The organism is Paenibacillus tundrae (genome assembly GCF_036884255.1).
GTDB lineage: Bacteria > Bacillota > Bacilli > Paenibacillales > Paenibacillaceae > Paenibacillus.
On the sequence record NZ_CP145605.1, the window covers coordinates 944,387 to 1,002,057 of the forward strand.

The window sequence follows — 57,671 nt, forward strand, 5'->3', positions numbered from 1 at the left end:
GTGCCAATGTCGAGTAAGAGGTCAGAGGGACGGATATGGTGTATAACTTCAGTATACAGATCCCATAGGACGCCTTCGGATACAACCTGCATTGAACTGAAATCCCAACCGTTGATTGCCCCGATCTGTTCATAAAAAGCTTCATATTGTATAGTTTGTTTCATTCGTTATTCCTCCAAATTTGTGTAGTTACAATGAGTGTTGTTATTCAAGTTCGATACAGTAATCTCTACCGAGTTAGGTCAAGAAGACAGACGTATCCCTGCATAGCTGGTACGCGTTTTGACCCAGCCCGACCTCTAATTACTTCGAACAAATTGGAATAACATCCTTGTCACCTCACCATTTGGAATATAACTAGTATAATTCATTTGACAGCCTATATGCGACATGTTATTTTGGGTTGGGAATCTAATCCAATAGATCGAGGTGATCGATGGTGGCTGTAAGTGCTAAGCAGATTTTTGTTAACCTACCCGTCAAAGATTTGAATAAATCGGTGGAGTTTTTCACCAAGATTGGGTTTGAGTTTAATGCTAATTTTACGGATGAGTCAGCTACCTGTATGATCATTGGGGATAACATTTATGCTATGCTGCTGGTGGAAGAGCGTTTCCTATCGTTCATTCCTAAGAAAATCTCTAATGCTGCCGAGACGGCCGAAGTCATCGTTGCGCTATCCGTAGATAGCCGTGAACAGGTCGACCAGATTGTACAAGCTGCTCTGGATGCAGGCGGCAAGCACTACAATGATCCGCAGGATCATGGATTTATGTATGGCTGGAGCTTTCAAGATCTGGACGATCACCTATGGGAAGTATCTTATATGGATCTGAGTGCATTCCCGACAGAGGAATAATTGGAAATTAAGCAAGTTAACATTCAATTGTATGTATGAAAGTGAGATAGCCTTGTATGCCAATGAACTCGGGAATATTCGGGTACGTGCAGGACAACAATAAATGGTATGAAGTAAGTAAATAAAAGTAGCTAAGAAGGTGCCAGCTGGCACCTTCTTTGTTGTACATCACACGGTCGTTAGTGCTGGAAAAGAAGGAAGGATTGCGAAGAGGCGAACTTGGTATGTAATTTTTGTCATGAAAACAATCTGGCTAGATATTGCTTAATCAACATTCATCCGTTAAAATATAGAACGAATGTTCAGTATGCAAGTAGTAGGTAAGAAATGGAGTGAAGGAATGAACAAAAAGCAACTTCAAACAGAGCAGACGAAGAAGAAACTAGCGGATGCCTCTAGAGCTCTTTTTGTACAAAAAGGCTATAAGGCAACATCCATTGAAGATATCGTGGCGGCAACAGGAAGCAGCAAAGGCAATATTTATTACCATTTCAAAAGTAAAGAGGGTCTCTTTCTATACTTGATTGATGAATGGGATCGGGAATGGGAAGAGAATTGGACAGCCAAAGAACATCTCTATCGCACCTCTACCGAGAAAATTTACGGTTTGGCCGAACAGCTTGTCCTGGATGAGATGAATCACCCATTGACCAAGGCAGCCGATGAATTCTTCACAGGAGAGAAGAAAGAGAACGATATCGAAGAACGCATCACGGTGATGTTTGAGCGGCATATTCAATTTAACAGACAGTTGGTACAAGAGGGGATCGAAAGCGGAGAGTTCAAGGCTGACAACGTAGATAACCTCGCGCTTATATTAGAAAGTACCATTATCGGACTGAGTCACATGTCGCGCAGCATGGAGCCAGAACAGGCTCTTGCCTTATACCGTCATGCTGCAAGTGTATTCTTGCACGGCATTGCAAAAGATAAGGATTGAACATAGGTTGCCACTTGAGCGGAGTATATGAAAAGGCAACATTTTGACAACTACGGAGGATGCAATCATGGCTTTACTAACGCGCAATAGGGGCGCATTACTATTATTAATGGTTAATATTTTTCTCGTCTTTACAGGTATAGGTCTTGTTGTGCCCATTATGCCTGCGTACATGGAGCTACTGCACATTACCGGATTCACGGTGGGGCTGCTGGTAGCGGCATTTTCCTTCACACAGTTTCTATTCTCCCCGGTTGCGGGTCGTTGGTCCGATGCTTTGGGGCGTAAAAGGATTATCGTCGTCGGTATGTTAATTTTTGCTGTATCCGAATTTATGTTTGGTGCGGTTAATGCACCTGTGCTGCTCTTCGCTGCACGTATGCTTGGCGGAATTGGCGCAGCGTTGATCTTTCCAGCAGTTATGGCCTATACCGCAGATATTACGACAGAGGAAGAACGCGGCCGAGGCATGGGATTAATCAATGCAGCGATCTCCACCGGGTTCATCATTGGACCTGGTATCGGTGGTTATCTGGCTGAGTTCGGTATTCGGATTCCGTTCTATGCTGCAGGTGTTGCCGGTTTGTTAGCTGCAATCATCACACTGGCCATTTTGCCAGAGTCGACACGTAGTCCGGCAACAAGTAAACCTGATATGGGAGCAGCCCAAGCGAAGGTTAAAACGCAGAGTTTGGCATCCCAATTGCTACGATCGTATCAAGCGCCTTACTTTTTCAGTTTGATTATCGTATTCGTGATGGCATTTGGACTTGCAAACTATGAGACGGTATTTTCGCTGTTTGTATATCAAAAATTCGGGTTTACAACACAAGATATTGCGTTCATCATTACATTTGGCTCCATTGCAGGGGCTGTAGTGCAGGTTGCTCTCATCGGCTGGTTACTGAACCGGTTTGGGGAGAAGAAGGTCATTTCGGTATGTCTGTTTTTTGTAGCGTTGTTTGTCATGCTGACCTTATTCGTGCATACGTACTGGCTGATTCTGGTCGTTACCTTTATTGTGTTCCTCGGAATGGATATCTTACGCCCGGCAATCAGTACACAAATGTCGAAATTAGCAGAGGAGCAGCAGGGCTTTGTAGCGGGATTGAATTCAGCGTACACAAGTCTAGGCAATATTGCAGGGCCGATTGTTGCTGGGGCATTATTTGATGTGAATATTAACTATCCGTACGTTTCTGCTTCAATTGTACTGGGGATTTGCTTCCTATTATCGATGTGGGTGCTTCGAGGAGGCAAACAGGCTGGACAATTGAAAGCCGAAATGTAACGATTAACGATATTTAAAGTGATATTTTGTTATAATAATAGATGCTGGAAGTGAATAATTGGGCTGGGTCACGATGAACGTTATCTAGGATGGTCATTTTTAAGCATATACAGGATTATTGGAGTGATTCGATGAGTAAATCTAAAGGTGGCGGAACAGGCCGCGGTACGGGCAAAAAAGGCTGGAATCGCTGGCAAGCGAGTGCCAATCGTGCCAAAAGTGCACCGAAGCCCTATAAGAGCAAGGGTACGAAGAAAAAGGATGATATCGAAACCTCAAATGACAAGTCCCAGTGAGTGGGGACTGGCAAAGCGTGAGGTGTTCATGATGAAGAGATCTGACCTAAAGACAAGGGCAGGTCTCTTTTTTATGTTGATCCCCCTTTATTATTACATCCAAATCGCCGATATAAATGGTAAAATTCACCTCTATATTCTAGGGTGATTCTCAATATTTTATCAAAGGAGTCTTTACCATTGAAGCATGTTGCTAAAGTTATTGTACGTACCGCTATACTGAGCTTGTCCGCGATGGCTACCCTTACTGGATGCAGTACACCTTCTACACCCTCCGATGTATCTGAGCTCACCATCAACTCGGAGTCCATCGGTTCCTCAAAAGATGCTGTGGAAAAGCTCGTAACGTTCTATCCTCAGCAGAAAGAACTATCAGTCAGCCTCCCCTCCGAATGGGAAGTTGTCACGGAGGAAATCAGCCCGTCCCTTTTAAAATTAGCTACAAAGGATCAAACGAAATCACTTCGAATTGACCGAGTGAACCGTGAAGACTATATTCCAGACATGTCATTGACGGATTATATGGTTCGGCATCAGGAAAACATAAATGCAGCACAAGAGTCGGTAGATACAAGTTATGAGGTCATTAGAACAAGTCAGTTGATAATTGACCAGCAAGAAGCTTATGTAAAAGAAGGACGCACGAAATATGGCAAACATCAATACGGACACATTACCGCATTTCTAGAGACAGACCAGCATTTCTATATCATTACATACACGAAGATGTACCAATTTACGGCAGCAGATCAGGAGTTTTTTGAACAACAAGTGGCTAAGCATTTTAAAATTTTGAATGACCAGCCAACGGACTATAGCACATCTTCGGCAGAATTGGTTGCCCATCAAGGAAAATACGCACAGTTCCAGATTAGCACACCTTCCAACTGGCAGGTTCATGCATTTGATCTGTCGGAATCAGCGCTGGATGTATCTTTGTCTGAGAATAATGAGCAGTTGTCGGTTTACCTTGCATCCAAGGATGAGTTCGATTCAGACCTAACATTGGAGGAATACGGACGATACGTCGCCGAAGTCTACGCGGATGGTAAGGATACTCCCATACCTGAGATGATACCTGTTGAGATTAACGGTCTAAAAGGCATACAGCTGGAAGCACATTACGTGGATAATAAACGCCAAATCGTTGAGCTATGCACTATTCTGGAGTCCCGGGATCACTTTGTGGAAATCGTGTTCTACACCACAGAGAGCCGCTTTGACCGGGTGAAGAACGATTATCAAATCTATACGCGTACATATGTAGAGCCTGCAAGATGATATAATTTCTCCGAATGGGGCAACCGCTTGTATCGCTGCTGTAATCATCGTACTTGATAAATCCTGATATAAAACAAAATAACCTTCTTACAGAGCCGGAAGTCAGGTCATCAGCAAGAAGGTTATTTTAAGGTTCGTGTATGAAACTGATAAACGCTACACAAGTTGTAGAGGAAGCACTTCACTTTGATTTTAAAGCAAATATGCAAGTGAAGCTTCACTGTTTAAGACTTGCTCTATTTACTGTTCCTCGTGGTAGCTCTCCGTCGATTCCAGGTATGTTTGCTTCATTTGGTCATATCGATCGCTCGTAGCAGCGAAACTAATGACCGCAAAGTGATCTGGATATTCAAGAATCGTAAATAAGTAGCCGAGCTTTGCCTTGTCCACAGTAGCATGAAGTTCAAGCTGTATACCTGGTCTGCCATCAATCTCTATAGCCAACCGATCTGACTCCGTGACATCACTCAGAAATTCCATCTCGTATTCCATATAAGCATCAAAATACTCATCCAGTGTTGTTCCAGGGTCGAACTCAGACTTCAGATGTTTCAAATGCATCATAAAATCACCGTTTAGAGAAGTGGCATCTAGATCGTTATCAACCTCCCTTTTCATTTCACTAAACCAATCTGAAGGGATACGCATTGAGGTCTTCCCATCCTCTGATTTAATAACTTTGGTAGAACCAGAAGTCGGTTCGGTTTCAACAACAGCAGGCTGATCGTTCAGAATTCGCATAGATTGGGCAATCTGGGTGAAGATTTTCCGATCGTTATCGTTCAATTCACGTTGGCGGATGAAATAAAGATGGTAGTAGTGATTTTCCTTCTCAAGTGAAGCACTGAGGAAGTTCCCTGTCATTGCAGGCAATGCCATTGTTCCTTCGGTAAGGTAGGCTTCTGCGGAATCAATGTTCATACTTCCTGTTCGTTTCGATTCGTATGTACCACCATCAGCGGAGGAGAACTCATCATCCCAGTTTTCCACAATTTCCTCAAGAGATGATTCTGTTCGATCTTCTCGGTTATCTCGTTGAATCATAAGGATGCCCTCGCCGTTTTTCTCCATGGCAGACAATAAAATAGGTGATCCTGGTTGTGGGAAAGTATTCCAATCAAGTGGGACGGTGATTTCAACTTCATTCTGTGCTGAAGATAGAACATGATTCTGTTCTTCGGTCTGTGTTTCTGTTTCCGTAGCTACAGGTGCTGGGCTGGAGGTACTAGCTTGGGTAGCACACCCGGTCAGCGTAAGAGTGAGTGCAGTGGCGATCGTTATTGTTCGTGGAAGTGAACGCGTTGTTTTCATGAATTGGTGAATCATGTTCAGCAATCTAATCTCTCCTTAGAGCATGATGATATGTAGTAATATACAGGCTCGGTAGTCTTGTATGTGGATTAAAATATAATAATAATAGTAAGAGGGTTATTTTACCATTTATTAAATCGTTTGAATATATAACTTTAGACTTATAGTTCCAAAAGTGGATACAAGGGTCTTTCATCCGATGAATGTTTAGCTCTGTTACGTGAATACGCATAATATTCATCTTTACATAAAATACTGGCCTTCGACGCTACGAAGCTGTGATACAATAGGTGAGGTCTATAGAGAAACGGAAACACGCATAAGCACGAGGAGGAACAGGAACACGATGAAATCAGCCCCATTTATTGCTGTGGAGGGTCCAATTGGTGCTGGGAAAACAACACTTGCAACAATGCTTTCTCAGGAGTTGAATCTTCCACTAGTGAAAGAAATCGTAGAAGAGAATCCATTTCTGGCTTCCTTTTATCAGGATATAGATGAGTGGAGTTTCCAGCTTGAGATGTTTTTCCTATGTAATCGGTTTAAGCAATTGGAAGACACCGGCGCTCACTACGTACAGCAACATACACCCGTCATTTCGGATTATCATATCTACAAAAATATGATTTTTGCCGAACGCACTTTGAAAGGTACGAAGCGGGACAAGTACCGTCAAATCTATCATCTGTTAACCGATGACCTGCCAAAACCTAACGTGGTGCTATATATCGAGGCAGAACTCGCTACATTGATGTATCGGATCAACAAGCGAGGCAGATCCTTCGAGCAGGACATGGATCCTGGTTATATGGAACAGCTTATTGCTGATTACAAAACAGGCATGGCCTATTTAGCAGACAGCCCTAATCCTCCGATTATTATTAAAGTGGATGCAGAAGCACTCGATTTTGTAGAGCATCCAGAACATTTCAAGCAGATTGTTAATCAGGTAAAGGAGTATATCACATGAACAACTATGGCATTCCGACAAATGCATTAATTACCGTCGCAGGTACGGTTGGTGTGGGTAAATCCACACTGACAGCAGCGCTTGCGGAGCGTTTGAATTTCAAAACCTCTCTGGAACAGGTAGATCATAATCCGTATCTAGAGAAGTTTTATCATGATTTTGAACGGTGGAGCTTCCATCTGCAGATCTACTTCTTGGCAGAACGTTTTAAGGAGCAAAAGAAGATTTTTGAAATGGGTGGAGGATTCGTACAGGATCGTTCGATCTATGAAGATACGGGGATCTTTGCACAGATGCACGCGGATCAAGGTACAATGTCTGCAACGGATTTTGAAACCTACAGCAGCTTGTTCGAGGCTATGGTTATGACGCCATATTTCCCGCATCCGGATGTACTGATCTACCTGGAAGGCAGCTTGCCATCCATTCTGAACCGGATTACCGAGCGTGGACGTGAGATGGAGATTCAGACAGACCGCTCGTATTGGGAGCATATGCATGAGCGTTACTCCGTATGGATTGATCAATTCACAGCTTGTCCGGTACTGCGCTTGAACATTGATGAATATGATGTGCATGATTCGGCATCGGTTGATGCGATTCTGGTACAGATTGCGGCTGTGATTACACCAGCGAAGGAAGCACAGCGTTAAGCATATCAGCTTGCTGAAGCTCTAAGGCTTAATTAGAAGAAAAGCATGTTTAAATAGAATGGAATGGACTCTCCCTATGTCATGTTGAATAGTGGGGAGTTTTTTTATGTTTTTTTGTGTTTGTGTGGCTGAGGTTTGACGATGTCCCCCCGGGGAATTGCACGATTTTAGCGGGTCATGAAATGCACGCCATTGAGCTAGCGTGGGTATCGCTTACAACTTCATCATCATAGAAAATGGTTGAATTAACGAATAAAATGTGGTTTTATTAGTTAGGTGAATTTTGGAAAATAAGCCTAAGCATGACTCAGGAGGGAAAGACATCGTGGAAGAAAAGCAAGGAATCAAGATTGGGATGCCGATTATCGGCGGGTTAATTGCAGCAATTGTGGGTGGTGCCGTATGGGCTGCAGTGGCAGCAATGACTGAGTATGAGGTAGGTTTAATTGCAATTCTCATTGGGGCACTAACAGGTTATGCTGTCGTGTTGTTGTCCAACAAACGGATTGCAACAGTACATAAAGTGATTGCGGTCATTTTTGCGCTTGTCGGCATTGTATTAGGGAAATACATGACGGTGGTTTATTTTGCATCCGAGATGTTTGATGAAAGTTTTATGCAATTGGTATTTGACGGCGAGATCGTCAATGCGTTTATCGAAACGTTCTCGGACTATTTCGGTGAACCGATGGATCTGTTGTTTATTGGTCTTGCAATCGTATCCGCATGGCAGATTCCTGGCCGAATGGCGAAAACCAGTATGGCAACCGAAGCCTCATCCACAGACCACGCTCCACGAGCATAATCAGTTGAGGTAGGGAGCAATGGGGTAGAGATGGACAAGATCGGGCAAAGTTGTATGAAGTAGGAGAGCAGGAGAGCATGCTTCCACTGGGGTCAATCGAACGAATCGATAGCATGTGTCAATAATAAAAGCATGGCTAGTAAATCCAGTAATTCTGCATAGTCCTATATTCTTCATTCCAAAAAATCTCAGAGTGAATGTGCCGAGAGGCTCCTTCACATTGCGGCTGAGACACAAGCAAGAAGGGACGTAACGCCAGAAGGCGTGCGTCCCTTTTTTGGTGATGATATTTTACCTTGTGAATAGGTGAGAATATAGGCGTGTGTGAATCTGGCCTGTGTGAATCTAGAGAGAACCTCACTAGGGCGTGTCTGCGTCTAGAGTTAACCTGAGTCCAAGGTGTGTCTGAAAATGCTGTGAAAACACGCTGGAGGAAGTCGTATTTGAAATTTTTGTTCCAAGCAAGGATGTTATCCGCAGACAAGCCTAGACAGCTTAGGCAGCTTAGGCAGGACAAGAGAAAGTGGCACAACAGGGCGAGAAAATGGTGGACGATGCCCTTAAATATGACACAGTGGGGCGAAGAGATGGTGGAGATGCCTGTAAGTGAAAGTGAGATTTAAATTGACGACGTTCGGATGAAGCACCATCTCTAACGAACTCAGACAGCCTTATTGGCGGGAAAATGGCATTCAGGAAATTCTAACGAATCGTTGACACGTTAATACGTCGTTGGGACGCGAGAATTAGACCTTTTGCATGGTATTTCGGAATATAACGTTGCTCAGATTCGTTACTATTTCTATTCATCGCGATACAGCCAAATAAGGTGTCTCAGATTCGTTGTTTTTAGATCACGCGACATGATTTATTCGTTTTCAGACATGCCCTAATTCATATGCTCTTCCTTAAGTTTAACGGGCTGGGTTGTACTTAGTCTGTTTGCTGCTGATCTGCAAAGATCGCCATGGCTTCTTTCATAAACGCAGCTAATCCTTCGCCAAATTGGTCAATGTTACGAGTGAAGCGTTCATCATCCACATACATCTGACCTAATCCTCGAAAAGCCTCAGGTGAATAATGTCCCATCTGATTCAGATAGCTGTACCACTCCGAAATGACCGCTTGGGATTCAGCCGATGCGGGTGAACTGTCACGAAGCGTTGCCAAATGAGTAAAAATGCTATTCATCTGATCTGACATTGCCTTTTGTTCGTTGGGTGATGAGCGTTGTAACTTTTCATTCGCCTGGTCTACGGCTTTATTTCCCCAGCGCTGACGCGCTTCCTGTTCATATGGGTTCTCCTTGAAGTTAAAACCTTCAAATTGTTCCTTCGTTGTCATATCGATGTCTCCTCTCATATGCAGAACACTTTTATCAATGGTGGCAATCATACGGTCTAATCGTTCTCTTTTCTCCATAAGGATCTGGCGGTGCATCTGAAGTGCTTCCTCCCGGTTGAAGGAAGGGCTATTTATGATGTCTTTGATATCTTTCAGTGAGAAGTCGAGTTCTTTGAAAAATAATATCTGCTGCAGCATGTCTATATTGGCATCTGAATAGAGTCGATACCCTGCTGTAGTGACTTCATCCGGTGTTAACAAACCAATCTCATCATAGTGATGCAGTGTGCGCACACTGATCGAGGCGAGCTCGGCGACTTCTTTTACCTTCATGGCCATGGTTCCAACCTCCTTACATCACCGATTGTACAGTGTCACGTTACGTGAGAGTCAACCCTGTCAACTTTGAATGTAGCACCTAAACTAACTTTTAATGAGAAGCACAGTAGGATGGAGAAACTGAAGTGAATGATAGGAAGCCGAGAGGAAGCAAACAGGAAGAAAACAAGAAGAAAACAAGAAGCATACAGGATCACAATCCGACCGTTGTATCATATTTTATATGTAGGGGTGTGAATCGTTACGCCATACTAATCAATGATCGTGAACTGTTACCGAAAGTAATATTCGTAGACAAATATTCACAGACGGTTTGTGAACATAAATGAGGTGGCTTCAACATTATAGGTATAGACAATCTTGCTAATATTGATGCAAATGAAGTCTTTGAATTCAAGCGTAAATTCAATGCGGAGTTTTCTGGGGTATATCTAACTGTGTCGGAGGTTAAGGTGTGTAAAAGTTACATAGTTCATAATGCGTAATGCTTAATCCATGATTCATAATGCAATAAAGCTAAAGGATGTACATGCGACGGACAGGCTCAGCATATAAACCCTGCGCCCCGGCGGGGTTGCCGCGGTGCAGGGGTGCATGGCTACGCCAGCATCCCACGCACCGCCGCAGCGAACTGCGCAGCCGCTGCGCGCACGTCGGCCGCGCCCGCAATGGCGGAGATGACGGCTACGCCGTCGGCTCCAGCCGCCATCACGGCGGCCGTGGTATCGGGCGTAATGCCGCCGATACCCACCACCGGAACTGCGATGCCTGCGGCGCGCAGTTCCGCAACCCCTGCGGGGCCCAGCACAGCATGGGCATCCGCTTTGGAGCGCGTCGGGTACATTGGCCCGACGCCAAGATAGTCGGCGCCCGCCTGCACCGCACGGCGGGCTTCCTTCACGGAGTGGGCGGATACGCCAAGCATCCGCCCAGCTCCCATGCGGGCGCGTACAAGCGCCGCGTCCGCATCGTCTTGGCCGACATGTACACCGTCGGCCTCCACAGCTACAGCCAGCTCCACATCATCGTTCACGATGAACGGTATTCCGTGCTGGCTGCACACCTCGCGAAGCCGCCATGCTAGAGCTAGGCGGGCTTCGCCAACCAGGGCACCAGTTCCTTTTTCCCGGAACTGGAACAGCGTAATGCCGCCAGCAATCGCCTGGCGCAGCACCTCCACAGGGTCTTGCGTGGTATTCACGCTACCCATCACCAAATACACTTGCATTGCGCGTCGCACCGCGTCTGCATTCAGCTCATGCATCACTGCCCACCTCGCTGCCTGCGCTGATACGCAAAATGATTCGTCGGCCCATGCCCAGCGCCAATGCCTAGCTCATCTTCAATGGCTGCCTGAATGAATGCTCGCGCAGTCGTGACGGCAGCCAGAACGGACGAACCTTTCGCCAGTTCAGCCGTAATGGCGGCAGAATACGTACAGCCTGTTCCGTGAGTATGAGGGGTCACAATTCGAATATTCTCCAGATAGTGAAAGGACTGCCCATCATAGAGTACATCGACAATCATGCCGCCCGTATCATGGCCGCCTTTGATCAAGGCATACGCAGAGCCCATCTGCACAAGGCGTCGGGCTGCCTCTTCCCGTTCACTTAAATTTCGAATGGACATGTCTGTCAGCAGTTCAGCTTCAGGAATATTTGGCGTGGTGATCTGTGCATGCGGGATCAGCTCCGTAATCAGTGTCTGAATAGCCTGCTGCTGAAGCAGCGGTGCGCCGCCCTTGGCTACCATAACGGGATCAATGACCAGATTAGACCATTCATAATGGCGCCATTTCTCGGCAACCAATTGAATAGTTTCCGTACTGTAGAGCATACCTGTTTTCACCGCATTAGGCTTGAAGTCGTCTCCGGTCGAATCGAGCTGTTGGGCTATCCCTTCATACGAAATCGGAAATACACCCTGAACTCCTGTTGTATTCTGCGCTGCAATGGCAGTAATGACGGTCATACCATATACACCAAGTTCTTGAAAGGTTTTGAGATCGGCTTGAATTCCAGCACCGCCGCCATTGTCCGATCCAGCGATTGTTAGAGCCTGAGCTATACGCATGGTGTATCTTCACCTCCATGGATGTGGCGAATAAGAGCACGTTGCTGTAGTACAGATGGGGATACATGGCCCAGTTGGTTCAATAGCTCGATCTGGAAACTGCCAGGGCCCTGGCTTTCCGTACGATCTGCAGCCATCTCAGCAGCAACACCGTAGAAGGCGAGAGCTTCTACCACACTATCCAGACGCTCCTTGTCGTCAGTCGCCACAGCTGCAAATGCGCCAATTACAGCACTGAGCAGACATCCCGCACCGGTAACTTGAGTTAAGAGGACGTGACCGTTGCTCACGAGATAGGTCAGATGTCCATTCGTAATGACATCTTCGCGACCCGTGATCACAACGATACAGTTTAACTTTTGAGCTGCACGCTCAGCTATTCCGATTCGATCTCCTTCACCTTGTCCAGCATCTACACCTTTGCTATTCCAGTGCTCACCAATAACATTGGCGACTTCTGCCACATTGCCACGCAAGATCGTGAGACGTAGCTCACGAACGAGCATCTGAACCTGCTCAGAGCGATAAGATGTGGCACCAGCGCCAACAGGATCAAGCACGACAGGGACTTGATGGGCGTTGGCAGATATACCAGCGAGCATGATGGACTGCACAACATCTGTATTAAGTGTGCCAATGTTGAGGACAACCGCGCCGGACATTTTCGCAACATCGGCAACCTCCTCGTGTGCATAAGCCATAAAAGGTGATGCTCCAAGTGCAAGCAAGCCATTGGCTACAAAGGGAGCTACCACAATGTTGGTGATATTGTGCACTAACGGATTTTGAGTGCGTATACGTTCCAAGTAAGACATCTGTTTTCCTCCATAAATTCATTTTCATAACTCACTGGCATTTTCCCAGAATTACATGTAGGCAAGCGGCTGAGAAATGCTATATTCTGATCTGCGATGACTCATTTTTTATCCTGAAAAATGCAAAAAGCCCCGCCCATTTCCGGAGAAATGAGTGGGGCTGAAGATTCAATTCGCAATTGGTTTTCATCATCCATATTCTGTATGATGAAACGCATGATGTTTATTGAAAGGCCGCTCCACTTCCCTCCGCTGGTATGATCCAGATCAGGTTCAAAGGGTCCGAAAGTTCATTCGTCTCAGCCGTCAGGCTCCCCCAGTGCATTGCTATATTCAGTTTTAGTACTTTTTGAACAGGTATTTATAGCTCCAGCATATATCACATGCAAGTCAGATGTAAAGAAGGGATGTGCCAGATTTCTGCTTCCGCTGAGCAGCAGGAATCTGATCTGAAACGTTGTTGTTCCCTACTTCCTAACCCGATATAATAGAGGTTGTTCCAAAAGAACACTTTAATCACGAACTAGTGAAAGTGTTATCGTTATATCACCAAATGAAGGTGGGACGCTTTCCCTCCGGAGAAGAATGGGGATCCGAGTTGAAAACATTCAAGAAAGTCTACATCGAAATTACAAGCATCTGTAACTTGGCGTGCAGCTTCTGTCCGCAGACCAAGCGTGCCAAAAATTTCATTGACCCTGACGTCTTTAATAATATACTGGATCAGATTAAGCCTCATACCAAACACATATATCTTCACGTCAAAGGTGAGCCGTTACTGCATCCCAAAATCGATCTGCTGCTGGATTCTGCACACGAGAAGGGGTTCAAGGTTAATATCACGACCAATGGTACGTTGCTGCCCAAGACACAGCATAAGCTGCTAGGTAAGCCAGCGTTACGTCAGATGAACTTTTCCTTGCACAGCTTCGACGGACATGAAGGCTCGACAGACCGCGAAGGCTATTTGAATAATGTGTTGACCTTTGTTCGTGAAGCGGTGAAACATAATGTTATCATTTCATTCCGACTATGGAACCTGACACAGGATAACTTTACGAATGCTCAGATGAACCGAAACCGGGAAACGCTTGAGGTGTTGGAGCGGGAGTTCGACTTGGATTTTCGGATCGAAGAAAAGGTCGTACCAGGTAGCGGTGTCAAAATCGCTCCGAATGTATACCTCAATCAAGATCATGAATTCCAGTGGCCAAGCTTGGATGCACCAGAGGATGATGGCAAAGGCTTCTGTCACGCACTTCGTAGTCAAGCAGCCGTTTTGGTGGATGGCACGGTTGTACCGTGTTGCCTGGATGGCGAAGGTGTAATTAACTTAGGCAACGTACATGAGAAGTCATTCTCGGAGATCGTTGATGGGGAACGAGCCAATAACTTATTTTATGGATTCTCGAAGAGGCAGGCCGTTGAAGAATTGTGCCGCAAGTGTGGGTACCGCCAGCGGTTTGGCGCATAGTTAGCATCGTTAGACATAACAAATAGTCCAATTGAGATCACGTTATCTGGTTACAGATGGCGTGATTTTTTGCTGTTTTTGCACAATGTTCATTTGTTCATCTGCCCTAAATAGAGCATATTCGAAGTTCAGAATAGCATACTGCCTGGGTATTCCAGTGTACGAAATGTGCTGATAAGGAAGGCTCCAAGGCGAATACCAAGACATATCACCTAATGATTATTCTCGTTACATTCCTTATTTGGTAGGATCAAGATACGTTCCAAGCAGAGGTGCACATCTGGGGAACTGTGAGGACAAGCTTAGGCTTATGCGCCACCAATCCATATGAATAGAGGAGGACATGTTCGATGAAAAAATTGTTAACGGTGTTATTGTCGTTTGGTCTGGTCGCTTCCGTATTTGGGGCAATTCCTGCGTCTGCTGCTCCCGAGATTGTGAAGACAACCATCATTGTAGAGAAGGGCAAGACGTATGATGGAAAAGGAAAAAGCGTCGCTGCCGATCCGAATACACTTGGTGATGGTAGTCAAAAGGAAAATCAAAAGCCTATCTTTCGCCTTGAGGCAGGCGCTACATTGAAGAACGTAGTCATTGAAGCACCAGCAGCTGATGGCGTGCACTGTTATGGTAGTTGTAACATTGAGAATGTCACCTGGAAGGATGTTGGAGAGGATGCATTGACTTTGAAATCATCAGGAACGGTGAACATTACGGGTGGAGCAGCTTACAAAGCATATGACAAAGTATTTCAGATGAATGCATCCGGAACGATTAACATCAAAAATTTCAGAGCAGATGATATTGGCAAGCTCGTTCGTCAAAATGGAGGCACATCCTATGCCGTGACCATGAATGTGGATAATTCGAACATTTCCAATGTGAAGGATTCCATTTTGCGAACAGACAGCGGCAGTACGAAGGGGAAAATTACGAACACCAGATATTCGAAGGTGCCTACGTTATTCAAAGGATTCTCGTCAGGCAATACAAGTCAATCAGGGAATACGCAGTATTAATGCAGCGAACAGATAAAAGGCATCCCGCGGGATGCCTTTTCCTATAGTTTCAGCTAGATGAGGTAGCATGCATGTCCATAAGGCTCCTACTTCTACTTTTCATCCGGCACGTTAACAAAGATACTTCCTTTGGATGGTACAGCGGCCCCTTCAGCTACCGATCCGGCTTTGTTGGTGACCGTATAAGAGGTTTCCTCGGCCATGAGTGAGTACTGGAATGACACGATCGTTTTACCAGCTAATGAAGGGCGTGTTCCAGCTTCGGCATATGGCTTCGTTTTGACGAAGAACAGATCACCAAGAGTCCCGGAACCGTTACCTATGTTTGCTTGCCATTTCAGGAAGGCCTGACCGTTTTTGACCTCATAATAACTGATTAGATCGTTGTTTTCGTTAATGAAGAATCGATCTTTTTTGCCTTGCTCAAATATATAGGCTGTGGTGGAGTCCACATCACCACGCTCTTCACGTAGCTCCAGACGAGGTTGTCCCAACTTCGAGAAACGTGGTAGATGAATTGCAGCCTCGCGCGCAGCCACGAGATCATTGCCGTTATATGCTTTAACGAGGGCAGTATCCGTTTGATAGATGTAAGCTTCCTTCGAGGCCTGATTCCAACTAACCTGGGCGCCAAAGGCATCGCCAATGGCTCGGAGTGGAAGCATAGCTTTGCCATTGACCAGAATAGGAGCTGCTGCAAGTGTCGCTGTTTGACCATTTTTCGTTATCGTTTTGGTGTTAGGCGCAAGAATGTATTTGTCGCGATCGGTCTGGATACTAATTTCTTTAGTTTTGTTGTTATAGCCGAATGTATAGTTGCCCAAGAATTGAAGTTCGGTCAGTGCTACATAGGTGACACCTTGCCGAATGACGACGTCATAGGAAGCTGGGATGTTATTAATATACGCTGTGGGTTTGTGGTTGGTAGCTGCTTCTACGACGATGGGTGACAGCAGTGCGGGTGCCGTACCTGCGGTGAGAATCGAAGCGGCAAGAATCATCTTCCATTTTTTTTGCTGCCAAACCGAGTGGATATTTTTCATCATAATCAATCTCCCTTCTAAGTGTACAGACGGAATATTTATCCCAAAAGTTTCATATAGTTGTAAATCACATCCTGTCATTAACCTAACGTATCTATAGCGAAACAATGCTCGCAGGTGGATTCAGACACTAGATTAGTAAGCGTACCAAGGTAGTTTTAGTGAACATAGCATTGCTACAATTACCCATATAGTGTACATTAAAGGCAATGAAATAAGTGAACCGGGTGCTCAATGAAGTTGGGCTGAGAGGGCGGCCTTATGCTGCTGACCGTAATATCTGATCTGGGTAATGCCAGCGTAGAGAACATAGAATCACAGTGAACAAGACGTTGAAAATAGCGTAATGAGTATCATTTCGAAGCCTAGTTATTTTGCAATCATCTATGGATGTACAATTTTGATCCTGTTTAAGAGGGTCACGGTAAACTTATGCAAAATATAATGACGGAATGTGAGTCCGATCATGAATGAAATGCGCTTATTATATTTTTTGGTACATTGTCTACTGCTGATCACCATGACGATACGTAGGTCTGCCTGGAAACCGGGGAGGCTTTTTTTGTGTTCTACCAATCTAGGACGTGGAGTTTTCGGACACACCCTAAACAAGACAAAGGAAGGAAGTTGTTCACATGGGAAATGCAGTGCGCAGTAATAAGTTGAGGTTGACGGATATTTTGGTAACGATTGTGATTGCGGTTGTGTTTGGCGTGATCTACAAAATATGGGGGCCTACTTATGATCTAATGAAGCCTTTCGGAATACATGCCGAGCAGATGATTTATGGCATGTGGTTTATGGCGGGAACCTTTGCATTTATTGTGATTCGCAAACCCGGCGTAGCGATCTTAGCCGAGGTTGCCGCAGCAACGGTAAGTGCTTTTCTGGGAAGTGAATGGGGCATGTCTACACTAGTCTATGGATTACTGCAGGGATTAGGTGCCGAGGTCTTCTTTGCAGTGTTTCGCTATCGCGTTGCAAACCTGATGGTAACTTGTTTAGCAGCAGTTGGTGCAGCGGCGGCTTCGCTTATACTGGATTACCAATATGGATACATCGATTCATTGTCGGCATGGAATTACACCTTGTTTATCGGTTTCCGCTTCCTTGGAAGTATTATCATTGCAGGAGTGTTTGCTTATTATCTGGCCAAAGCGCTAGAGCTTACAGGGGTAACACGTTCACTTCGGCCTGTATCGAAACAGGATTACGAGGCATTGGACTAAATGCATGAAGAAGAGCGTTCACAGGTTGTAGGGGTAACCAATCTAAGATGTAAGTTCCCTGGAGAGCAGGCCGTGTTATTTCAAGGCTTGTCTCTCTCTATACGCCAGGGAGAAAAGGTACTGTTGCTTGGGCCGAGTGGCTCTGGCAAGTCAACATTATTGCAAATATTGAGTGGCATCATCCCGAATTCAGTAGAGATTCCGATGAAATGTGATGATATCCAGGTGCCGAAGCAAGCCGGGTTTGTTTTTCAGGATCCGGACACCCAGTTTTGCATGTCCTATACAGATGAAGAAATTGCCTTTGTGCTGGAGAACCGGAATATACCACGAGAACATATGCCTGAGCTGATTAGCCAATACCTGAACCAAGTGGGATTAAAGTTCGAACGGAATCGCCAATTGATCCACTCGATGTCCCAGGGCATGAAGCAACGTCTAGCTATGGCCTCCATGCTGGCGATGCAACCTGATGTGCTGTTTCTAGATGAACCGACAGCATTGCTTGATGACGAGGGAACTACGCAAGTGTGGGATACGGTGAAGCAGATCATGCAGAACAAAACACTGATTATTGTGGAACACAAAATTAATGAGATTGTGGAATTAGTTGATCGAATCATCGTGCTTTCACCAGACGGAAAGATTGTTGCGGACGACCGTGCAGAGCAGATCTTTGCGAATTATCGTGAAATGCTGCGAGACTATGGGATTTGGTACCCAGGGGTATGGGATGAACAGGAACAAGAACATGGGCAAAATCAGAAACAAGAGCAAGGGTTGCATCGATCAAGTAATAGATTCGCATCAGAGGATCACCGAGTGATGACCGATACGGAAACCTGCAAGACAGGCTCCCTAACTGATCCAGTGAAGGTGAGTACACCGGAAGCAGAGCCTGCACTTGAGTTACAGCATTTCACCGGATGGCGAGGGAAAACGCCGTTTATTGAGATTGAACAGGCACAGGTGTGGCATGGGGATTGGATCGCGGTCGTTGGAGCCAACGGTGCTGGCAAAAGCTCTTTGTTATTAGCTCTCATGAATATATTGAAAACAACAGGTTATTATCGCGTAGAAGGGCAATTACCTGGTAAAACAGAGAAATTGGCTGATCATATTGCATTTGTATTCCAGAATCCAGAATTTCAATTTGTTGCTCATTCCGTTAAGGATGAAGTGGAATTTTCACTTCTGTCTGGAACGCTCTCTGCGGAAGAGCGGCATCAGCAGACGTATGCCATGCTGGAACAATTTAACCTGCAGGATTTAACGGATCGACATCCGTATCAATTATCCATGGGACAGAAACGGCGGTTAAGTGTTGCTTCTGCTCTGGTACGTGAGCAACGTATTCTGTTGCTGGATGAACCGACATTTGGTCAGGATGCCCGTAATACGTTTGCGATGTTATCACAACTGGAGCGACTACGTCGCCAAGGAACAGCAATCATTATGGTCACACATGATCGAGAAATTGTGAAGAGGTATTGCACACATGTCTGGACGATTGATAAGGGGAGGTTGACCGATGCAGATCTCGTTTCCACACCGTGAAACCTGGCTCCATGCGGTCAACCCGGGTCTCAAGCTCGTTATTCTGACACTGATGTTTATTATGGTCATTCTCATACACAATCTGAATGTTATGGCTAATGTAGCGATTGTCATGCTGCTATTACTATGCTGGTCAGGTCACCCGTGGTATAGGCTGCTTTTGTACGCCTCGCCCTTCATCCTGGTGTTCATTTCTACTTCAACCGGGATGATGATGTTTGGTACGGGGCAAACCACTTGGTTCCGCTCGGGACTTATTCATATTACAGAAGAAAGCTTCTATCGTGGGATGCATCTGGGGTTCCGTTCTTTAAGCATGGCAGCAGCCGGTTTGTTATTTGGACTTACGACCAAACCTGTTCGTTTATTCTATTCATTAATGCAGCAATGGCGTTTACCAGCCAAGTATGCGTATAGCTTTCTTGCGGCGATGCGTATGATCCCGATTCTATTGGATGAGTTTCAGACGTTACGCTATGCCATTCGTATTCGAGGTACGAAGCAGCGTGGTTCTCGTTGGAACCTATATGGCACGTTGAAACGGTACGCCATTCCTCTACTCGCTCAGAGCATCCGTCGCGCGCAACGAATGGCGATTGCGATGGAGGCAAAAGGGTTCGCAGAAGGACAGCATCGTACCTATTACGTGCAGGTTGGTTACTCACGTGCGGATCTATGGTTCACATTGTATTATGTCATCATGTTATCCATCGCCTTTGCTTTGGGAATCCTGTACCCTTACCATCCTAATCTGGTGGACGTCAGATAGTACGAGAACAAGAGAATGCAAGTGAGCAGCGAAATTAATTTTGATTCAATGGGTAACTTTTCTTTGTTCAAAACGTCTTTAATGGAAATAACTTCTATTTGAGTGGAGTGAACATCGTGAAGATTGGGCCAAACGGAGTAAATGCAAGGTATCCATGGGTTACAGTAATGGGGGTATCCCTCATGCTCGTTACAGGCTGTGGGTTACTGGATAATCGCACGGATGTTGGAGGAGAACCAAGCTCAATTACAGTAACGCAAGCTAAGCCTACCCAAGTTAATTATAAACAGGGAGAAGCCGTGACGGTTGTGCCCAATACACCTTTGTTCATCCAGAGAGTAGAACGCCGTGAAGATCTGGACAGCGTGAAGCTGCAATCGTACACGACCCACATGGAGAAATGGAAGGTACGGTCTACAGAAGGGGAATGGATTCGGGTTCAGGATGAGAATCGGGGAACGGTGTGGTTCCCAGCATGGTATGCATCGAAAGAGAGTCGCAGTGTTGAAGCGGTCAATCCACAGACTTTTAAACTGCATCCAGGCCGTAAATTATATTTATCTCCAGGGAGCAAAACAAGCTGGCCAATCGGTGCTGAAGAAGCATTTCTAATAAAAAAATGGAATGGATGGTATGGTGTCTCAATAACGCCGCGCAACTGGACGAAGAATAGTTTGGATTACCTTCCGCCACTGCTCTGGGTTAAGGCAGAGGATATTGACCAGCATGAAAATATAAAGGATGGTTGGCTTCAGCAGAATTCGGCGTTGACTACTACAGCGATCAGACATCTAACCTTTCTAAAGTTCAATAAGTCAGTAACTTCGAAGCAGGTGAAGCAATGGCTTGGTGAACCGGATTGGAAAGAACATTCGACCAATCTCTCCGATACAGGCCAGAAGATGAGTATTGGCGAGACTTGGCGGTATGAGCGAAAGGATGGTCAGTTTCTTGTAACCTTTAGCCAGGCCGGCAAGATCGCTCGAACAGAGTGGCGTATTTTACAGAATGGACAGACGTACAGTTGGGATAAGTATTATTTTAATACCGGTGAAGAGTATGAATACACGAACAAGACAGACGCCAAAGTGCTGCCAGCTACACTGCCTTGGAAGCCGATCTGGACGAATCAGGGCGGAATTAATTATACCTTCTTACAGGCAGCGAATGAGGATGTGCTTTTAATGGAAGGTGACGATGGTGGATTAAGTGGTAACCATTACGAAAGTTCAATGTATGCTCTGGATCGACATTCTGGAGAGAAGCTGTGGGAGGTCAATGCCGGTTATGGTATACAGCAAGCTCAGATGGATATTGAACGTGAGCATGTTACCATATTTACAGATTATGATTCGGATAAGAAAAGCTACAATGATCGTGTCCGTCATCTCCGACTGAATGATGGTCAGGTGATGTGGGGATTCAATCCTAAGCAGGGATATGAAGTGAACTATATAACGGCAGCTAAGCATGTGGTTGTTGTAGATCGTCGTCTGAGCGAAAATTCAAATGGTGGGCATCTATCCGTACTGAATAGTAAGAATGGTAAAGTATTATGGACACGCAAGCTTAACAAAGGTTACCAGTTGTTGAACCAGCGTGCAGAAGATCCATATGTGCTGTATTGGGATAAAGGAAAACTCACGGCGGCTGATCCGTTAACAGGACGTGTCGTTTGGAATATCGTAGCTAAGAAGTCTACAGTAGATCACCCAGAGAACAATCCATACTTTGATGGGATATATCGTATAGACCCTTTTCAGAGCCCAAGACCTGAACGTTGGATGCTGCTCGCTGATCAGTGGACGCTGGTGGATTTGAATACAGGCAAAAAGCGGGAACATTTCCCTGCTAAACACGAACAGCAGATCGAGGTATTAAACGATGGTATGGTACTGATTCGTGAAAATAAACACGGGCATCAATACGGTGAATACGAAGATTTCACAACAACACTCTATGATCCACAGCGTGGCCAGAAACGTTGGAGTGTGAACGCTAAGATTGAACGTGGTCTGATAGATGGGGATCACGTATACGTGATCCGGAATGGCTCTCCTGCTGCACTGGATTATAAGACGGGAAAATTGCGCTGGAGTGTTAAAGAGACGTTAGGAACGGTGCGGCACCCTATCAATCAGGGGAGTTACACGCTCATTAATGATCAGTTACTGCTGCCTATGGGGGCAGATCTGCTCGTCTTCAACGCGCAAAACGGGGAACTGATAGGCAGGGTGAATGATATTGTTACAGGCCAGCCAGAGCATAGAGATCGACAGGCCAAGAACGGAGCGATAAACCGCATTGGAGATGAAGTCTATATCGGCTCATCCAATGGGCGATTCAGTTTATATAAATCACAAGACTTATTAACAGAGATGGTTCAATAATGATCCCTTTTGAACGCTCATTAATAGAGGTTGCGCCTTAAGGGTTGTCTCATAGTGCATGTTGATTTATTATAAATAAACAGGATTGCTCGCGCTCCGGTTATCGGCTGTGCGGGCTTTCTTCATGTGTTCGCGAAGAACCATGCACGATTAATCGCGGGAGGAATCTCCATGATTTCATTACACGGAGTAAGCAAACGTTATTACGAGCGGGGCGAACGTGCAGATCAGGGGTTCGAGGCGCTAAGCTCTGTCTCGCTTGAGATAGGACAAGGGAAGATCCATGGCATTATCGGTGCCAGTGGTGCCGGCAAATCCACGCTGTTACGACTGCTTAATGGGCTGGAGAAACCGGATGAAGGCGACGTGTTTGTCAATGGACAGAATCTCACGGGGATGAGTGAACAACATCTTCGTAAGGCTCGTCAATCCATCGGTATGATCTTCCAGCATTTTAATCTGGTCAGCAATCGTACTGTAATCGGTAATGTCTGTATGCCTTTGGAGCTGGCAGGTGGGTCATCCCGTGCTGAGCGGGCTGCCCGAGGCATGGAAGTCTTGAGATTTGTCGGTCTTGAGGATAAAGCGAAGCAGTATCCTGCACAGTTAAGTGGCGGGCAGAAGCAACGTGTGGCGATTGCCAGAGCGCTTGCGAGCCGTCCCAGTGTTCTCCTCTGCGATGAGCCTACATCGTCACTCGACCCACAGACGACGAGTGGAATTCTGGATGTACTTCGTCATGTTAACCAGACGCTAGGTGTGACGATTGTTGTGGTTACTCATCAGATGGAGGTTGCACGTCGGCTCTGCCATCAAATATCGGTGATGAGAGAAGGGCGTATCATCAGAACCTTATCTGAAGCAGAGGTCAGCAGCATTCCAGAACCTCAGCCCGACATGCTGACATCATTATTGTTGTATGATGAGGCGGAGAGTAAGCCAGAGTGGACTGGCCCAGTCTCAGGTCACACGGAACAAGGGGGACGTAAGAATGATACCTGAATCCGTGATCAAATATCAGGATGAGATATGGCAAGCGATCGGAGATACCTTTGTCATGGTCGGCATCTCCATTGCGGCAGCAATTCTGATCGGGTTGCCTCTGGGAACGCTGCTATATTTGTTCAGAAGGGGTCAGCGATACGAAAACAAACCGTTGTTTACGATTCTCGGAAGCCTGGTTAATATTATTCGTTCGTTTCCTTTCCTGCTGCTAGTTGTATTCATGATTCCGTTCACTCGGATTGTGGTGGGCACGTCCATCGGTACACTTGCGGCATCTGTTCCACTATCAGTGATTGCTATTGCTTTGTACGCTAGACTCGTTGAACAGGCCTTGCTCGATGTGCCCAAAGGCGTGGTTGAAGCGGCTACATCGATGGGAGCATCAACCTTACAGCTTGTTGTGAAATTTCTATATGTAGAGGCTCGATCAAGCCTTATATTGGGTCTTACGACGGCGACCATCAGTTTTATCTCCTACTCCACAGTGATGGGGATTGTTGGTGGAGGCGGTGTTGGTGATTTTGCGATTCGGTATGGTTACCAGCGGTACGAAACGGATATTATGTTATTTACGATTATCATTATGATTATCTTGGTACAGACGATTCAATATGCAGGTAGCAGATTATCACGCTGGCTTGATCGTCGATCTTGAGCGTATAATGAGGTCGAAATGAACATGTCACACACAGACTACATAATGAAGGGGTTAAAGATGAAATGAAAGCGAAATTAATGCTTACACTGCTTGCAGTGATGCTTGTAGTAGCCGGTTGCGGTCAGAAGGAAGCCGCACCTGCGGCGGAAGGAACGAACACAGACAACGAAGCAACACAGGAAGTTACATTGAAAGTGGCTACACTGATTCCACCAATGACGGATGTGTTGGACATTGTTAAACCATTGTTGAAAGAAGATGGCGTGAATCTGGAAGTTGTGGTTTTATCCGATAATGTGCAGCCGAATACAGCGCTAGCGAACAAAGAGGTGGATGCTAACTTCTTCCAGCATTTGCCTTATATGACTCAATATAATGAAGCACATAACTCCAATCTGGTCGGCGTTCAACCCATCTACAATGCGATCTACGGCGCATATTCCAAAACATACAAGTCAATGGATGAACTGCCGGATGGCGCAACGGTTGCAATTGCCAACGATGCTTCGAACACAGGACGTTCATTAGTCATGATGGAGCAGAATGGTTTGATTAAGTTGAAAGAGGGCGTAGGATTCGATGCTACACTATCGGATGTTATTGAGAATCCTAAGAACTTCCAGTTTAAAGAAGTGGACCTGCTGATGCTGGCTCGTATGTTGGATGATGCAGATCTGGTTGCGATGACACCTGCTTATGCAAGCCCACTGGGTCTTACGCCGAAGAAGGATGCACTCTTCACGGAGAAGGATGATTCTCATTTTGCCATCACATTGGTTGCTCGTGAAGATAATAAGGACTCCGAAGCCATTCAGAAATTGGCGAAACGTATGGCTGGTCCTGAGGTAAAAGCATTCTTCGAAGAAAACTATGCAGATATCGCAATTCCGGCATTTGAATAAGGTGTGAATCTGAACACGTCAATTGAATAAAATTAACTAGAAGATCTGAGCGCTAATGCTCAGGTCTTTTTTTGATGGCTGTTGAGTAATAGACAGTTTTCTTAATATGTGTTTAAAAAGTTAACATTTTAGTCATATCGCTAGATTACTTTATTTAATAACTTTTTCTTATAATTAGCTTGAAAAATAGTTCTTTAGCATTAGGAAAAGTGGAAATCAAGAGATTTTTTGATGAGAAAGGTGTCGCTTTTCAGTTGTTAGACCTATTTATGGGGGTTGGAAGAAGTGCGTCTAGCAGACCGAGCATTGTCATGTGTTAGAAGAAAGGAGTAGAACGGAAATCTAAAGGAAAGAAATATTTTAAACTAAATATATGTCGGAAGAGGTAGAGAAACTTGGTGAGAAAAAAGAGGAAGTTGGTTTCATTAACCAAAATTCATAAAAACTTTAAGGCTAAACTAGCGTTGTCATTAATCGCTTTTTTGGTCATACCTTCGTTCTTGGTTGGAATATTAGCATATAACAATGCGAGAGGCGAAATAGAAAAACAAATTTTACATAGTGCGATAGAGAATGTTAACCTGGCTAATTCAACCATTGATATTGTGATAAATGCTAAGCGTAGCCACATCGAATTCTATGCAGATAAGCTCACAGGAGTAATGGGTCAAGAAGATGCGGAGACATCGATTGTGGATGAATTGAAGGACTATGCTGGGCAAAATCCAGATATTATAACCATCGGCTTGGGGACGGAGGAAGGCGTGTATCTCATGTCGTCTGACGGCGATATGCCGGATGGCTATGATCCAAGAACAAGACCATGGTATATCGAAGCGATGGGAAGCCCGGATGAAGTTATTGTAAGTGATCCGTATACTTCTGTTGAGACGAACGATGTTACCATCACCATTGCGAAGGCGCTTCGTGACAGATCTGGTGTGGTAGAGCTGGATCTGGATTTGACCGACATTAGTGGTTTGGTTAGCGGAATTAAGGTAGGGGAAGAAGGATATATGATTTTGCTGGATAGCAGTAAAAAGTATATTTATCACCCAACTCAGCCTGCTGGAACAGACGCGACAGAGGATCTGTGGACACAGGTGTACGAGAATCCTTCAGGGCAATTCAACTATACACTGGGACAAGACGAGAAAATTATGTATTTCGATACTAACGCATCGACAGAGTGGAAAGTGGCTGGAACGATGTATTCCTCTGAAATTGACACTGCGGCTGCACCTATTTTGCATCGGATGATTATTATCATTTCAGCTTGTCTTATTGTAGGATGCGTCATTATTTTGCTGGTCATGCGTTCTATTGTTCGACCGATTCGCCGTCTGAAAGACCAAGCGATCCAAGTGAGCGAGGGGGATCTTACCCAGACGATTGTTAGTACAAGTCATGATGAGATCGGTGAGCTAAGTGATGCGTTTGGGAAAATGCAGGACAATCTGCGATTGTTGATTCAAAATGTCGAGAAAAGCGCAAGTGAAGTTGTTGCTTCCTCAGAGGAAATGACACAGAGTGCAGAATCCACCAGTGCCGCTAGTGAGCAGGTTGCACGGGCTATCCAGGAAATTGCGAGCGGTGCAGAAAGACAGACGAATGGCATCGAACATAATCATGGAGCGATGAGTGAAATGACCGTAGGCATTACTCGCATTTCCGAAAGCTCTATGCGTGTCGCCGACTTAGCGAAGCATACTACCGTTCAGGCGGAAGAGGGTGGGGAAGCGGTTAAACAGACCGTCAGCCAGATGCATTCCATCCAGAATACCGTAGAAGAGACCAATCAACTGATTCAGGCGTTATATGAACGCTCTAACCAGATTTCTGCGATTACAGAACTGATCGGTAACATAGCCAAGAAGACGAATTTGCTTGCCCTGAATGCCTCGATTGAAGCTGCTCGTGCAGGTGAACACGGTAATGGTTTTGCCGTCGTAGCGGGTGAAGTGCGCGTATTGGCGGAACAATCCCAACAATCCGTGAGCGAAATTACGGCTCTCACTAATGCTGTTCAAGAGGATATGGCTGCCTCGGTTCGTATGATGGCAAAGGTAACCACAGAGGTTGGTGATGGTATGACCATCTCAACAGAAGCGATTCAGAAGTTTGAATACATTTTGAATAGCATGAGAGATACAACACCACAGATTGAAGAGATTGCAGCGACGTCACAGCAGATTACAGCAGGTGTGCAGGAAGTAGCAGCGATCTCTAAAGAGTTGGCAGGTATTGCTGGGGCTAATGCGGCAACGTCCGAAGAAGTTGCGGCCTCGTCAGAGGAGCAACTAGCAGCGATGGAGGAGATTTCATCTTCAGCACGAAGCTTAACGTCCATGGCGGAGCATCTACAAGGAATGATTCAGAAATTCAAATATTAAACCCGTATTAGGATATAGGAGTGTTCTCCGAAGGGATAAGTTAGCTTACATCATGTTACATCAAGGGGAGGTAGTTGCGATGCAACTAGAACTTAAAACTTTTTTATTGTTAGAGGATGCGGTCATGATTACTGATGAACATGGTGTAATTCTGGAGGTGAACTCGATCTATGAGGCCAAAACAGGTTGTGTTAGGGAGCATATGATCGGTCAGCCTGCTCGCCTAGAGATTGATACACATTGGAGAGGGAATCAGACTTGGTCTGGCGTTGCCCATATTGCAAGAGCTAACCAAGAAGTTTGGGAAGCTGAAGTGACGATCACCTCTGTTTATCTGGACGACTCTCTCTTTTATATTAGTATCTTCAATGATTTGTGTGAGTAAGGCGTGGTTCGGGTAAGATTAAAAATAGTTTAATTGATTAAGAGAGATTGGCATAATATGATTTGTTTAACTTGGAAGCTGCAAACGTGAATCCAGCCAAATTCATGAATGCACATACCAGAATCCGCGATTTGGACGGTGACCTATTGCTGCGCGATCTTGTACTGAATATTACGTTGATTCTGATCTTCGTTTTTCTCACACATTATTATCTAAACCAGACGAGTACGAAACGTGTTTCTTTCATTGTTAATCGAATGGTTGTTGGTGTTCTTTATAGCATTCTTGGCACGGCTTTATATTATTTTAGTATCCAAATTAACGATGGCTCGTTATTAAATTTTAGGGCCATTGTCTATTTTTTAGCTACTTATTTTGGTGGAGGTCTTTCCGCGCTTGTCACCTTTGCTTTAATGTTAAGCCTTAGATTGATTATAGGCATTACCCCTCAATTCGGTAATTTAGAATATTTAATTGTTGAGATTATGTTTGTTATCGTCATATATCTGGTCTTTAAGTATGTTAGGCATTTTGTGCTGAAATGGATATGTGGAGCAGTGCTGTTGAACTCGGTGTATGTCTTCACTGTGGGTGAAATACAGTCACTGTCTCTGCCCATTTTAGGCATTCATTTGTCATTTCAGAATGCATGTATCTTATTAGTTTCATTATTTTTGCATTACCTCAATCAAAATCATAATTATCGACTACTCGTTATTCAGAAAGATCGGGAAATGCTAGAGATGCTGCGTATGCAGACTGGCTTTGCCTTTAAAATACAGAAGCGAAACGCTAATTTTGAGTATGTTGTATTAGAAGGAGAAATGCTCTCCCGCATGGGCTTGGACATGAAAAGCGTAATGGAAAATAACAAACGTGGAGGAACAAGCCTTCTACCTAAAGAAAAAATGGATTTTCTAAAGGAGCAATATGAGCGGGCTTGGCAAGGAGAGTCCTTATTTTATGAGTTTGAATATAGGGGTCATTATGCAATTGTGAAGATACAGCCTCTACTGGAAGACGGCGAAGTGAAGTATATCATTGGTCATGGGCTTGATATTACGGAACATCATGCCGTGAAGCGAAGAGTTCAAGAGAGTGAAGAGCGGTATCGAACGTTGGAGCGTGTCTCTCAGGATTGGTTTGTCGGATTTGATGCCAATAAACGCATTGTGTCGGTGAATCAGAGGTTTCTCGATGCGCTTCAGACAAGCAAGGAGCAGGTCTTCGCACAGCAGCTTGAGCACTTGATCACGATCGAGGAGTTGGAGAACTGGTCATTACTATTGCAACAATCCTTGTATAATCAGTCTTCTCAAGAGATGGAGCTTAGCCTGAGGCTCGGAGATGGACAGTTACAACACTATCGGGTGCACTTACATCCCGTTCAGCTGGCGAACTCTACAGAACGTATCAAGGGTGTATTTCATGATATTACGGATCAGGTTCAACGCTTGAAGGCTGATGAGGCTAGTCAGGCAAAAAGTAATTTTCTCGCATGGATGAGTCACGAGATTCGTACCCCGCTAAACGGCATTATCAGTTTTACATTATTGCTTCAACGTACAGGTCTGAACACCATGCAAATGGAGTATTTGAATAAAATAAATACGTCATCTCAATCCTTGCTTACCTTAGTGAATGATATTCTCGATTTTTCCAAAATTGAAGCAGGCAAGCTTACCATAGAGAGAGTACCCTTTTCTCTAGAAGATTTCTTCAAGGGCATTGCTGATCAAGCGGGCGCGGCAGTGGGTTACAAAAATATTGATGTTATCTTCAATACAGATCCAGATCTGCCTTTGCGAGTATATGGTGATCCGGTGAGACTTGAACAGATTCTGCTGAATTTACTCAGCAATGCAATCAAATTCACAGAGCAAGGTCATGTTCTTGTTCACGCTGAGCTCATATCGCTGGATACTGAGCAGGCCGTTGTTCGGTTTGTTGTAGAAGATACGGGCATCGGTATAGCACCAGAACATATGGAGCGGTTATTTGTACCCTTCACACAGGGAGATCCATCAACGTATCGTAAATATGGAGGTTCCGGTTTGGGTTTAACCATCTGTTATCATCTGGTGAGCTCATTAGGAGGAATCCTGCAAGTGGATAGTGTACAGGGAGCATATAGTCGTTTTTCCTTTGAGTTGGTACTGGATTTGGCGGATACGGAAGAGGACTTCTTCCTTCGCATGTATCCTCAACTGCAGCCTCTGATGGGTGCGGCGATCATTGAAGACAATCAACGGCTGGGTGAAAGCTTGATTCAGATGATGCATTCCTTTGGTATCCATGCAGTGTTATATCCTGAACTAGTTGAGCTAGCAGCAAGTCGTGAATTTACTTCCGATCATGATCGCACATACACGGTATTTATGATTGATATGGACATCATAGAGACGGGGAACGGAACGGATTGGAACCGCTTTATCAATAGTCTCGATCGGTCAAAGATTAAGGTGCTCGGATATACCCATCCGTTCAGCGATCATGATATCTGGGAAGAGGGAAATTTAAGCCGTCCTGATCTCATGCTGTTCAAACCGATTACTCGTCTAGGCTTGTTCGAAGCGTTGCTTACCCTTCAGGGAAATGCGCCAATAGAGCAACAAAGGGTCAACTATGATTTAGATGATTCCCAGATCCATCATAAGGGACATATTCTTGTGGCAGAAGATCATGAAATTAATCAACTTGCCATACGTGCAACACTTGAACATATGGGGTTTGAGGTCACATTGGCGGCTAATGGGCAAGAGGTCGTGAAGAAGCTGGATGAACAGAGATGGAAACTCATTATGTTGGATCTATATATGCCTGAAATGAATGGGTTGGATACAGCACGTCATATCCGTCAGATTAGGCAGTATGATCATACGCCGATCCTTGCTCTAACGGCAAATGGGTTACAAAGTGATTATGAGAAATGCCTTGAAATGGGTATGAATAGCATCTTGTTTAAACCCATCAATGAGCAACAAATAGCAGAGAAATTAACACTATGGATCAACCTGAGAGGAATGAAAGAGATCAGGGGTATGCATGTGGAGAAGGCCATCAATCAGATGGGCGATAAGCCGCATATCTTACAATATGCGCTTACGAAGTTTAAGGCGGAGTACAGTTTGTTTCAAAAAAAGATAGAGTTGCAGCTTCAATATCATCGGCTGGATGATGCCATTCGCAATGTTCATTCACTCAAAGGTGTTGCTGCAAACCTGCATGCCGCAAGGTTATTGGAGCTTGTTCTTGAACTAGAGACATGTTTAGTTAATCTATCACCTAGAGCCGATGTGGCTGCACAACTAGAGAAGGTGCAACAAGAAATAGATGTGATCACTACGTCTTTGCCATGGTGAAGCAGATATATAACTGATGGTTCACATTAAGGTGTGAACTTATATCCCACCCCCCAGATGGTATGAATGTATTGGGGGTTTTTTGGGTTGATTTCAATTTTTTTGCGTAATTTTGCAATGTGAACATCGATGGTACGATCATTAATATAGGCATCTAAACCCCGAATGGCTTCAATCAGGGCATAGCGACTGTATACCCGGCCTGGATTAAGTACAAATAATTTCATGATTTCAAATTCAGAAAATGTAGTTTCAATCTTCCGATGATTGAGCAGAATCGTTCTGCGTTCCAAATCCAGAGAGATTCCTGGCTGCTCTTTAGACATGATGGAGTTATGATGTATTGCCGTTCGGCGTAGCACAGCTTCTATGCGTGCTTTGAGCTCCTGCATGCTAAAGGGCTTACACACATAGTCATCGGCTCCATCCGATAAGGAACGAATTCGTTCAGAGATATCGGTTAACGATGAGATGACGATTATAGGTGTGGTTGTATGCTCTCGAATGAGCAGACAAGGGTTCTTACCTCCCAGGTCAGGGAGCATTAAATCAAGAAGAATGATATCAGGCAGCGCTTGAAGCTGTAGAAGACCATCTCTTGCGTTATCGACACGAATTACGTCATATCCTTCCCCTTGAAGATATAGGGATAATGTGTCACCTAACATATTGTCGTCTTCTATTATAAGCACTTTGGTCATGATGTTCCTTTCTAAAATCCACGATGTGGAAGTGGGCTAACTGTCCTAAATTCACCTTAATCTACCTGATAATCTATACTTACGAGGGGATGATGTCAAGGATAGGATGGACGCTTTCCGAAATGTAGTTTTCATCCTAGTTGATTTTGATATTGGCTAGAGCCACACTGGTGTAAATGTGGCATCCAATCAGGTTATACTGAGCCGCCGAGGTTCCTCGGATCACGTTCCATGAGATGCATAAGCTTCTGTTCAGTAGCTGTGTCCGCTGCCGGTGTATAGATGCTACAGCGCAGGTCAGAACTGCCATGAATCTGCAAGGATGTAAGGTCAAATAACATTTTGCCTGCCTTAGAGTGTCTAAACTCAATGAGAACGTCAGGGGCACTGCTGACACTACTCTGTTTCCACAGTGTGCGAAAGTCTGGATATTGATCCATCATCTCCTCCAAAAACAAATTATACCATTCATCCTCCACATACTGACCATAGTAAGCACGGAATATCGCCAGAAAGCCGCTAACAAAATGCTCCCAGTTCACCGCAAGTCTGCGGAACTCCTTACGTTCAAATAACAGACGAATCATATTACGTTGTTCAAGTGGAATGAGGTCAAAATCGATAAATACATGTCTGGCTGCATCGTTCCAGCCAACAATGTAGCATCGGCGATCAGAGATAATGCTCGGGCAATGCTCCAGATCGCGAAGAATCCGTTGTAGTGGTGGACTGATCTGCAACGGTTCTTCTTCCGCAATATGTGCTGCTGCCTGATGTTCCAATGCTAGCGAGAACAAGTATTTGCGTTCATCGGGCGTTAACTTGAGAGCCGTCGAGATATTATCCAACACGGAATGAGATACCTGGATATCCCGTCCCTGTTCCAGCCAGGTGTACCAGGTGGTACTTACCCCAGCTAGTTGAGCCACTTCTTCCCGTCGTAAACCAGGTGTTCTTCGCCGCGTGCCCGTAGGCAGACCGACGGATTCTGGCGATATTTTGGCACGCTGGTTTTTCATAAATGAGGATAGAGCTTGAAGCCTGGCGTCATGATTCACGAATTCACCCTCCATCTAATCCATTATCCTAGTGGTCATTATACTAGGATAAACAACAACTTGTAATAGGATAACACCCATGACAATATTAAATCGAACTTAATTTTGTATACATGCTGGAGGGAAAGAAGATGGAGCGTGTTGTAATTACAGGAATGGGAATTATCTCTCCTTTGGGAAATGATGTGGAAACATTCTGGAATAACCTTGTTCAGGGCAAAACAGGAATTTCAATGATTGATACGTATGATATGACACAATATAAATCTAAAATGGCTGGTGTGGTTCGAGATTTTGATGGGGAGCAGCAATTCGGACGTAAAGAGGCTCGCCGTATGGATCGCTTCACCCAATTTGCCGTTGCAGCAGCAGAACAGGCCTTAATGCAATCGGGTCTAGAACTGGAGAAGCTAGAGCGAGAGCGGGTGGGTGTGTATGTTGGTTCCGGCATTGGGGGAATTCAAACCTTGGTTGAACAGAGCAACCTGCTTACTGCGCGAGGTCCGGGAAGAGTCAGTCCTACCCTTGTGCCCATGATGATCTCGAACATGGCGGCATCGATGATTAGCATGAGGTTTGGTTGTTGGGGGCCAACGCTCTCGCCAGTGACCGCATGCTCTATCGGTAATACAGCGATTGGAGAGGCATTTCGGTTAATTCGACATGGCGGAGCTGATGTTATTTTTGCAGGAGGCACGGAGGCTGCCGTGACTGAGGTCGCTTTGGCGAGTTTTGCTAACGCAACGGCATTATCTACGCGTAATGAAGAGGTGAAGGCAGCGAGTCGTCCGTTTGATGCAGGGCGAGATGGCTTCGTTATGGCTGAGGGTGCAGGAATCGTCGTGGTGGAGTCGCTGTCTCATGCCCTTGCTAGAGGTGCTCATATTCTGGCTGAAGTTGTCGGATATGGCGCGAGTTCAGACGCATACCACATGGTTGCCACCCACCCGGAAGGAAGAGGTGCATTTTTGGCGATGAGGGCTGCATTGAAGGATGCTCATCTCGAACCTGAGCATGTGGATGTCATCAATGCACATGCAACAAGCACAGAAGCAGGTGATCTTTCCGAGACCCGGGCGATCAAGAAGCTATTTGGCGAAGCGGCTTACCGGATTCCTGTAACTGCGAATAAGTCGATGACTGGACATATGCTCGGTGCGGCTGGAGGTGCGGAAGCGATCTCTTTAATCCAGACGTTGAGACATGGGATTATTCCACCAACAATTAACCAGGAACAGTCAGATCCTGAATGTGACTTAGATTATGTCCCTAATGAAGCTAGAGAAGCCAACATGAGCATCGGGATGTCTAATTCGTTTGGTTTTGGTGGACATAACGCGGTATTAGTGTTTCAAAAGTTTGGGGCTTGAGTTGTTGAATTTCTTCAACCAAATGACGAATTAACTAAAACAACGAAAAAACGAAGACGAGTAACGAAGTAACTTTCAAGTAATTAGAAGTAACATTCAAGTAAACAAAGGAAAAAACAGCGTTGCCACACAAGGCAGTCGCTGTTTTTTTGTATGCAAAGTTTCCAACCCATGCCATACCGCAAACTATCTTCGGGTGCCATTAGGAGGACATGGAGGGAGCATCCGCTTGTTTCGTAACGGAGCCTTTCAACCAGTGAGCACGCCATTTGGATTGCATAACCAGCACTAACAACATGGATGCTGCAGCAATCAGACTAAGGATGACAAAGCCTGGCGTGTACGATTGATAAGAGCTATACAACTGGCCGAGAATGAGAGGCAGTGCATATCCACCAAGTCCACCGGCTGCACCAACGATTCCGGTCATGAGTCCAATTTCATTGCCAAACCGTTGTGGAACCAATTGGAACACGGAACCATTGCCGGCACCGAGACACATCATACCTAGGAATAACATAACGACAACTACAGGAAGTGGAGGGATGAAGGATACACCTACTAGCATGATACATGCTCCTGTATAGAGGAAGGTTAACATGCGTGTCCCACCGAGTTTATCTGCCAGATAGCCGCCAACAGGTCGGAAGAAGCTGCCTGCAATAACGCAAAAGGTAGTGATATCTGCTGCACGAACAGGTGATAGTCCGTATTGAGTATTGAAAAAGATGGTCAGATAGTTACATAATCCAACGAAACCGCCAAACGTTACACAGTAGAACGCGCAGAACACCCAAGCATCTCTTTGCTTCAACAAGCTTCCGTATTGAGATAATTTCTTCGGTTCAGGACGGTTCGGACTGTTACGGGCGAAGATGGAAAAGAGGATAAATACAATCACGATGGGGATAATCGCTAGACCAAATACGACTTCCCAACTGCCAAAGTGAGTGGCTAACCGGTTAGCGAACAATGTAGCGAGAACGGTTCCGCTATTCCCTGCTCCTGCGATCCCCATGGCAAGTCCTTGATGTTCCTTCGGATACCACTGTCCTGCAAGTGGCAAGGCTGCTGCGAATGAAGCACCTGCAACACCGAGCAGAAGTGCGACTACATATAACTGGCTTAGTGATTCTACCCATAACCAGCCTAATAATAAGGGGATAATGGTGACAATCATACCAATCTGAGCCGTTCGTTTCGGGCCAATATAATCGGACATAAATCCGAGTACAAGTCGAAGAATTGAGCCGCCCAGAATAGGGAGTGCCACGAGATTAGCCTTCTCTAGGGGAGTCATCGGATAATCCAAGGCAATGACAACGGCCAGTGGGCCAAGCATACCCCAGATCATAAAGCTGATATCAAAATACAAAAATGCGCCAAAGAGGGTAGGCTTATGCCCGCTTTTCCAAAAACTTTTGCTCTCCATCATCCATCATCGCTCCTCATCCATTTGAAAATATTTCTTACACGTGGTGTGTAATCCAATAGAAAAAGGCCACAAATCGTCCAGATCATTGAACGATTTGCGGCCTCTTTGCCGACTGGCGTAACACGTCATTGTGTTTCCGCACCCGATAGGATCACAGCACTGTGATTTTGATTCAAATTATAAAAAAGGAAATTGAGTATGTCAACAAAAATTACATGAAATTTAAAATTACCTAATTTTTAATGTCACATCTTCTTTTTGTGTTAATTTTATTGACATCATTTAAATTTTAACTTAATCTGAATCTAATATGAATTCACACAATGGCGTGTGAATTCCGGAGGCAACGGTGCCCTTTTCCGAATGATGGAGAAGGGATTTTTCTGTTTTTTTATCAGCGTGTGAACGAGTAGGGGGTAGCTCATGGATAAAAAGAAGCTGGTGGTCATCGGAAATGGTATGGCTGGCGTGAAGTGCATCGAGGAGATCATCGCCATTGCTCCGGATACGTATGACATTGTGATTTATGGTAATGAGCCAAGGCCTAACTATAACCGAATCATGCTGTCCAAGGTTCTGCAAGGCGAGCATACGGTGCAGGATATCATTCTTAACGATTGGAGCTGGTATGACCAGCATGGAATTCGGCTTCATACAGGCGAGACGGTTACAAGAATCAACACGCAGGAGAAATATGTAGAGACAGCATCTGGAATGAAGGAATCATATGACATCCTGATTCTAGCCACAGGATCATCCCCATTCATTCCACCGATTCCGGGAGTAGACAAAGAGAGAGTGATGTCATTTAGAACAGTGGATGACTGTACACGCATGGCTCAATATTCGAAGCAATACGGCAAGGCTGCTGTTATTGGGGGTGGCTTACTTGGACTAGAGGCCGCTCGAGGACTTCTACATCTTGGCATGGATGCGGTTATCGTTCATAACGCGCCTTATATCATGAACCGTCAGTTGGATGCCCAAGCCGCGGATATGTTACAGCGGGAACTGGAGAGTCAGGGGATGAAGTTTCTTCTATCTAAGAATACGCAGAAAATTGTGGGCAGATCCCAAGCGCAAGGTCTGGCTTTTACGGATGGTTCGAGGCTCGAAGCGGATGTGGTGATCGTAGCTGTAGGTATTCGCCCCAATGTCGAGTTAGCTAGACGGAGTGGAATTTATACCCATCGTGCCATAGTTGTTGATGATTTTATGCGTACCAGTGTTCAAGATGTGTATGCGGTTGGTGAATGTGCGGAGCATCGGGGGATCAGTTATGGACTGGTTGCTCCATTGTTTGAACAAGGAAAGGTTCTAGCTCGTACGTTATGCCGGCAGGAAACGGGAGCGTATGCAGGCTCAATTCCCTATTCGCAACTGAAAGTATCTGGGGTAGATGTCTTCTCCGCAGGTGACATTAGCGGTGAAGGCATGCAGACAGCCATACAGATGCTGGATGGTGTTCAGGGAACCTATAAGAAGGTACTTATGCAAGCAGGCAAGGTTCGAGGGGCTATTTTGTTTGGAGATACGACAGAAGGAACTGCATTACTCAGTCTTGTTCAACGGGGAGCTGACGTAGCTGAATTACGACCACATGATGGAGAACCTGATCCGGCGGAAAAAGCGGCAGCAGCATTACCTGCACAGGACACGGTATGTGCTTGCAACAATGTTAGCAAATCGGCGATCATGCAGGCGATCCAAGAGCATGGGCTACAGAATGCAGATCAGGTTAAGGAGCGAACCAAAGCATCCGGATCATGTGGTGGATGTCGTCCCATGGTCGTAGCTCTGGTGAAGCACACGCACAATGTCCAGAAGAACGGCGGCGCGAGTACTGCTGCGGATACCGAAGCGGATCAGAAAGAGCTACCGATATGTGGCTGTACAACGCTGGGACATGATGGACTCAAGAGTGCGATGGAAGAGATGTACCGGGAGCAAAAATCTTCGGTCGAGCTGACATTGGATATTCAACATGGAACTGATTGGGAGTCAGAGAAGATTTTATTACTGCAAAGGTTGGGCTGGGAAACAGCATCGGGATGTGAGGTTTGCGAACCAGCAATTCGTTATTATGCACAAGTACTAACACATGGAGTTGCGAGTATGAACTCGGATCGTGAATGGGGTGTTTACGGGGCAGAGCAAGCTCATGGGACTCTCGTGTACAGTGATGACGCTCTGTATGATGCTCTTTCGAGGTCAGATGTGGATGGACTCTTAACTGAACGACTTCGTCTGACGTGGAGAGGTATGGCGATGCCTGCTCCAGTTAGAATTGCGGTAGCTACAAGGCTGTCGTCACCCCTTAGCCCTGTTGTTCAAGATTTAGGTTTGCAAGCTTCTCCGGCTGGGTGGGAGGTATATGTTGGTGGTCATGCAGAGCAGCCCGTTAAGCAAGGTGGATTGTTAGGGCTTGCGGAAACGGTGGGGGATGCAGTGAGGCTTGCCTCGGCGTGTCTTCAGTGGTATCGCCAGACAGCGCGATTTGACGAACCGATGTGGGCATGGTCGGAGCGGCTAGGATTCATGTCGATTCGAGAGATACTGCTGGATTATCAGTTGCAGGGCGAGCTGGTGAACAGAAAGAACGCCGAGATAGCGAGTGCATCGGATGCTCGTGACGCAGTCTTATCTTATGGCAGAACGGCTGTACAAGGTCAGAAATGATGTGCACAATCATTTTAGTGGAATGGCGGGATGAGGATGACACCATCTATCAATGTGGAGAAGACAGCTTCAATGCTCCAGGTACAGGAAACGCAGTGTCCCTATTGCAGTGTGCAATGTAAGATGACGGTGCGTGAAGTGGCTAGGTCGGTTACAGGTGAACGTCGAGCGGAATACATCGTCGAAGGGGTTCCGAATAAGGCTTCACAAGGACGGCTGTGCGTCAAAGGCATGAATGCACATCAACATGCGCTCAGCAAAGAACGTTTGTTGCATCCACTGATCCGTCGGAACGGTGAGCTTGTAACCAGTTCATGGAGCGAGGTAACCGAGTTCATATCGGAAAAGTTCAGCCATCTGCAAGAGAGTTATGGAGTAGACACAATTGGCGTGTATGGTGGAGGTTCTCTTACCAATGAGACGGCTTATTTACTCGGTAAATTCGCAAGGATCGGTTTAGGAACGAAGTACATCGACTATAACGGACGGTTCTGTATGTCGGCAGCGGCTTCGGCTGGCAGTAAAGTGTTTGGCATGGATCGGGGACTAACATTTCGTTTATCGGATATTCCGCTCGCACGTTGTATTGTGCTGGCCGGTACGAATATTGCCGAATGTCAGCCTACACTGCTTCCTTACTTTAATGAGGCAAAAGAGAATGGGGCATTTATTATCGTGATTGATCCACGCAAGACTGCCACTGCGGGGATCGCTGATCTTCATTTGCAGATTAAACCGGGAATGGATGCGTTGTTGGCAGATATTATGATGAAGCTAATTATAGATGCAGGCGATGTAGATCATCAGTTTATCGGGGATCGGACTCATGGGTTTGAACAGTTACAACAGGAACTGGCGGAGATGGATCTGGTAGAGGCTGCTGCCAAGTGTGGGATTGAGCTTGAACAGATTCGTCAGGCTGCGCTTGCTTATGGTCAGGCGGATACCGCAATGGTTATGACTGCCCGTGGGGTTGAACAACAGACCGATGGACATATGGCGGTCCGGCATTTTCTGAATCTGGTGCTGGCGACAGGTAATATTGGTAAACCCGGCTGTGGTTATGGCGCAATCACTGGTCAGGGTAACGGGCAGGGTGGTCGCGAGCATGGACAGAAAGCCGATCAATTACCAGGCTATCGCTCCATTGAAAATGAGCAAGATCGTGCTTATGTTGCATCTGTGTGGGGTGTGGATCCAGCGAGTTTGCCGGGAAAAGGGGTCTCTGCTTATGAAATGATGGAACTGGTTCATGATCAGAAGATTCGTGGTTTATTCGTGATGGGATCCAATCCAGTGGTGTCGAACCCTAATGTACGTTTGGTGGAAGAAGGTCTGCGTAAGCTGGATTTTCTAGTCGTGGCAGATATGTTTCTCTCGGATACAGCACGAATGGCTGATGTGGTGCTACCCGTTACAGCATATCTGGAGAACGAGGGGACATTAACGAATCTAGAAGGCCGTGTTCTACTTCGTGAGCAGGGGGTACCAGCACCGGGTGAGGCGCTTCATGATTGGGACATCTTATGTCGCATCGCTGCGGAGATGGGCAAGGCTTCGTATTTTCAATTCCAGTCTGCCGAGGAGATCTTCAATGAACTGCGAGAGGCCAGCCGGGGAGGCGTTGCTGATTATTATGGAATCACGTATGAACGACTACGTCATGAAAAAGGGATCTATTGGCCTTGCCCGTCAGTGGAGAACACGGGAGAAGGATTAGTATTTGCTGAACGCTTTGCTCACGCAGATGGCAGAGCCTCCTTTACTGCAGAGGCGAGTCCAGGTTGGAATGAAGTATCCCGAGAATTCCCGCTAATTCTCACGAATGGGCGTGTGCTTCCGCATTATCTTACCGGCGTACAGACGCATCGAAGCCCGACGCTTGAAGCACGCGAGCTGGAGAACTTTGTTGAGCTTCATCCAACTACGGCTTCTCGTCACCGCATTCGGGATGGTGAATGGGTAGAGGTTCAATCTGTCTATGGTAGCTTCACGGTTCGAAGCAGAGTGAAGGAGCATATTCGTGAAGATACGTTGTTCGTACCGATGCACTGGGGCGGCATTCAGAATGTGAATAGAGCTACAAGACCTGAACTGGACCCGTATTGCCGTATGCCCGGCTTCAAGACGGCAGCCGTTACGATCCGTCCTTTGCGTTTGGTATGATATACATTTTTGTGTAAATGAACAGAAGGTTTCCTTGCAAAGAGGGGACCTTCTTTATTTTTTGCTAGATTATGAGGTAGTTCATAGGTTACATATAAAACGTGAGAAATGACTCATGTATGTGAAGAAGGATTTGGTTATCATACTAAATAGGGGCACATATGTACGCATTATTTTGATTTTGATAAGGTAGTCTCGTAATCTAGCTCTGTAATTGGCACTCAAGGGCCGATCAATGAGATAATGGATATATTTAATAGATAGGAAGGGGGAGGCGGAGTGAATGTATGGGTCACAGTCAAGAGCTTGGGCAAACGAAAACCTGCTCTCGCCAAACAAGCTACCGAACTTCCGGAAACAACGGGCACGCTGAGACAACTTATTAGTAATATGGTTACGCTGCAAGTGCAGGCGCTAGAGGACAAGAAAAACCAGGTAGAATGGCTTGCATACCTCATGCCTGAAGAGATTGAGTCCCAGGGAGCTGCGGGAAAAGTGGGCTTTGGGGCGGTTAATAATGAAGGAACTCCTGAGTTGCAGCAGGCAATCGAAACGGCCGTGTTAGCACATGAAGATGGTTTATATAAAGTGTTTGTTAATGAAGAAGAAGTACATCAATTGGATGAGCCGTTAACACTGCGTGAGGGTGATGAGCTAGTATTTATCCGGTTCACCATGCTTGCAGGTCGATTGTGGTAGGACGTATCTAAAGGAGGAGAATTCGATGAATCAGCAAGAGCAGGAACAGGGATATCTGAACGAGTTACGGGAAAAGGCGGCATCATTGCCTGAGGAACAGCATGAGTTGGCTGCTTATGTTGTAGAACTGGCTGGATTAGGTTATTTGCGTGAAGACGAAAAGCTCTATTTAAATATGCGACATACCTTATTACAATTGGCGGCAGCTACTGGTCGCCCGCTATTCCAGCCTGTTTTAGACATACTGGGACATGTGGCAAGTGAGCAACTATGTGCCCGGTTCCGTTATATTGCGGAGCAAGCACCGAAGTATCCATACAGTAGCAACTATGAACGCAGACCGTTCCGTACAGCTGATCCTGCACTGCATATGGGTCAAGTATTACGCAAGCTAGTCGGACTGTTCCGTATGGAAATCCGTGCATTCTCTCTCACCGAGTATGTGTCGCTTCGTGAATACAAGTTCGATTACCAATACGAAATTCGATGGGTGCTCTCTGATTGTATTGCTTATGAGCTGGATCATGATAACGGCGAAATGAAGCAGGCATTACATGACATCATCTATGGAGACAACCAGAATGCACTGTTGAGCGGCGAGATGATTAAAGGCATTGTACTGAGTAACCAGACCGAAGCGTATCAGATGGTGGGTGAACTGCTGGTTGCTGCAAGACTGCAGGAGGGACTGCGGCAGAGTATCGTTGAGCGTATGGATGAAGGTGCGATTGAGGCGTATGTATACATATTAAAAATTATCATCGACAACAATCTGATCCGGTTCAGCTCGGTGGTGCGTGCGCTTGCTGTCTGGACAGGTATTGGCATTGAAGCGGCTAATCAACGAGTTGCGACCCAGCTTATAACGCAGGCTTACGAGGCTCTAGTTGATCCTGAAGTACGCGCAGCATGGCAACTGGAAGATAACGCAAACAAACTGTTTATTAGTCTCTGGGCTACGGCAGTAATTGAAGAGAGCGAATTGGGAGCTAAGGTGATCCAGATCATGGATCAAGGCCAATTATATCAACAGATCGTCGCTCAATATGTGCTTGCGAACAGCCAGAACCGAGAACTGCGATTAAGTCTGGCGCGTCAGTATCTTGGTGGACATGACATAGAGTTAATGCACTGGATTGTCCAAAATTACGATGCGATGTACACCTATGACTGGGGTCGGTTTGAAGATGGAGATCAACAGCGCAGAGTGTATGTCTGGCCTCTACCTGTATTTTCAGATAAAGCTGTACGGCGACGGGATTTTGATCTATTCAAGCAGATGTTAGACGTCATTCCTCAGGCAGGCGCGGGAGGGTCGTCAGGCGTTCTTGAATTTGTTCAGTATCGTATTGATGCGGATGATGTCGTGAAGAAGATGCTCTATTTAGCAGCCTACGATATGGATCCGGAATGGATTAGCGAAGTGGTTGCGTTAAAAGACAAGCTCAGCGCCGATCTGAGAGGGGAGCTTCTGTCTCTATTTTTACAAGATCCTCAACAGGAGGTACAGCGACAGTTTATCCTCGGTAGTTTATCGGATAAAAGTATGACGAACCGTGAAAGTGCGCTTCTTAAACTGAAGAAGCTTACCTTAACGACAGAGGAAATGAAGCAACTTGAGGCTTTGCTCAAATTAAAGACTGGTTCACTACGCCAGAAGGTCATACAGGTGCTTCTGCTTCAACCTGTAGATGAGCTTGAGAGTGCGTTGCAACGGCTTCTGACTGCCAAAGGTGAATTGCAGCGTCTAGGTGCGCTTGAATTGTTGACAGAGATCGCATCCGATCCGGAGCGAACATCACAACAAAACCAATTACAGCCATTAGCGGAGTTGATCACAGCCCCGACAGCTAAGGAGCAGAAATTGCTGGATAAGTTGAACGAGCAGAATAGTCAGTATACCGCTGCAAATGGATTTGGTTTGTTCGATCCTTCACGGAAGCAGCCTTTGCTTGAAGAGCAGCGTGATTTCGGTAGCTTTAATGTGAAGGAGATGTTCACCCTTTCCTTGGAAAAGGCGGAACAATTCCTTGGTGCGCTTGATGCGTTGGTGCATGAGCATAGAGATGTGGAATATGAAGTGGAGTATTACGCGGGCTACAAAGAAACACTTCTGGTCGGAGCTAACCTACGCTCGACGGTTCCTTATACGCAACGTAATGAAATGCCTTTAATGGAGCAATTCCCATTACATGAGGTGTGGGAGGAATTCATTAAGCATAATGGTCTGGATCACCAGGAATTGCTACAGCTCGTTTTCAGCATGCGATTCCACAATCTGAATAAAAATTTGGACGACCACTACAGCTATTATAGTCAGGCATATGAATATGATGAGCTGCGGAAGATTCCGTTGCTGGAGGGTTGGCGCAAGGAGTTTGCAGAGCAGATCTATCCTCTATCTTATATCGAGCAGTTGAAGGAACTATTTGAGAAATTGACGTATTCCGAGCAAGTGGAAGCGATCGTTACAGCTGCTTTTGAGGATAGTGACAAGGCGGATACATTCGAGATTGCTGAGAAGGCATGGGCATTTATTATAGCGAGTATGCCGAAGGAGCAATTGGAGAAGGAAACGGGTATGCTTCATATCTTAACCGGTCCATGGAATTACCTTGTACACGGCAGAATCTATGATGACCATAGCTTTAAGCGTTATTTCCAGACAGCCTATCAATTGAAGAACCTGGTTAAAGATACACATCCGTTAAACTTGTTATCGCTGGAAGACTTTTTACGTGCTTACAAACTAGATTTAATTGATGATCAGGAGATCTATCAACAATTGTTGACGGGTGCAGATCGCCATGGCTTCATTCGAGATTTAACGTATAGCCGTACCGAGGGTGTTGCGGACGATCCAGAGCTGGTTCGTATACGGGATACCGTTGTTAACCGTATTGTGGAGATTGAATTAACACGGGGTGAGCTATCCACAGAAGTTAGCACACTTGCGATGAAGCTTGATCGAATTGAAGGCATGGAGCACTGGGTGCATCTTGTCTCCGCAATGGATCAGGACACCTTCGTTCGTGGTTATATTTATGGTTACGGGAATAACACGACACGCAAAGAAACATTCAGCTATCTAATTCAGAAATGTCATCCAAGAGATGGTGAGAATGAAGATCTTCTACGCGAGCTACTAGAACGGTATCCAATTCAGGAGAAGAAATTGCTTGAGGCGGCAATGTACGCACCGCAGTGGATGGAGATTGTGGCGAAATATCTAGGCTGGGAAGGGCTGCGTAGCGCAGCATGGTACTTCCATGCCCACATTAACGAGAGCTTTACGGCGGAAAAAGAAACGATTGTGGCGCACTATTCTCCAATTTCCCCACAAGAGTTCAACGATGGTGCTTTTGATATTGCTTGGTTTGAAGAAGCGTACGCAGCTGTAGGTGAGGAACGTTTCAACCTGTTATATGATTGTGCCAAGTATATATCAGGCGGAGCTAATCATCGCAGATCACAATTGTTTGCAGATGCTGCGCTAGGGAAACTGCGCCTCGAGGATATGCGGAAGTCGGTTGAAGAGAAGCGTAACAAGGATCATTTGTTGACGTACAGTCTGATTCCATTTGCTGAAGAGCGGGAGCAAGACCTACGGGAACGGTATGACTTCATTCAGAAGTTTCTAATGCAGAGTAAACAATTCGGAGCACAGCGACGTGCTAGCGAGGGAGCTGCATCCCAGATTGCGTTGGGTAATCTGGCTCGAAATGCAGGCTACGCCGATATCACACGTCTGATCTGGGATATGGAAGCCCGCAAGCTGGATGAGATGAAGTCTTATTTTGAGCCACATGAACTAGATGAGACGACGACAGCGCAATTGGTTATTGATGAGGAAGGGCAGTCGGATCTCCTCTTGATCAGCAAAGGGAAGACACTCAAGTCTGTACCTGCGAGGTTTAAGAAGGATGGATATATCACTGAATTGAAGGAGTTAAAATCAGACCTGGTACAGCAGTATCGCAGAGCTAGACAGGAGCTTGAGCGCTCCATGACATCAGAGACTGCTTTTACCCGTGAAGAGATTTCGAGTCTGTTCCAGAATCCAGTTCTTCGACCTTTAGTGAGCAACCTTGTATTCAAGACCGGTGAATACGTAGGGCGATTCGATGCATCGGCAGGTGGTCTAATTAACGTGGATCAGGAAGGCACTATCCACCCGCTGACAGATCAAGATGAGCTGTTGATTGCACATGCGTTACATCTGTATAACAGTGGTCAATGGAGTGAGTTCCAACGTGATCTATTCACCCGTCAGGAGCGGCAGCCATTCAAGCAGGTATTCCGAGAGTTGTATCTGCCTAATGAGGATGAACTGGCGAATGGTACTGTATCCCGGCGCTATGCTGGATATCAGATTCAAACTCAAAAGACCGTGGCTCTGCTCAAAGGACGCCAGTGGACAGTAAGTTATGAAGAAGGTCTACAGAAGGTGAGTTATGAGCATAACCTGATTGCCAATCTGTATGCGATGGCAGACTGGTTCTCCCCGGCTGATACGGAGTCACCTACGCTGGAGACAGTTCAATTCTATGATCGCAAAACGTACAAGCCTGTAGCATTACAAGATGTACCACCGATCTTCTTCTCTGAGGTCATGCGAGATATTGATCTGGTTGTGAGCATTGCACATGTGGGCGGAGTAGATCCAGAAGCAAGCTTGACGACAATTGAGATGCGTCATGTGATCGTTAACGAATCTCTTCGTTTGCTGAAAATAGACAATGTCCGTTTGGACGGGAATTATGCGCGTATTGATGGTGAGCTGGGAGAATATGCTGTTCATCTAGGTAGCGGTAATGTGTTCAAGCAAGCGACAGGAGCACTTCACATTGTACCTGTGCATAGTCAGCATCGTGGACGAATTTTCTTGCCATTCTTGGATGAAGATCCAAGAACTGCGGAGATTTTATCCAAGATTATGCTGCTGGCCGAAGATAAGAAAATCAAGGATCCTCAGATTCTTGCCCAATTGCAGAACTAGAATGATGTCTTGGGATAAGCCATAAACATAGCCGGAGTACCTGTTAAAAGGGACTTCGGCTACTTCTCTATGTTCTTATTCATGAAGTTTATATGGTGTATCCGATTTCAAAATGACTTTGGACCCAGGTGCACCAAAACTACTTCCTGATATTGATAATTAATTGTATAAACTAGGAGGATTCAAGTGGGCCTATAAGACTGTTTTTAAAAGTGAATATTTTGTACAAAAGTTGTTACGGAAATGTAATTAATTCGCTTTCTTTTATTGTTAAGTGTATTTAAAACCGCATGATGCATAAGAACTAGGAGCCGTTTATCCAGCCTATTTCCATATTTAAGGGGATGCAATCTCGTCGTGGGTCAGCTATCGTAAGAAAGCGAAATCGCTCGCTTGCTTGTAAGCGGTGGTTTCTGAACGTAAGATGCAAGGCTTACCTGAATGCTTGAAGAGCTGGACACACGCCAGTCTGCATTCCCTTGTATACATGTATTCAAGCGTGTAGACAAGACAAATGATCAAGAGAGAAGGAGAGCGCAACATGAACAGAAGATTCAATCTAATTTTCCTCAAACGGTGGTTTATGGTGTTAATCATCGTGGCGGTTGCGGCTATGCCGTTACACGCCTTCGCCGCAGAATCTGGAGCAGACCGCCCATGGATGAACACATCCTTATCTGCGGAGGAACGTACCGAACTGCTACTTCAAGCGATGACGCTAGAAGAGAAGGTTGGTTTTGTGACAGGTAAAGTCAATAACTATTATGGTTTCTATAATGATGGGCTGGAGCGTCTAGGAATCCCTGCACTACAGATGGCTGATGGACCAGCAGGTGTGAGGGTAGCGAACCCGGATGTTCAGGATAAAAAGTCCACGGCATTGCCTGCGCCGATTGCTCTGGCAGCATCTTGGGATACAGATCTAGCTAAGAAATACGGTGATCTGATCGGACAAGAGGCTCATGATACTACACACAATGTAGTGCTTGGCCCTGGGCTGGATATTGCACGTACACCATGGGGCTCTCGTAACTTCGAATCACTGGGTGAGGATCCGTTGCTGGCTTCTGGTATGGGAGCAGCGTATGTAAACGGAATTCAGAGCAATCCTGTGATCGCGACAGCGAAACATTATCTTCTGAACAATCAGGAGACGGAGCGCTTTACCACCAACGCAACAGCAAGTGAGCGTGCGATTCAAGAGGTGTATGCACGACCGTTCAAGGCTGTGGTAGAACAAGCCGATCTAGGATCAGCGATGTGTTCATTTAACCAGGTGAATGGTACATATGCTTGTGAGAACCAAGAGCTGCTGACGAACATACTGAAGGATCAGATTGGTTTCAAAGGCTTCGTGATGAGTGATTATGGTGCCAACTTCAGTACGGTAGAATCCGCCAATGCTGGACTCGATCTGGAGACACCAGGTGAGCCGTACGGTAAATGGGGAAGTAAGCTACTGGAGGCCGTGAACAAAGGCGAGGTCAGCGAACAAACCATTGATGAAAAGGTTAGACGTATTTTGCTTCAAATGTTCGATAAAGGGCTGTTCGATAAGCCTGTAACGAATACAACAATCAATGCGAAGGCAGATGGAGCGAAAGCTCGTCAGTTTGCAGAAGAGAGTATGGTTTTGCTGCAAAATAATGATAATATGTTGCCACTCTCCGATAATAAGCTGAACTCCATTGCTGTAATCGGCCCGGATGCAGATACAGCATCTGCAGCTGGAGGCGGTAGCAGTCTGGTTAACCCAACGTATACCGTGAGCCCATTGGAAGGCATTCGTAAACGTGCCGGAAAAGATGTTGATGTGAAGTATGCAGCGGGAACAGACCCTGTCTCGGCAGGGGATGCATTTAACGGCCCATCTGCGGTACCGTCTGCAATTTTGTCTCCAGCTAATGCTCAGAAGAGTGAGCAGAACTACGGAACAGATCAAGCAGAATTCGGCCTTCATGCTGAATATTGGACGAATAAAGATATGGAAGGTGACCCTGAACTTGTTCGCACAGACAATCAGGTCAATATGAATCTTGGATTTTACAACTATGAAGGCTTCAATGCACAGTCTTCTAAACTTCCAGTGACACCGACCAAGTTTAACAGCAAAATGTCTGCTCGCTGGACAGGTGCAATCACAGCACCAACAACAGGCGAATATCAGCTATCTCTAACGAGCCTAGGCTCTGCTAAATTGTATGTGGATGATCAGCTTCTTGTGGACAATCAGGGTGCAACTCTAAGCACAACCAAGAAGGGTATTACCTTGCAAGAAGGAGAATCCCATAATATTCGTATTGAATATCGCACGGATTTCCCAGTACAGTCGAATCATGATATGGGAGCGCAGGTTCGTTTTGGCTGGGAAGCACCGGAAGACGCAGTGGATGCCAAAATGGAAAAGGCCGTTGAACTGGCTAAAAAATCTGACGTAGCGGTTGTCGTGACACGTACGTATGACAGTGAGGGTTACGTAGACCGTTCCGATCTGGAACTGCCTAACAATCAGGAGCAGTTGATCCGCAAGGTTGCGGCAGCCAATCCGAAGACGATTGTAGTACAGATGAGTGGACGAGCTGTAGAGATGGATTCTTGGCAAAAAGAAGTGCCATCCATTGTACAAGCTTGGTATGCTGGTCAGGAACAAGGAAATGCTGTTGCTAGGGTATTGTTCGGGGATGTGAATCCTTCAGGTAAGCTACCTGTAACGTTCCCTGCCGATGACGAACAAACGCCAGTATCAACTGCAGAGCAGTTCCCTGGTGTCAACGGAGTAGGTAACTATTCGGAGGGAATCTTTGTAGGGTACAAAGGATACGAAAAGCAAGGCCTATCACCAACATTTGCGTTCGGTCATGGTCTGTCATATACAAGCTTTGATTACCGCAATCTGCATGTGAAGAATAGTGGCAAGGGAGAGGGCGCAACGGTAGAAGTGGCTCTCAACTTACGCAATACAGGCAAACGTTCGGGTGCCGAAGTGGTTCAAGTATACGTAGGTAATCTGCCAACAAAAGTGGAGACACCAGCCAAACAGCTTGCTGGTTGGGCGAAGGTAGATCTCAAGGCGGGTAAACAACAGCGTGTAAACATCAAGCTGGATCGCAGCGCCTTATCTTATTGGGATGAGAAGTCGAATGAATGGATCATGCCTAAAGGTAAAGTATCGATCTATGTCGGTAGCGCTTCGGATGATGTCCGTCTGACAGGTAGTGTGAATATCGGAAGTCCTTCCGGTAAATAGAAGGAATAGATATATTAGTCGTGGCCTTAGGGCCGCGGCTTTTTCTACAATAAGATCTAACAATCCTAGCTGCAAGATGAGTGAAGAATTTCGAGTAGATAGGATAAGGAGTGTGAATAAGATGAAAAGAGTGCTCCTACGGAACAAGCTTAGCGGCCGAATGAGGGTTGTTATCGTATTTGCCATATGCCTTATAATACTGCTGCTGCTGTGGCTTGTGTTACGTAGCGTCAGTGAAGAACCCGTCCCTCCACCTGCCGAACAGACGCATGCCGAGGTGGAAGCTTGGTTAACTACAGGAGATCAGCAACACTTGCTTGCCCCGCAGCAGCCGATTCCGTTAGTTCAAAGTGAAAGAAATAGCTCATCCCCACTGGAAGCCACAATCACGATTAATCCTGAAAAGACATATCAAACCATGGATGGGTTTGGGGCAGCCATGACAGGGTCGTCAGCACATCTTATGAACCAACTCCCACAAGAAAAGCGGGAACAATTGCTTCGTGATTTGTTTACCTCTGAGGGACTAAATCTAGATATAGTCAGACATACCATCGGAGCTTCCGATTATTCGGTGGATGCATCCGGTGCGCCTGCAAGCTATACCTATGATGATGTGGAATCAGGAACAGATTATACCATGGAACATTTCTCGATTGATCAGGATCGGGAGGTGGTAGATATACTGCAACAGGTGACCCGATTGAAGCCACATATGAAAATCATGGGTACACCCTGGACAGCACCGGCATGGATGAAATATGGCGAGAAGACCTTACATGGCTGGTACTTGAATTATGAAGATCCGCAAGTGTATGAAGCCTATGCACAATATTTTGTGAGATATATTCAAGCCTACCAAGACAAAGGGCTGTCCATCTACGGGATTACACTCCAGAATGAACCTGGATTCACCTCTCCGAATTATCCCAGTATGAGTATGGGGGCTGAAGAACAGGCACATTTTATACTTGATTACCTCGGGCCGGCACTGAAAAAGGCAGAGCTAGACACCCGAATCATTGCGTATGATCATAATTGGGATGAAGGTGTAGAGTACACCAATCAAGTTCTAGGGGATAAGCAGGCTGCGACTTATATTGATGGCTCGGCTTTTCATTGTTACGCCGGTGATCCTTCTGCCATGTCGGAGGTGCATGATCGTTTTCCGGACAAGTCCATTTATTTTACGGAATGCAGTGGTGGAGACTGGAGCCCTGATTTTGGCGAAAACCTGAGCTGGCAAATGTCCAACCTTATGATTGGTGCACCGCGAAACTGGGCACAAAGTGTGTTGCTCTGGAACATCGCTTTAGATCCGCAAGGAGGACCAACCAATGGCGGTTGTGAGAACTGCCGCGGGGTCGTAACCATTGATCCTGAAAGTGGAAAAATAGATAAAAATGTGGAGTATTATGCATTAGGGCATATCAGTAAGTTTGTACGCCCTGGAGCAGTAAGAGTGGATTCCAATCAGGAGCAAGGCAAGCTTGAGCATGTTGCTTTTCGCAATCCGGATGGCACGATGGTATTGGTTGCGGCTAATACGGGGGAGGAAGATGCCTCGTTCAAAGTGGTGGTGGATGGAGCAGAATTTCACTACAACTTGCCTGCGAAATCGGCCGTAACATTCCGCTGGAAGACATAACCGCGAGTGGAAAGCTGCATTAAGATTGGATTACTCAGGTACTGGATGTATGCTGAGAATGTTACAATAATACACAAACAATAGTTTAGTCGTATTGGGGTGTATTCAAGGATGGTTATCGTTTCATACCGTGAACAAGATCATGAGCAGCTGATACAGATCTGGGAGAGAGCTGTTCGAGCAACACATACGTTTTTGGAAGAGCATGACATTCAGTTCTATCGAAATATGGTAGGTGAAATACTGGAGCAACGGCAAGTTGAGGTATGGGAAGCGCTAGATATGGAGCAACAACCTGTCGGCTTTATCGGGTTACAAAACAACTTTATTGAGATGTTATTCGTCGATCCAAGTCAGCATGGACAGGGCGTAGGACGTCTTCTGATCGAACATACCATCGAACTCAAAGGACACCACCTCAAGGTGGATGTTAATGAACAGAATGCTGGAGCAGCTCAATTCTATAAGAAAATGGGGTTTGTACAGATTGGGCGCTCTGAACTCGATGGATCTGGCAATCCGTTCCCGCTGCTGCATCTGGAGATTTCATAAACAAGCCGGCACATTGACCAAGAAAGAGAAAGTGATCTATGAGGGTAAAGACATTCTGAAGTTGGATCGGGCGGGTAAGTGGATAATATAAAAATGCGGGAAACTAAAAACCATCTCAAATCGTGAATGAGATGGTTTTTTGCTGTTTTTTTAGTTCAAATGCTTAACGATCTTACACGTCCTTGAACACTTGTCTGGCTTACATGAGGAAGCAACCTATGTCTGTGTTACGGGGTTAGGTCATTGTGTTAATGTGTCTCCTCATCTAAAAATGGTTTGTTCACGGTGTAATACATAAAGCCCATTAAGAATACACCGCCGACCAGATTGCCCAGTGTAACCGGAACCAGATTGTGGAGTACGCCTCCGAACGAAATTGTCCCCGGATGATTCAGCACCAGAGCAATCGCAAAAGTACACATGTTAGCTATGCTATGTTCATAGCCCGAGATGAAGAAACAGAAGACAAAGAGCATCATGGCGAACATTTTGGCGCCGTTCTCTTTCATAAACATTGGGACGAAGAACGCTAGACATACCAGCCAGTTACATAGAATACCTCGGAAGAACAGCTGCATCGTGGGAGCTTCCATTTTATGTTCAACCACACTGAGCAGGAAGCCATTAACTTGAGCTGAATCAAACAAACCGGTGAGATAGATTAATAGGGCAAATACTGCGGCTCCCATGAGGTTCCCACTGTAACTTGCAATCCATAGCTTCACCACTTCAAGCCAGCGTAGCTTCTTGCGTAGTGCAGCATACGTGTAGTAGAACGTATTGCCTGTAAACAGGTCACCACCACCGTAGGCAATCAGAATGATGGCTGCTCCGAACGTGATTGCCGCCATTGGGTATGTAAACGGGGATTGTTCCATATAGAAGAAATTCCCTGTCTTAAATGCTACGATTACCCCAAACCCGATGAACATACTGGCCAGCATCGAGCGTGCGATATAGCGCATTAAGCTTTGTTTGAAAATCTTGTGTTTCTTCAAGGCCAAACTCTCAACATTACGTAAACCTTCCGTTTCCATAATCATCCTCCAATGACTAAGTTGTGTGAATTCATAAACTTACCAATCTCGCCAAGTTCTTTCCATTATAACGAATTTTTAGATAGAGGCACGTTATTTCAAAAAAAGAATATTTTCTAAATCTGAATTTATTTCAGACCCATTATTAATAAAAAAAATAAACCCTGCATCCATCTTCAATGTTAAATGAAACTTCGGAAAATCCCGTTGGAGAAGCTCCTTTAAATTGGAACTACTGTTAGCATTTCTGTTCAGAATTTGTTCAGAACATCCTGATAAGCTATGTGCCGAAAACGAGTTTCTTTGGGAGGAAACGTACATGAATCAGGATTGGAAAAAAGTGTTGCTGACTTCGGTTATAGTGGGCATGCTGTCGAGTACTCAACTCGCTAATGCAGCAGATCTAACAGGGGGAGCACAGGGTCAGACAACGTCGGTTTTTACCGATCAAACGGATATTCGTTCCACTTCGCTGCAAGCGGTGCAGGAAGCGGTTAATAAAGGGTTAATTTCAGGCTATCCGGATGGGTCATTTCATCCAAGCCAGCATTTGACTCGTAGAGAGATGGCTGTATTGTTAGCCAAAGCATCACAGCTAACCATTCAAGAAACATTGAACACTGGGGTCAAAAATTCAGATTGGGCTGCGCCTTACATTGAAGCCATCCAAAAAGCAGGATGGATGACTGGAGATAAATCCGGGAACTTCCGTGCCAATGATCCAATTCGCCGGGAAGAGCTTGCATCAATTTTGGTAAGAGTCACAGGAACACAAGGTGCCAAAGGCGGCCAAAAACAGACGCTTTCGGACGAAGCTACAGTGAGTGGTTGGGCCAAAGAACAGGTACATACAGCGTTGAAGCTGGGCTTGTTGGATTCAAGTGAAGGTAAGTTCGAATCCAAGGCTTATGTGGAACGACAAGACATTGCCAAAGTTTTGGTAGACGTATTTCAGACGGGAGAGCGGACAGCCTCGTTAACAAAATTAGACGGCGATGTTGCCTATGTTGATGGACGTCCTTTCGTCATTAGCAAGGAATTGCAGAGCATTTTGAATGAGAAAAACCAAGCAGCACTACAGAACGCTGTCATTAAGTATGACGCACACACACGTAATCTATCTTCGGTGTCAGAGATTCAGGTTACCCAGGCAGGTACGGCTAAAGATTCAATCACTTTGGATCTGAAAGGAACCTCCTATCAAGGAACGGTTTCCGTGTCAGCAGATCATGTTGTTTTGAAAGCCGATACATTGTCCCAAGTTGTTCTGAAACCAGGTGTAGCCTCAATCACGATTGATGGTGATATCGATGCCGTGACGGTAGATACAACAGACAAAGTGACTGTTCTCGGAACTGGCACGTGGAAAGAAATTGTGCTGAAAGATGTGAAGTCTCTAATTCAACTGCCTACGAGTGTAAAAACGGGCAAAGTTACGCTTCCACAAGGTGGAGTAGCCTCACAGATCATTCGTAATACGCCTTCTACGAATACTCCATCCAGCAGTCAGGGGACAAGTACTGCGAGTGCAGGTTCGTCAGGTTCATCAGGCGGTTCGCCATCTCCATCACCAACGCCGGTACCACAACCGCAGCCAGAACCACAACCAGAACCACAACCAAAACCAGAACCGCAGCCAGAGCCGCAACCGGAACCGGAACCACCTGTTGTTGTACCTCCGACTCCGGAAAATCAATTGCCTGTTGTCAAAGCCCCTATTACGGATAGAACGGTGGTTGTGGGAAGTCTTGTACAACAGATCGATCTTACGACTGTATTTTCCGATCCGGATGAGGATGAATTGAGTTATGAAATTACGGAGATCAATCAGGGCATCGCTAGTGCAAGTATCCAGGGTTCAACATTAGGAATTTCACCTATATCAGAGGGGGCTACAGCGGTTAAGGTAGAAGCTACGGATGGCAAAGGAGGTAGTGTAACGGCATCTTTTAATTACGTGGTTACGCCGGTTCTCTTACCACCAATGCCGCCGATTCCACCATTCCCGCCATTTCCAACGTTCCCACCCATCATTATACCTCCATTCCCTAACTTCCCACCTCATGTGTTAAAAACACTGGACACGGTGAATGTTGATTTGGGTACAGTGAGTAAACCGATTCAATTGGCGGGTGTGTTTGGTGATATAAACGGAGATGCCCTCACGTATACGGCAGAGTCATCTGATCCGTCAGTAGTAGAGACGAGTGTGCAGGGAGATACGTTGACGTTAAATTTCAAGGATAAAGCTGGTTCAGCGACGATTACAGTGAGAGCTACCGACCCTACTCTTCTCAGCACGCAGACTACATTTACGGTTAATGTGGCAGATCCGGATGCGGGTAAGGGGCTGTTTATTTCAGAGGTTGTATGGGGAGATGGGGAAACTCAAGCAATTGAACTATATAATCCGACTTCGAAAGCAATTGACCTATCCAGTTATTCTATTAAACGTAGTGATGGTGGAGATCCAATTGAATTTGCAAATGGGACGACGATTCAACCTTATAACACATTGGTTATTGCAGATAACTCTACAGGTTTCCCAATAGACGAGGACGATCAATACTATATCTCTTTTAACGTAGATCAGCAGAGCCTTCAAGAGTTTGTCCTACAGCTCTATCAAAATGGTCAGGACAACCCTCTGGATACTGCCATGATGAAACCAGCTCAATCGATTACAAGAACAACCGGCGTTGTCCATGGGAATACATCCTATGATGCAACCCAATGGGTTGAACAAGGTGCGAACCAATATGATGGTCTAGGCAACTATACTTCATCAACTCCTACCCCATAATACAGATAGACTACATTTTGAAGGAGTACCCCTATGTCCAAAATAAGCAGAATTGTACAGCTCACCTTGATCGCAGTATTACTTTCCAACGCTGTACCCGTATCTGCACAATATGATAAGTCAGTGACGCAGGCTATGTCTGCGTCTGGCGTATCAACGGTTGCGCAAGATTCCAACAACACGAAGTTGAGCGATGCAATGAGTAGGGCAGTATCGATGGGGATCATTAAAGGTGACCCTAACGGAGATATTCGGGCGAACGATCGGATTACTCGCCAAGAATTGGCGGTTGTATTGGCTCAATCGCTTGGGTTAACGATAAATAAACAAGCATCAGCACCTTTTGCCGATGTCCCATCTAATAGCTGGTCAGCACCGTATATTCAAGCGGTTAAGCAGGCTGGACTTTTACAGGGGGATGCTAAAGGGAGTTACCACCCAACAGCGCCGATTACGGGGCAGGAGCTTATAACGGTCCTGGTGAGAGCAACTTCTATTGCTGAAAAGGAAGCTCAGAAGGACCCTCTTTCCTCGGATTGGAAAGGGGCAAGTTCATGGGCGATTCCGTATATTCAGACGGCGGAGAAGGAGGATCTTCTAAGCGAGTATCACGGAGATATTAAAGTTAAACAAGGACTTGTTCGAAGCGAAGCTGTCGGAATGTTGCTGTCAGCTATGTTTCCAGAAATACGACTATCTGTTGTTCAGTCCATTCATGGAAATCAGATTCAGATCAATGGAGTCACCTATCAAGCCTCTGAGCAAGTGGCCGGTCTTCTGAATGAAGGTAATAAGGCGATGTTGAACCAAGCTGGAATAAAGTTCATGAGCCATAAGCGAACCATTACTGAAATTAATGAACTGGAGATCAGAACGGGTGGCTTAGAAGCGGCCGAAGGTAAGCCGGAATTCAGTAATAATTTGTTGTTGAATGGTAACGGAGCTGTATTGAATGGGAACTTGACGATTAAGGCAGACTTCACTTCAGTACAGGGACTTACGGTAAAAGGTAAGCTGACAATTGCCCCTGAGATGGAGCATGATTTTTACGCCCAGAATATTAAAGTAGAACAGTCCGTGTTAGTTCATGGTGGTGATCCCAATACGGTTGTATTTGATAACTCCGTTCTGAACACTGTAGGAATTAACAAAACCGATGTGCATGTTGCGCTAACAGGAAATACCAGTGCTCAAGAGGTGAGTGTGGAATCCAATAGTACGGTTGATATTGCAGCAACCGCAACGCTTCCGCTGTTAACGATTGTTGAAGGGACGAGCCAGGTAGAGCTGAAAGGAGCTATCGGTACGGTTGTTCTGGATTCAACGAAGCCTTTGCAACTGAATGGTAACGTTGCGATCCAACAACTTAAAGTAGAGGGGACGGGTGCAATAAGCTTGAATACGGCAGGTACCGTCCAACAGCTTCAAGTTAACAATCCAGCTTCCCAAATTAATATAGCTGGCAATGTAAAGGTGTCTGATGTTTCTTTGGCTACGGGAGTAACTTCATCAGCAGTAAGTGGAAATACAGGAACAACCACAACTACAACACCAACATCGTCTTCTTCTGGAGGAACAAGTGGAGCTGGCACTGGCAGTAGCGGCAGTGGTGGTGGCAGTGAATCGCCTCCCGTTGTGGCGAATCGTTCGCCTGAACTAATCAAGCCATTCGAAAATCGTAAATTGACGGGCAATGGGCAGGCGGCAACGTTAAACCTTAACGAATATGTGACCGACCCGGATGGTGACGTGATATCGTATACTGTTAGCTCATCCAAATCGTCCGTTGCCAAGGTTGTGCTTACGGGAACTCAATTAAGTATTGTTCCATTAGAGCATGGCATGGCTACAATTACGATTGCATCGAATGATGGTCGAGGCAAAAGATTAAGATCCACATTTGAGGTTAGCGTAAACGCATCACCTTTGGCATCACCTATTCCAGATCAAGAACTTCATGCTGAATCAGACAGCGATAATTTGGATCTTAGTATCTATTTCATGGATGATGAGAAAAAAGAATCAGAGCTGCTGTACAGTGTAATCAACACGGACACAGACATCGTTGGTACAGAAGTGAACGGCACGATATTGAAATTAACACCCAAAAAGGT

Annotated in this window: 42 protein-coding genes and 1 riboswitch (2 of these 43 running past the window's edge); of the genes, 31 read left to right on the forward strand and 11 right to left on the reverse strand. The window is 45.6% G+C overall.

Annotated elements, in window-relative coordinates:
• Nucleotides 1–164: the start of a class I SAM-dependent methyltransferase gene (locus V6W81_RS04170; RefSeq protein WP_338541687.1), read on the reverse strand. It extends 589 nt beyond the left edge of the window; the window shows 164 of its 753 coding nt (coding positions 1–164); the start codon lies at nt 162–164; its stop codon lies beyond the left edge, outside the window.
• Nucleotides 165–439: 275 nt separating this feature from the next.
• Here V6W81_RS04170 and V6W81_RS04175 point away from each other — a divergent pair, with 275 nt between their 5' ends.
• The 5 genes from V6W81_RS04175 (at nt 440) to V6W81_RS04195 (ending at nt 4,667) form a co-directional block, all read left to right on the forward strand.
• On the forward strand, nt 440–859 hold the full coding sequence (locus tag V6W81_RS04175) for a VOC family protein (protein ID WP_145052985.1): 420 nt from the start codon (nt 440–442) through the stop codon (nt 857–859).
• Nucleotides 860–1,199: 340 nt separating this feature from the next.
• Nucleotides 1,200–1,799 (forward strand): TetR/AcrR family transcriptional regulator, encoded by a 600-nt coding sequence (locus V6W81_RS04180; RefSeq protein ID WP_145052873.1) that lies wholly within the window; start codon nt 1,200–1,202, stop codon nt 1,797–1,799.
• 67 nt (nt 1,800–1,866) lie between these two features.
• Nucleotides 1,867–3,090: an MFS transporter gene (locus tag V6W81_RS04185; RefSeq protein ID WP_145052871.1), complete on the forward strand. Its 1,224-nt coding sequence runs from the start codon at nt 1,867–1,869 to the stop codon at nt 3,088–3,090.
• A gap of 131 nt (nt 3,091–3,221) precedes the next feature.
• A complete protein-coding gene (locus tag V6W81_RS04190; protein WP_338541689.1) occupies nt 3,222–3,386 on the forward strand; it encodes a DUF3934 family protein in 165 nt (54 codons plus the stop codon).
• A gap of 180 nt (nt 3,387–3,566) precedes the next feature.
• Nucleotides 3,567–4,667, forward strand: coding sequence for a PsbP-related protein (locus tag V6W81_RS04195; protein ID WP_338541691.1), 1,101 nt, complete (start codon nt 3,567–3,569; stop codon nt 4,665–4,667).
• A gap of 240 nt (nt 4,668–4,907) precedes the next feature.
• Here the strand turns inward: V6W81_RS04195 and V6W81_RS04200 are convergent, their stop codons facing one another.
• Nucleotides 4,908–6,002: a hypothetical protein gene (locus tag V6W81_RS04200; protein ID WP_338541693.1), complete on the reverse strand. Its 1,095-nt coding sequence runs from the start codon at nt 6,000–6,002 to the stop codon at nt 4,908–4,910.
• A 322-nt stretch (nt 6,003–6,324) separates the two neighbouring features.
• Between V6W81_RS04200 and V6W81_RS04205 the strand changes: the two genes are divergently transcribed.
• The 4 genes from V6W81_RS04205 to V6W81_RS04220 all read left to right on the forward strand — a co-directional run bounded on the left by V6W81_RS04205 (nt 6,325) and on the right by V6W81_RS04220 (nt 9,029).
• The gene (locus V6W81_RS04205) at nt 6,325–6,948 is read left to right on the forward strand and encodes a deoxynucleoside kinase (RefSeq protein ID WP_338541694.1); all 624 of its coding nucleotides are present in this window, start codon (nt 6,325–6,327) and stop codon (nt 6,946–6,948) included.
• Nucleotides 6,945–7,601, forward strand: coding sequence for a deoxynucleoside kinase (locus V6W81_RS04210; protein WP_338541695.1), 657 nt, complete (start codon nt 6,945–6,947; stop codon nt 7,599–7,601). The genes V6W81_RS04205 and V6W81_RS04210 overlap by 4 nt, the downstream gene beginning before the upstream one ends.
• Before the next feature lie 325 nt (nt 7,602–7,926).
• Nucleotides 7,927–8,406 carry a hypothetical protein gene (locus tag V6W81_RS04215; protein WP_056692692.1) on the forward strand — a complete coding sequence of 160 codons (480 nt, stop codon included), beginning with the start codon at nt 7,927–7,929 and terminating at the stop codon, nt 8,404–8,406.
• Between the two features lie 443 nt (nt 8,407–8,849).
• Nucleotides 8,850–9,029: a hypothetical protein gene (locus V6W81_RS04220; RefSeq protein WP_338541697.1), complete on the forward strand. Its 180-nt coding sequence runs from the start codon at nt 8,850–8,852 to the stop codon at nt 9,027–9,029.
• 310 nt (nt 9,030–9,339) lie between these two features.
• Here the strand turns inward: V6W81_RS04220 and V6W81_RS04225 are convergent, their stop codons facing one another.
• The 4 genes from V6W81_RS04225 to thiM all read right to left on the reverse strand — a co-directional run bounded on the left by V6W81_RS04225 (nt 9,340) and on the right by thiM (nt 12,977).
• Entirely contained in the window at nt 9,340–10,089 is a 750-nt protein-coding gene (locus tag V6W81_RS04225) for a MerR family transcriptional regulator (protein WP_338541699.1), read from the reverse strand.
• Between the two features lie 598 nt (nt 10,090–10,687).
• A complete protein-coding gene (gene thiE / locus V6W81_RS04230; RefSeq protein WP_338541700.1) occupies nt 10,688–11,353 on the reverse strand; it encodes a thiamine phosphate synthase in 666 nt (221 codons plus the stop codon).
• Complete coding sequence (thiD, locus tag V6W81_RS04235) at nt 11,353–12,162, reverse strand: bifunctional hydroxymethylpyrimidine kinase/phosphomethylpyrimidine kinase (RefSeq protein WP_338541701.1); 810 nt, start codon at nt 12,160–12,162, stop codon at nt 11,353–11,355. Before thiD ends, thiE begins: the two co-directional genes overlap by 1 nt.
• Complete coding sequence (gene thiM, locus V6W81_RS04240) at nt 12,153–12,977, reverse strand: hydroxyethylthiazole kinase (RefSeq protein ID WP_338541702.1); 825 nt, start codon at nt 12,975–12,977, stop codon at nt 12,153–12,155. The genes thiD and thiM overlap by 10 nt, the downstream gene beginning before the upstream one ends.
• 227 nt (nt 12,978–13,204) lie before the next feature.
• A riboswitch (TPP riboswitch) is annotated at nt 13,205–13,305 on the reverse strand.
• A 270-nt stretch (nt 13,306–13,575) separates the two neighbouring features.
• Here thiM and V6W81_RS04245 point away from each other — a divergent pair.
• Both V6W81_RS04245 and V6W81_RS04250 read left to right on the forward strand, forming a co-directional pair.
• Entirely contained in the window at nt 13,576–14,451 is an 876-nt protein-coding gene (locus V6W81_RS04245) for a radical SAM/SPASM domain-containing protein (RefSeq protein WP_186381067.1), read from the forward strand.
• Nucleotides 14,452–14,801: 350 nt separating this feature from the next.
• Nucleotides 14,802–15,470, forward strand: a complete 669-nt coding sequence (locus V6W81_RS04250) for a pectate lyase (protein ID WP_338541703.1) — start codon at nt 14,802–14,804, stop codon at nt 15,468–15,470.
• A 92-nt stretch (nt 15,471–15,562) separates the two neighbouring features.
• Here V6W81_RS04250 and V6W81_RS04255 read toward each other — a convergent pair whose 3' ends face one another.
• Nucleotides 15,563–16,516, reverse strand: coding sequence for a copper amine oxidase N-terminal domain-containing protein (locus tag V6W81_RS04255; RefSeq protein WP_338541705.1), 954 nt, complete (start codon nt 16,514–16,516; stop codon nt 15,563–15,565).
• 632 nt (nt 16,517–17,148) lie between these two features.
• On the opposite strand from V6W81_RS04255, the gene V6W81_RS04260 reads away from it, so the two are divergent.
• From V6W81_RS04260 to V6W81_RS04305, 10 genes are all read left to right on the forward strand, one after another.
• Nucleotides 17,149–17,742, forward strand: coding sequence for an ECF transporter S component (locus V6W81_RS04260; RefSeq protein WP_338541707.1), 594 nt, complete (start codon nt 17,149–17,151; stop codon nt 17,740–17,742).
• Nucleotides 17,743–19,299, forward strand: a complete 1,557-nt coding sequence (locus tag V6W81_RS04265) for an ABC transporter ATP-binding protein (RefSeq protein WP_338541708.1) — start codon at nt 17,743–17,745, stop codon at nt 19,297–19,299.
• On the forward strand, nt 19,274–20,068 hold the full coding sequence (locus V6W81_RS04270; RefSeq protein WP_338541709.1) for an energy-coupling factor transporter transmembrane component T family protein: 795 nt from the start codon (nt 19,274–19,276) through the stop codon (nt 20,066–20,068). The genes V6W81_RS04265 and V6W81_RS04270 overlap by 26 nt, the downstream gene beginning before the upstream one ends.
• A gap of 116 nt (nt 20,069–20,184) precedes the next feature.
• On the forward strand, nt 20,185–22,458 hold the full coding sequence (locus V6W81_RS04275; RefSeq protein WP_338541710.1) for a PQQ-binding-like beta-propeller repeat protein: 2,274 nt from the start codon (nt 20,185–20,187) through the stop codon (nt 22,456–22,458).
• Nucleotides 22,459–22,629: 171 nt separating this feature from the next.
• A complete protein-coding gene (locus tag V6W81_RS04280) occupies nt 22,630–23,460 on the forward strand; it encodes a methionine ABC transporter ATP-binding protein (protein WP_338541711.1) in 831 nt (276 codons plus the stop codon).
• A complete protein-coding gene (locus V6W81_RS04285; RefSeq protein WP_338541713.1) occupies nt 23,450–24,118 on the forward strand; it encodes a methionine ABC transporter permease in 669 nt (222 codons plus the stop codon). Before V6W81_RS04280 ends, V6W81_RS04285 begins: the two co-directional genes overlap by 11 nt.
• A gap of 65 nt (nt 24,119–24,183) precedes the next feature.
• Nucleotides 24,184–25,023: a MetQ/NlpA family ABC transporter substrate-binding protein gene (locus V6W81_RS04290; RefSeq protein ID WP_307219227.1), complete on the forward strand. Its 840-nt coding sequence runs from the start codon at nt 24,184–24,186 to the stop codon at nt 25,021–25,023.
• Between the two features lie 398 nt (nt 25,024–25,421).
• Complete coding sequence (locus V6W81_RS04295; RefSeq protein WP_338543936.1) at nt 25,422–27,416, forward strand: methyl-accepting chemotaxis protein; 1,995 nt, start codon at nt 25,422–25,424, stop codon at nt 27,414–27,416.
• A 79-nt stretch (nt 27,417–27,495) separates the two neighbouring features.
• Nucleotides 27,496–27,801, forward strand: a complete 306-nt coding sequence (locus V6W81_RS04300) for a hypothetical protein (RefSeq protein WP_145049172.1) — start codon at nt 27,496–27,498, stop codon at nt 27,799–27,801.
• An 86-nt stretch (nt 27,802–27,887) separates the two neighbouring features.
• Nucleotides 27,888–31,163, forward strand: a complete 3,276-nt coding sequence (locus tag V6W81_RS04305; RefSeq protein ID WP_338541718.1) for a response regulator — start codon at nt 27,888–27,890, stop codon at nt 31,161–31,163.
• A gap of 26 nt (nt 31,164–31,189) precedes the next feature.
• Here the strand turns inward: V6W81_RS04305 and V6W81_RS04310 are convergent, their stop codons facing one another.
• Nucleotides 31,190–31,864, reverse strand: a complete 675-nt coding sequence (locus V6W81_RS04310; RefSeq protein ID WP_056692644.1) for a response regulator transcription factor — start codon at nt 31,862–31,864, stop codon at nt 31,190–31,192.
• Nucleotides 31,865–32,058: 194 nt separating this feature from the next.
• Nucleotides 32,059–32,922, reverse strand: a complete 864-nt coding sequence (locus tag V6W81_RS04315) for a helix-turn-helix transcriptional regulator (protein WP_145049176.1) — start codon at nt 32,920–32,922, stop codon at nt 32,059–32,061.
• Nucleotides 32,923–33,053: 131 nt separating this feature from the next.
• Here V6W81_RS04315 and fabF point away from each other — a divergent pair, with 131 nt between their 5' ends.
• Nucleotides 33,054–34,292 carry a beta-ketoacyl-ACP synthase II gene (fabF, locus tag V6W81_RS04320; RefSeq protein WP_338541721.1) on the forward strand — a complete coding sequence of 413 codons (1,239 nt, stop codon included), beginning with the start codon at nt 33,054–33,056 and terminating at the stop codon, nt 34,290–34,292.
• 202 nt (nt 34,293–34,494) lie between these two features.
• Here fabF and V6W81_RS04325 read toward each other — a convergent pair whose 3' ends face one another.
• Nucleotides 34,495–35,724 (reverse strand): nitrate/nitrite transporter, encoded by a 1,230-nt coding sequence (locus tag V6W81_RS04325; protein ID WP_145049560.1) that lies wholly within the window; start codon nt 35,722–35,724, stop codon nt 34,495–34,497.
• 426 nt (nt 35,725–36,150) lie between these two features.
• Between V6W81_RS04325 and nirB the strand changes: the two genes are divergently transcribed.
• The 7 genes from nirB to V6W81_RS04360 all read left to right on the forward strand — a co-directional run bounded on the left by nirB (nt 36,151) and on the right by V6W81_RS04360 (nt 51,717).
• A complete protein-coding gene (gene nirB, locus V6W81_RS04330) occupies nt 36,151–38,406 on the forward strand; it encodes a nitrite reductase large subunit NirB (protein ID WP_338541723.1) in 2,256 nt (751 codons plus the stop codon).
• 36 nt (nt 38,407–38,442) lie between these two features.
• Nucleotides 38,443–40,572 carry an assimilatory nitrate reductase catalytic subunit NasC gene (gene nasC / locus V6W81_RS04335; protein ID WP_430701045.1) on the forward strand — a complete coding sequence of 710 codons (2,130 nt, stop codon included), beginning with the start codon at nt 38,443–38,445 and terminating at the stop codon, nt 40,570–40,572.
• Nucleotides 40,573–40,851: 279 nt separating this feature from the next.
• Nucleotides 40,852–41,271, forward strand: a complete 420-nt coding sequence (locus V6W81_RS04340) for a hypothetical protein (protein WP_338541726.1) — start codon at nt 40,852–40,854, stop codon at nt 41,269–41,271.
• A gap of 25 nt (nt 41,272–41,296) precedes the next feature.
• Nucleotides 41,297–46,270 (forward strand): DUF4132 domain-containing protein, encoded by a 4,974-nt coding sequence (locus V6W81_RS04345; RefSeq protein ID WP_338541728.1) that lies wholly within the window; start codon nt 41,297–41,299, stop codon nt 46,268–46,270.
• A 541-nt stretch (nt 46,271–46,811) separates the two neighbouring features.
• Nucleotides 46,812–49,517 carry a glycoside hydrolase family 3 C-terminal domain-containing protein gene (locus tag V6W81_RS04350; RefSeq protein ID WP_338541730.1) on the forward strand — a complete coding sequence of 902 codons (2,706 nt, stop codon included), beginning with the start codon at nt 46,812–46,814 and terminating at the stop codon, nt 49,515–49,517.
• A 121-nt stretch (nt 49,518–49,638) separates the two neighbouring features.
• Entirely contained in the window at nt 49,639–51,165 is a 1,527-nt protein-coding gene (locus tag V6W81_RS04355) for a glycoside hydrolase family 30 protein (RefSeq protein ID WP_338541731.1), read from the forward strand.
• 111 nt (nt 51,166–51,276) lie between these two features.
• Complete coding sequence (locus V6W81_RS04360; protein ID WP_338541732.1) at nt 51,277–51,717, forward strand: acetyltransferase; 441 nt, start codon at nt 51,277–51,279, stop codon at nt 51,715–51,717.
• A 248-nt stretch (nt 51,718–51,965) separates the two neighbouring features.
• On the opposite strand, the gene V6W81_RS04365 is transcribed toward V6W81_RS04360, so the two are convergent.
• Nucleotides 51,966–52,754 (reverse strand): formate/nitrite transporter family protein, encoded by a 789-nt coding sequence (locus V6W81_RS04365; RefSeq protein WP_056695170.1) that lies wholly within the window; start codon nt 52,752–52,754, stop codon nt 51,966–51,968.
• A 319-nt stretch (nt 52,755–53,073) separates the two neighbouring features.
• On the opposite strand from V6W81_RS04365, the gene V6W81_RS04370 reads away from it, so the two are divergent.
• Both V6W81_RS04370 and V6W81_RS04375 read left to right on the forward strand, forming a co-directional pair.
• Nucleotides 53,074–55,557, forward strand: a complete 2,484-nt coding sequence (locus tag V6W81_RS04370) for an S-layer homology domain-containing protein (protein WP_338541733.1) — start codon at nt 53,074–53,076, stop codon at nt 55,555–55,557.
• Between the two features lie 33 nt (nt 55,558–55,590).
• Nucleotides 55,591–57,671 carry the 5' portion of an S-layer homology domain-containing protein gene (locus V6W81_RS04375; RefSeq protein ID WP_338541734.1) on the forward strand. The gene runs 2,005 nt beyond the window's last position, so 2,081 of the gene's 4,086 nt are visible here — the first part of the coding sequence; its start codon is at nt 55,591–55,593; its stop codon lies off the right edge, out of view.

Bases quoted from the DNA above. Each gene is read 5' to 3' on its own strand.
- V6W81_RS04225 (WP_338541699.1), bottom strand. From the start codon at position 10,089: ATGGCCATGAAGGTAAAAGAAGTCGCCGAGCTCGCCTCGATCAGTGTG.
- V6W81_RS04350 (WP_338541730.1), top strand. From the start codon at position 46,812: ATGAACAGAAGATTCAATCTAATTTTCCTCAAACGGTGGTTTATGGTG.
- V6W81_RS04365 (WP_056695170.1), bottom strand. From the start codon at position 52,754: ATGGAAACGGAAGGTTTACGTAATGTTGAGAGTTTGGCCTTGAAGAAA.
- V6W81_RS04370 (WP_338541733.1), top strand. From the start codon at position 53,074: ATGAATCAGGATTGGAAAAAAGTGTTGCTGACTTCGGTTATAGTGGGC.
- nirB (WP_338541723.1), top strand. From the start codon at position 36,151: ATGGATAAAAAGAAGCTGGTGGTCATCGGAAATGGTATGGCTGGCGTG.
- V6W81_RS04185 (WP_145052871.1), top strand. From the start codon at position 1,867: ATGGCTTTACTAACGCGCAATAGGGGCGCATTACTATTATTAATGGTT.
- V6W81_RS04345 (WP_338541728.1), top strand. From the start codon at position 41,297: ATGAATCAGCAAGAGCAGGAACAGGGATATCTGAACGAGTTACGGGAA.
- V6W81_RS04250 (WP_338541703.1), top strand. From the start codon at position 14,802: ATGAAAAAATTGTTAACGGTGTTATTGTCGTTTGGTCTGGTCGCTTCC.
- V6W81_RS04265 (WP_338541708.1), top strand. From the start codon at position 17,743: ATGCATGAAGAAGAGCGTTCACAGGTTGTAGGGGTAACCAATCTAAGA.
- thiD (WP_338541701.1), bottom strand. From the start codon at position 12,162: ATGCGTATAGCTCAGGCTCTAACAATCGCTGGATCGGACAATGGCGGC.
- V6W81_RS04290 (WP_307219227.1), top strand. From the start codon at position 24,184: ATGAAAGCGAAATTAATGCTTACACTGCTTGCAGTGATGCTTGTAGTA.
- nasC (WP_430701045.1), top strand. From the start codon at position 38,443: ATGACACCATCTATCAATGTGGAGAAGACAGCTTCAATGCTCCAGGTA.
- V6W81_RS04180 (WP_145052873.1), top strand. From the start codon at position 1,200: ATGAACAAAAAGCAACTTCAAACAGAGCAGACGAAGAAGAAACTAGCG.
- fabF (WP_338541721.1), top strand. From the start codon at position 33,054: ATGGAGCGTGTTGTAATTACAGGAATGGGAATTATCTCTCCTTTGGGA.
- thiE (WP_338541700.1), bottom strand. From the start codon at position 11,353: ATGCATGAGCTGAATGCAGACGCGGTGCGACGCGCAATGCAAGTGTAT.
- V6W81_RS04210 (WP_338541695.1), top strand. From the start codon at position 6,945: ATGAACAACTATGGCATTCCGACAAATGCATTAATTACCGTCGCAGGT.
- thiM (WP_338541702.1), bottom strand. From the start codon at position 12,977: ATGTCTTACTTGGAACGTATACGCACTCAAAATCCGTTAGTGCACAAT.
- V6W81_RS04260 (WP_338541707.1), top strand. From the start codon at position 17,149: ATGGGAAATGCAGTGCGCAGTAATAAGTTGAGGTTGACGGATATTTTG.
- V6W81_RS04255 (WP_338541705.1), bottom strand. From the start codon at position 16,516: ATGATGAAAAATATCCACTCGGTTTGGCAGCAAAAAAAATGGAAGATG.
- V6W81_RS04280 (WP_338541711.1), top strand. From the start codon at position 22,630: ATGATTTCATTACACGGAGTAAGCAAACGTTATTACGAGCGGGGCGAA.
- V6W81_RS04325 (WP_145049560.1), bottom strand. From the start codon at position 35,724: ATGGAGAGCAAAAGTTTTTGGAAAAGCGGGCATAAGCCTACCCTCTTT.
- V6W81_RS04310 (WP_056692644.1), bottom strand. From the start codon at position 31,864: ATGACCAAAGTGCTTATAATAGAAGACGACAATATGTTAGGTGACACA.
- V6W81_RS04300 (WP_145049172.1), top strand. From the start codon at position 27,496: ATGCAACTAGAACTTAAAACTTTTTTATTGTTAGAGGATGCGGTCATG.
- V6W81_RS04190 (WP_338541689.1), top strand. From the start codon at position 3,222: ATGAGTAAATCTAAAGGTGGCGGAACAGGCCGCGGTACGGGCAAAAAA.
- V6W81_RS04285 (WP_338541713.1), top strand. From the start codon at position 23,450: ATGATACCTGAATCCGTGATCAAATATCAGGATGAGATATGGCAAGCG.
- V6W81_RS04355 (WP_338541731.1), top strand. From the start codon at position 49,639: ATGAAAAGAGTGCTCCTACGGAACAAGCTTAGCGGCCGAATGAGGGTT.
- V6W81_RS04205 (WP_338541694.1), top strand. From the start codon at position 6,325: ATGAAATCAGCCCCATTTATTGCTGTGGAGGGTCCAATTGGTGCTGGG.
- V6W81_RS04270 (WP_338541709.1), top strand. From the start codon at position 19,274: ATGCAGATCTCGTTTCCACACCGTGAAACCTGGCTCCATGCGGTCAAC.
- V6W81_RS04360 (WP_338541732.1), top strand. From the start codon at position 51,277: ATGGTTATCGTTTCATACCGTGAACAAGATCATGAGCAGCTGATACAG.